Origin of the sequence: Thermomonas haemolytica, from assembly GCF_004346265.1 — a bacterium.
Lineage (GTDB): Bacteria > Pseudomonadota > Gammaproteobacteria > Xanthomonadales > Xanthomonadaceae > Thermomonas > Thermomonas haemolytica.
Genome location: NZ_SMAP01000010.1, coordinates 55,462 through 101,988 on the forward strand (window position 1 = coordinate 55,462; position 46,527 = coordinate 101,988).

Sequence of the window (46,527 nt, forward strand, 5' to 3'; positions counted from 1 at the left end):
AGGTGGACGAAACCGCCCTGCCCGGCGAGGCCCCGCGCGCGCTGGCGCAGCGGCTGGCGCTGGCCAAGGCGCAGGCGGTGGCGCAGCTGCTGGGCGGCGAGGACGCATGGGTACTGGGGTCCGACCAGGTGGCCGACCTCGGCGGCCAGGCGCTGGGCAAGCCCGGCGGCCGCGACGCCGCGCTGGAGCAGCTGCGCGCCATGGCCGGCCGCCGCGTGCGCTTCCATACCGCGCTGTGCCTGGCGCACCCCGACGGCCGCAGCCTGCACGACGTGGACCTCACCGAGGTCCGGCTGCGCGCGCTGGAGGATGCCGAGATCGCGCGCTACGTGGACGCCGAGCAGCCCTACGACTGCGCCGGCAGCTTCAAGTCGGAAGGATTGGGGATCGTACTGTTCGAGGCGATCGACAACCACGACCCGACCGCGCTCATCGGGCTGCCGCTGATCGCGAGCGCCCGTCTGCTGCGGCAGGCGGGCTTTGCGCTGCCATAACCGCCGCCGCGCAGGCCGGCAAGGGCGTGCCATCGGCAGGCGCCAGCAGCAGCCAGAAGCGCTTGCCGCCGCCATCGACCGACAGCACCTGCGCCGCCGGCAGGCCGCCCAGCTGGGCGCACAGCCAGTCGCGATATTCGCCCTCTCCCGCAAAGCCGGCATGCGCGGGGCTGGCCACCAGCAACCATGGCCGCGGCAGCGCATGCGGCGATTCCAGCAGCACCCCCCACAGCGCCAGCTGCGCCTGGCGCCCGTGCTTGCGGTTGAGCGGATGATCGAGCACCGGGATGTCCGGATCCCCGAGCGCAAAGCCCAGCTCGGCACCCAGCTTGAAGTCGGCGGCCAGCAGGCGGGTGCCTGGCGGTGCGGTTTGCAGACGGCGCTGCACTTGCTGCGCCAGCGTTTGCCAGTCCGAGAAATTGGCCGGATACAGCCCGTGCGCCGCGGCCCAGGCGCGCCCCTGCGGCAGCGCGGCCATCAGGCAATAGCCCAGCGCCAGCGCCTGGCCGAGGCCGAGCACGGCCCAGGTCGCGCGCCGCCAGGGGCGCGTCCAGCCGGCTAGCACCGCCGGCACCAGCGGCAGCAGCGCCACGTGCCCGGGCAGCGGCCAATGGAAGCTCACCCGCTCGCGGTCGGCGAAGAACCCCAGCAGGAAGAAGCCGCCCGCCAGCAGCATCCCGCACAGCGCCAGGCAGCGCACGGCCGGGCGCGGATCGCGCAGCCCGCGCCAGGCCGCCAGCAGCAACGCCAGCAGCAATAGCGGGGTGGCCAGTAGCGACTGCAGCGCGCCCAGGCGCAGGCCCCGCCAGTCGAACGTCCACGGGTTGCGCTCGATGAGCTGGAAGCGCAGCCCGGCTTCGGCATGCTGCGCGTTCCACAGCAGCAGCGGCAGCCACGCCAGCGCGCCGATCGCCAGCGCCACCCACAGCCACGGCGACCGCAGCGCGCGCCGGCCCTCGCGTAGCAGCAGCAGGGCCAGGCCGCCGGCCAGCAGCACCGCGGCGAAGCGATAGTGGGTCAGCCCGCCGATCGCCAGCCCCAGCGCCAGTTGCGCCCCCACCGCCGCCTCCACCCGGCGCAGCGCGCGCAGGCCGGCATCCAGGCACAGCAGGCTGGCCAGCAGCAGCGGCACGTCGGGTAGCGCCAGCAGGCCGAGGCTGCCGGCGAGCGGCAGCAGCAGGAACAGCAGGCCCGCGCGCCAGCCGGTGGCGGGGCCGAACTCGCGCGTGGCCATCCGCACCAGCAGCCACGGCAGCAGCGCGCCGATCAGCAGGAATGGCAGCCGCAGCCCCAGCGGGGTCGGCCCGAACAGTGCCACCCCCAGCCGCGCCAGCCACGCGGTCAGCGCGGGCAGGTCGGAATAGGCCCAGGCCAGATGCTGGCCTTCCTGCCAGTAGAAGGCCTCGTCCACGAACAGCGGCAACCACGCCGCCAGCATCAGCTTGAGCGCGCACAGCAGCAGCCAGGCCACGATGAACCCGCGCCGCGCCGGGTGCGCGCGCCCCAGCGCATCCGCTGCCGCGCCTGCCGTCGTATCCATGGGTGCGATTCCCGCCGCGTTCGCCGCAACGTGCATGCCCGGGCGTCCTCGCTACACTGGCCCTTCCCCCGAGACCCATGCCCTCGACATGTCCGCGATCCCGGCTCCGGCGCAGATGCTACCCGATGCCCTGCAGCAGGCCCTGCGCGAGGCGCAGGCGCAGGTCAACACCCTGGTGCTGGGCAAGCCGCATCAGGTGCGGCTGGCCTTCGTGGCCCTGCTGGCGGACGGGCACCTGCTGATCGAGGACCTGCCCGGCCTGGGCAAGACCACCCTGGCGCACGCGCTGGCCGCCACCCTCGGGCTGGACTTCGCGCGCGTGCAGTTCACCTCCGACCTGCTGCCGTCCGACATCCTCGGCGTGTCGGTGTACGAGGCGCAGGCGCGCCGCTTCGAGTTCCATCCCGGCCCGGTGTTCACCCACGTGCTGCTGGCGGACGAGATCAACCGCGCCCCGCCGCGCACCCAGAGCGCCCTGCTGGAGGCGATGGCCGAGCACCAGGTGAGCCTGGACGGCCAGACCCGGCGCCTGCCGGACCCGTTCCTGGTGATCGCCACCCAGAACCCGGTGGACCTGTCCGGCACCTACCCGCTGCCGGATTCGCAGCTCGACCGCTTCCTGCTGCGGCTGGCGCTGGGCTATCCGGACGATGCCACCGAACGCGCCCTGCTGGCCGGGGCCGACCGCCGCGACCTGATCGCCGAAGCGCGCCCACTGCTGGATGCGCCGCGCATCCTCGCGCTGCGCCGCGCGGTGCTGGAGGTGCATGCCGGCGATGCCCTGCTGGACTACGTGCAGGCGCTGCTGGCGCGCAGCCGCAAGCAGCCTGGCGTGCGGGTGGGGCTGTCGCCGCGCGCCGGGCTGGCCCTGCTGCGGGCGGCGCGCGCGCATGCGCTGCTGCTGGGGCGCGCGCACGTGGTGCCCGAGGACGTGCAGGCGCTGTTCCCGGCGGTGGCCGAACACCGGCTGGTGGCGGAGGCCGACGCGTCCGCCGCCCAGCTCGCCAAGGCCATCCTGCACGCGGTCGCGGTGGACTGAACATGCTGGCGGCGCTGCGCCAGCGCATCCGCGGCTGGACCCGTCCGCGCGCGCCGGAGCCGCTGCCGGTGCGGCTGGACCGGCGCCGCATCTACGTGCTGCCCACCGCCAGCGGGCTGTTCTTCGCCGCGCTGCTGGCGGCGATGCTGCTGGGCGCGCTCAACTTCAACAACAATCCCGGCCTGCTGCTGGCGCTGCTGCTGGCCGGTGCCGCGCATACCAGCCTGATCATGGCGCACCTGCAGCTGTCGGGCCTGCGGATCGACGCGGTCGCGGCCGAGCCGGTACCGGCCGGAAGCGAACTCTGCCTGCGCATCGCGCTGTCCACCACCGACGCGCGCGTGCGCCGCGGCCTGCGCATCGCCTGCGACGGCCGCGCGCTGGCGCTGGGGCGGCTGGATGCGCGCGGCGCCACCGCCGAACTGCGCCTGCCCGCACCCCGGCGCGGGCCGTGGCCGCTGCCGCGACTGACCCTGTCCAGCGTGCAGCCGCTGGGCCTGGCCCGCGCCTGGGCCTATGTGTGGCCGGCACAGTCGCTGCTGGTGTATGCCGCACCGGAGCCGCAGGCCCCGCCGCTGCCGGCGGCGGCCGGTGTCCAGGGCCGCGCCCGGCCCAGCCGCAGCGGCGAGGACCCGCACCACCTGCGCGACTACCGCGCCGGCGACGCGCTGCGGGCGGTGGCGTGGAAGGCCTCCGCGCGGCATGCCAGCCTGCTGGTGCGCGAGGACGAGCAGCAACAGGCCGGCGAGTTGCACCTGGACTGGCAGCAGACCGCCGGGCTGCCCTACGAGCAGCGTATCAGCCGGCTGGCGCGCTGGGTGGACGAGGCCGAACGCGAGGGCCGCCGCTACGCGCTGGCGCTGCCGGGGCAACCGGCGATCGCCGCCAGCCATGGCGATGCCCACCGCCACCGCTGCCAGCGCGCGCTGGCGCTGTTACCACGGGAGCCGGCGCATGCCTGAGCCCGTGCGCTCGCCGCCGATGCCACCGGCCAGCCTGCTGCAGGTGCGGGTGGCGGCGCTGGCCTGCCTGCTGCCGCTGCTGCTGCAGCTGCCGCTGGCGCTCGCGCTGGGGTTCGGCATCGGCAGCGTGGCGGTGGTCGCGGCGTCCTGGCGGCAGCCGCTGCCGGCGGTGCTGCGCTGGCTGCTGGGCGGCACCGCGCTGCTGGCGGTGGCCGCGGTGATGCCGGGGATCGGACGCGATACCGCCTGTGCGCTGCTGGCGGGGATGCTGGCACTGAAGCCGGCGGAAACCTTCAGCCTGCGCGACGGCCGCAGCCTGCTCGGGTTCGCCCTGTTCGCGCCGTTCGCCACCTTCCTGCTGGACCAGGGTCCGCTGAGCCTGCTGCTGGCGCTGGCCGGGGTGCTGCTGGCGCTGCTGGCGTTGCAGCAGTTGGCCGCCGACGAGGGCGGGCTGCCGCCGCGCGCGCCGCGGCAGGCGCTGTCCGGGGTGCTGCGGCTGGTCGCACTGGGGCTGCCGCTGGCGCTGGCGGCGTTCTGGCTGTTCCCGCGCCTGCCCACTCCGCTGTGGGGGCTGCCGCAGCGCAATGTCGCCGTGCCGGGGCTGTCGGACACGATGACCCCGGGCCAGATGTTCGAAATGCTGCTGGACGACAGTCCAGCCGCGCGCGTGCAATTCATCGGGCCGGCGCCACCGCCGCCGCTGTACTGGCGCGGCCCGGTGCTGTGGGATTTCGATGGCCGTACCTGGCGCCAGGCGCGTGACCTGCTGGCGCTGCCACCAGCGCCGGTGCAGGCGAGCGGGCCATCCTGGGACTACCAGCTGGATCTCGAACCCACCGAGGACCGGCAGTTGGTCGCACTGGATCTTCCGCTGCAATTGCCGGAGGACGCGCGCCTCGACCACGACCTCAGCCCGCAGGCGCAGGCGCCGCAGTACAACGTTTCGCGCTGGCGGATGCGCTCGGCCGCGGCCGCGGCGTTCGAGCCGAACCTGCCCCCGGCGTTGCGCGCGCGCGCGCTGGCGCTGCCCGCCGGCTACAACCCGCGCACCCTGGCGCTGGGGCGGCAGTGGCGGCGCGAGGCCGGATACGACGCCCAGGGCCGCACCGATGCCGCCATCGCCGAACGCGCGCTGGCGATGATCCGGCGCGATTTCGCCTACACCCTGAACGTGCCGCCGGCCGGGCGCAACGAGGTGGACGATTTCCTGTTCGACCGCCGCGCAGGCTATTGCGAGCACTTCAGCTCGGCCTTCGTGGTGCTGATGCGCGCCGCCGGGGTGCCGGCGCGGGTGGTGACCGGCTATGCCGGGGCTTACCGCAACCCGGTCGGCAACTACTGGCTGGTGCGCAAGTCCGATGCCCACGCTTGGGCGGAAATCTGGTTGCCGGCACGCGGCTGGGTGCGGGTGGACCCCACTGCGGCGGTGGCGCCGGAACGGGTGTACGACACCCTCGCCGACCGCCGTCCCGGCCGCATCGCCGGCTTCGACGGCCTGGTGCCGATGTTCGACGCCGCCGACTGGCTGCGCCGCGGCTGGAACGACTTCGTGCTGGGCTTCAACGCGCAGCGCCAGCAGGCCCTGCTGAAGCCGCTGGGCCTGGCGCGGCTGGGGGCGTCCGGGCTGGCGGCGCTGTTCGCGATGGCCGCGCTGCTGGCGCTGGGTTGGATGGCGTGGCGGATCGCGCGCGGCGAGCGCACGCGCGACCCGCTGCTGCGCGCCTGGCACGCGCTGGAGGCACGCTACCGCCGGCGCGGGCTGGGGCGCGCGCCGCACGAGCCGGCGCAGGCCTGGGCCGCGCGGGTCGGTGCGGACGTGCCCCGCGCCGGCGCTCCGCTGGCGAGCCTGGCGCGGCGCTTCTCGGATGCCCGCTATGGCGCACCCGCCACGCCCGCGGCGCTGCGCGCGCTGCTGCGCGACCTGCGCCGGCACCGGCCCTGAGCCGGCGGCCCGGACGCGCCTGCTATGATGCCGGCGCGCCGCGGCGCGACCCATGGACACGCCTTCCTGCCCATCGCCGCAACACCCGCCCCCCGCCCCTGACGCTGCGGCCGCGCGCCGCATGCCGGGCCATTCCGTCCCCCTTCCCTCCTCCGCACCCGGTGGCCACCCGTGCTGGAACTGCTGCTGATCGTCCTCGCCCTGATCCTGCTGAACGGCTTCTTCGCGCTGTCAGAGATGGCGGTGGTGACCTCGCGCAAGGCGCGGCTGAAGCAGCAGGCGCTGGCCAGCCGGCGCGCACAGCGCGCGCTGGACCTGGCCGAGCGCCCGGAGCAGTTCCTGTCCACCGTGCAGGTGGGCCTGACCCTGATCACCATCCTCACCGGCATGCTCGGCGGCGAGGCGCTGGGCCAGCTGATCGGCCACTGGCTGGCGCTCAAGCTGCCGGCGCTCGGCGCCTCGGCCGCGCCGCTGGGCACGGTGCTGGCGGTCAGCCTGATCACCTACCTGAGCATCGTGCTCGGTGAACTGCTTCCCAAGCGGCTGGCGCTGCTGGCGCCGGAGCGGGTGGCGGCGGCGGTGGCGGTGCCGATGCACGCGCTCTCGCGCCTCGCCAGCCCGGCGGTGTGGCTGCTCAGCGCCACCGTGCGCGGCCTGCTGCGCCTGCTGCGGGTGGGCGGCGGCGACGGCTCGCGGGTCACCGAGGAGGAGATCCAGCTGCTGGTGAGCGAGGGCCACGAGCAGGGCGTGATCGACATCGACGAGCGCAACATGCTCAACCGCGTGATGCGCCTGGGCGACCGCACCGCCGACAGCCTGATGACCCCGCGCACCAAGATCGCCTGGCTGGACGCCTCCGCCTCGCTGGCCGAGAACCTGGCGACGATGCGGGAGCACGAGTACTCGCGCTACCCGGTGTACCGCGGCAACGACAGCGACGTGGCCGGCATCCTCGAGGTCAAGAGCCTGCTGGATGCGCTCGGGCAGCCGTGCCCCGACCTGTTCCGCGCCCTGCGCCCGGCCCTGTTCGTGTCGGAATCGACCCAGGCCATGAAGCTGCTGGAGATCCTGCGCGAGGAGCAGCAGTCGCTGGCGCTGGTGGTGGACGAATACGGCGACATCCAGGGGCTGGTGACGGTCAGCGACATCGTGGACGCGGTGATCGGGCGCCTGCAGTCGGGCGCCGAGGCCAGCCCCGGCGAGGCGCTGGTGGTGGCGCGCGAGGACGGCTCGCTGCTGGTGGACGGCGGCCTGCACGTGGAGGAGCTGCGCGAGCTCACCGGCGAGCGGCTGGCCGATGCCGACGAACTGGAATACCGCACCCTGGCCGGGCTGGTGATCGCCCGCTTCGGGCGCATCCCGCACGTGGGCGAGCATTTCCAGCAGGGCGCGTGGCGGATCGAGGTGGTGGACCTGGACGGCCCGCGCATCGACAAGCTGCTGCTGCAGAAGCTCGAGCCGCCCACCGCCGGCGAAGGCTGAGGCGAAGCCGGGACCGCGCCCGAAGGCCGTGCCTGCGCCCGCGCGGGATCAGCGCAGCAGGTCGAGGAAGGCCTGCGGCTCCAGCGGGTGCCCCAGCCAGTAGCCCTGCACCAGGTCGCAGTCGCGCTCGCGCAGCAGTTGGTACTGGCCCTGCCGTTCCACCCCTTCGGCCACCACCACCACGCCCATCGAATGCGCCATCGCGATGATCGCGCTGGTCAGCGCCAGGTCGTCGGGGTCGCGCAGCAGGTCGGTGATGAAGCTGCGGTCGATCTTCAGCCCGTCCACCTGCACCCGACGCAGGTGGCTCAGGCTGGAATAGCCGGTGCCGAAATCGTCCAGCCACACCCGCACCCCGAGCTGGCGCAGCTTGCCCAGCAGCTCGGTGGCATAGGCCTCGTCGCTGATCACCGCGGTCTCGGTCAGCTCCAGGTGCAGCCGTTCCGGCGCCAGCCCGCTGCTGTCCAGCGCGTCGGCCACCTGCTGCAGCAGCTCGCCGCTGCGCAACTGGCGCGCGGAGACGTTCACCGAGACGAACGGCGCCTCGCCCGCGTCCGCCGGCACCGGCCAGGTGGCCGCCTCGGTGCAGGCGGCCTGCAGCGCCATCAGCCCGATCGCCTCGATCAGGCCGCTCTGCTCGGCCACGTCCACGAACACCGACGGCGCCACCGCGCCGTATTCCGGGTGGTTCCAGCGCAGCAGCGCCTCCGCGCCCACCAGCACGCGGTCCTGGGTGCGGTAGATCGGCTGGTAGGCCATGCTGAGCTCGCCGCGCGTCCACGCACCGCGCAGCTCCTGCTCCATCCGCACCCTGCGCTCCACCGCCTGGTCCATCGCGCGGCTGTAGAAGCGGTAGCAGTTCTTGCCCGCCACCTTGGCCTGGTACATCGCGATATCGCCATTCTTCATCAGCAGCGAGGCGGTGCTGGCATCGTCCGGGAAGATCGCCACCCCGACCGAACCGCCCAGCAGCACCTGCCGGCCGTGCAGCAGCATCGGCTCGCTGAGCGCCGTCACCAGCGCCTCGGCCAGGCGGATCGCCTTGCCGCGGATGCCGGAGTCGGGATCGGCCTCGCCCAGCTGCAGCAGGATCACGAATTCGTCGCCACCGAAGCGCGCGACCACCGACTCGGTGCCGTCCACCGAGGCCACCGCCTGCTCGATCCGCGCCGCCACCTGCAGCAGCACCTCGTCGCCGGCCTCGTGGCCGAGGGTGTCGTTGACGCGCTTGAAGTCGTCGAGGTCGGCGAACAGCAGCGCCAGCTGCGAGCTGGTGCCCTGGGTCTCGCGCAGGCGCTGCTCCAGGGTCTCGCGGAACGCCAGCCGGTTGGACAGCCCGGTGAGGGCGTCGCTGTAGGCGACCCGGCGGATGTCGCGGTCGTGCCGGGCCACGCTGTCGCGCATGCGCCCGAACGCGCGGATCAGATCGCCCAGCTCATCGCTGCGCGCGCTCTCCGGCACCGGGGTGCTGAAGTCGCCGGCCTCGATCTGGCGCGCGGCCTCGCCCAGCAGGCGGATCGGGCGCACCAGCAGGCGCTGCACCACGGCCGCGCCCAGCAAGGCCAACAGGGTCAACCCGGCGAACATCAGCAGCAGCCAGCTCATGCTGCGCTGGTTGACCGCGTTGAACTGCTCGCGCAGCGACGACAGCGCGCCCGATTCGGCGCGCGCCACCGCCGCCATCGAGTAGCCGATGCGCACCCCGCCCAGGCGCTCGTCGCCGATCGTGATCGGCTGCGACACGTCCAGCAGCTCGTCGGACAGGTGGGTGTGCGGGCCCTTGGCCGCCACCACCTCGGCCGCCAGCGGGTCGTCCATCGGCCGCCCGTAGGCGGCGATGTCGCCGGAGCCATCGTGCAGGATGCGCCCCTGGGGGTCGTACACCAGCACGTAGTCCACTTCCGGCGCGCGCAGGGCGTTGCGCGCGAGGATGCCGACCGCATCGAGGTCGAAGTAGTACAGCGGGTTGGCCAGTGCATCCGCCAGCTGCCGCGCCTGCGCCTCGCCGCTGAGCCGCATCTGCTCGGCCAGCAGGGTGTGCGTGCTCTGGCGCGCGATCTCGATGGCCTCTTCCTGGCTGCGCTGCTCGCGGAACCACAGCAGCGCCATCAGCAGCAGCACCAGGGCCAGCCCCGACAGGATGGCGATCTGGAACCGCGATTGCAGGCTCAGGCCGGCGCGCTTCACTCGACCTCCGCGCGCACGCGCTGCACCCCGCGCCCCAGCCATTCCAGCGAGCGCCGGTCCTCGGTGCCGATCGGCAGCAGCCGCGCGGTGCCGAGGAAACGGCGCAGGGCCTCGCCCGCCTCCGGATCCTGCGCGGCCTCCTGCAGCACCTCGTTCAGGCGCGCCTCCACTTTCGGGTCGAGCCCGGTGCGGGCCAGCATCAGCGCGCGCGGCACGTCCTCGGTGCGCCCGATCACGCGGAAGTCCTGGGCGAACGCGGGCGGCATCCGCGCCGGGTTCAGCCAGTCGAGGTTGCTCAGCACGCCCACGTCCACCAGGCGCTTGTGCACCCAGGTGGTGACGTTCAGCTCGGTGCGCGCGAACACGTAGCCCACCCGGTCCGGCGCCGGCTTGTCCATCGGCGACAGCAGCAGCTCCAGCGACTGCCCCTGCTCCAGCAAGGTCGCCGCCGGCAGGTAGTAGGCGCTGGTGGAATACGGGCTCTGGAAGGCGATGCTGTGCCCCACCAGGTCGCGCAGCGATTGGATCGAGCTGTCGCGGCGCACGAAGAACACGCTGTGGTAGCGCTGCGCGCCGTCGCGCTCGGTGATCAGGAAGGCATGCGCTACCCCGCGCTGTTCCAGCAGGGCGGCGTTGCCGGCGGTCTCGTTGATCCAGTCCACCCGACCGCGCCGCAGGTAGCTGGACATCTGCTGCAGGTCGCGCGCCATCAGGATGCGGCCGCTGCGGATCCCGACCGAGGCCATGCGCGGGATCACGTAGTCCAGCAGCGGCTTGAGCTGGTCGTAGTGGGACTTGGGATCGTCGCTGACCCGGCCCAGCACCAGCACGCCGTCGTCGCTTTCCGGGGCGACCACCGGCGCCGCCGCCGAGGGCAGGCCGGCGGGCAGCAGGCAGCACAGGCACAGCAACGCGAACGCGAATCGGCGCATGGCGTGCGGCTGTCCCCCTGGCGTGCGGATGGTGGTCAGGCTACCCGATTTTTCCGCCGCCCGCGGCCTGCCCAGCCTGCCCAGCCAGGCGCGCCATGCGCTGGGCATCGGCCAGCACCCCGCGCAGCAGGCGCACGTCGGCGCTGTCGAGGTTGGCGCGCAGGTACAGCCGACGCAGCTTGCGCATCGCCGACTCCGGGGCGCGGCCCTTGTGGAAGTCGATCTGGTCCAGGGTTTCGGCCAGCTGGGCGAAGAACCCCTCCAGTTCCGCATGCGAGGCGGCGCCCTCCGCCGGCGGCGGGGTGCGCGCCGCGGCCGGCGCCGGCCCGGCCTCGCCCAGTAGGGCGCAGCGCAGCTCGTAGCTCAGCACCTGCACCGCGGCGGCCAGGTTGAGCGAGGGGAACGCCGGGTCCGAGGGGATGTGGATGGCGGCGTGGCAGAGCTGCAGCTCCTCGTTGTCCAGCCCGGTGCGCTCGCGCCCGAACACCAGCGCCACCGGCCCGCTGGCGGTGGCGGCCACGGCGCGGGCCGCGGCCTCGCGCGGGTGCAGCGGCTCCAGCTGCACGCGGCGGCTGCGCGCGGTGGCGCCCAGCACCCAGCGGCAATCGGCCACCGCCTCGGCCAGGCTGGCGAATACCGGCGCGGCCTCGACCAGATCATCGGCGCCGGCCGCCATGGCCTGGGTGTCGCGGTCGGGCGCCTTTTCCGGCGCCACCAGCACCAGCTGCGACAGCCCCATGGTCTTCATCGCGCGCGCGGCGGAGCCGATGTTGCCGGGATGCTGGGTGCCGACCAGCACGATGCGCAGGCGGTCGGCGGCGGTGCCCGGCGCGGCCGCCTCGTTCGGATTGGATGGTGCATTCATGCGTGAATGGTAAACTGCGCGGCCCCGGCCCTGCGCCGGGACTGTTCTTTTCCGCCGCCGTCCCCTTCCCTCACTCCCGTCGAGGCGACTTCGCCATGCAAAAACCCGTCGTCAACGTCATGGTCAAGGCGGCCCGCGCGGCCGGCGGTGTGCTCCTGCGCAACATGAACCGGCTCGATGCGATCAACGTGGTCGAGAAGGACCGCCTGGACTACGCCAGCGAAGTGGACGAGCAGGCCGAGCAGGCCGCAATCAAGGAATTGCGCCGTGCCTACCCGGACGCGGCGTTCCTGGGCGAGGAAGGCGGCAGCCACGGCGGCCGCGGCGGCGCGCTGTTCGTCATCGACCCGCTGGACGGCACCAGCAACTACCTGCACGGGCTGCCGCACTGGTGCGTCTCGATCGCGCTGGTCGAGCACGGCGAGCCGCAGCACGCGGTGGTGTTCGACCCGCTGCGCAACGAGCTGTTCACCGCCAGCCGCGGCAGCGGCGCGGTGCTCAACGACCGCCGCATCCGCGTCTCCGAGCGCAAGGACCTGTCCGGCGCGCTGCTGGCCACCGGCTTTCCGCCGCGTGAGCGCGAACGCGCGCCGGCGCAGCTGGAATGCGTGCGCGAGCTGCTGCGCAGCATCGAGGACATCCGCCGCACCGGCTCGGCCGCGCTCGACCTGGCCTACGTCGCCTGCGGCCGCTTCGACGGCTATTTCGAATCCGGGGTGAAGCCCTGGGACATCGCCGCCGGCGTGCTGCTGGTGCGCGAGGCCGGCGGCCGCGTCTGCGACTTCCGCGGCGGCGCCACCGGGCCGCTGGACACCCGCGGCATCCATGGCCGCGCGCTGCTGGCCGGCAACCAGAAGCTCAGCGCCGAGCTGCAGAAGGTGATCGTGCAGTCCGGCTACGCCGCCGCGGTCGGCTGACCGCCGCGCCATCCGGCCAGCGGCCCCATCGCCGGGGCGTGCATGCAAAAGGCCGCGCAGTGCGCGGCCTTTTGCGTTGCGTGCCTGCGGCAGGCTGCCGCGGTCAGGGCCGGCGCGCCAGCTCGGCGTGGTCCTTGGCCTTCGGCATCAGGTCCTGCTTGGAGACCTTGAACGGACCGATGGTGAGCATCGGCACCGCCACGATCACCGAGGAGACCACCACGATCACCGCGCCGATCATGTGGGTCTCGGCCAGCCCCTGCATCGAGGTGCCGCCGTACAGGTACAGCGCCAGCGCCGACAGGAAGAACATCACCGCGGTGATGACGGTGCGCGACAGGGTCTGGTTGATCGAGCGATTCAGCACTTCCAGCGGCTCCACCCGCAGGCTGCGGAAGTTCTCACGCACGCGGTCGAACACCACGATGATGTCGTTGATCGCGAAGCCCATCACCGACAGCAGGCCGGCCAGCACGGTCAGGTCGAACTCGCGCCCCAGCAGCGACATGTAGGCGATGGTGAGGATCAGGTCGAAGAACGCGGTGATGCTGGCCACCATCGCGAACTTGAACTCGAAGCGCGCGGCGATGTAGACCAGGAACCCGACGAGCATGAAGAGGGTCGCGTAAACGCCGTTCATGGCCAGGTCGCGGCCGACCTGCGGGCCGACGAACTCGCCGGGCTGCACGGTGGCGGGATTCTCCGGCGTGTTGACCGCGGCCAGCACCTGGTCGGCGATCTTCTGCGCGGCGTCCGCGGCGTTGTTGTGCTCGGCGTCCGGCTGCAGGCGCACCATCACGTCGCTGCCGCCGCCCACGGTCTGCACCTGCGCGTTGTGCAGGCCGGCCGCGGACAGGCGCGCGCGCACCTGCTCCACGTCCACCGGGTGCGCGAAGTGGGTGCGCACCATGGTGCCGCCGGTGAACTCCAGCGCGTAGTTGAAGCCCTTCAGGCCGATGATGGCGATCGAAGCGACCAGCAAGACCAGCATCAGCGCCAGCACCGGGTGGCGGTGGCGCATGAAGTCGATCTTGGTGTCGTTCGGGACGATGTGCAGCGGAAACAGTTTCATGGGTGGATTCTCTCTTCCCGTCAGATCGCCACGGACTGCAGCTTCTTGCGGCGGCCGTAGATCAGGGTGGCCAGCGCGCGCGACACGGTGATCGCGGTGAACATCGAGGCGAAGATGCCGATGATCATGGTCAGCGCGAACCCTTTGAGCGGGCCGGTGCCGAACGCGTACAGCGCGATGCCCACGATCAGGCCGGTCAGGTTGGCGTCCATGATGGTGTGCGAGGCACGCTCATAGCCCATCGCGATCGCGGCCTTCGGCGGGACCCCAAGACGCAGCTCCTCGCGGATGCGCTCGTTGATCAGCACGTTGGCGTCCACCGACAGACCGACCGACAGCGCCAGGCCGGCGAAGCCCGGCAGGGTCATGGTGGCGCCGAACTTCGACATCACCGCGACCACGATCACCAGGTTGAACAGCAGCGCGATCGAGGTGATCAGGCCGAACATCCGGTAGTAGATGCCGAAGAACACCAGGGTGAACAGGAACGAGAAGACCACCGCCTTGATGCCGCGGGCCACGTTCTCCGCGCCCAGGCTGGGGCCGATCACGTACTCCTCGACGAAGTCCATCGGCGCCGCCAGCGAGCCGGCGCGCAGCAGCTTGGACAGGTTTTCGGCCTCGGTGCGCTCCAGGCCGGTGGTCTGGAACTGCTTGCCGAACACGCTCTGGATGTTGGCCACGGAGATCACTTCCTCCTTGACCTTGAAGCTGCGCACTTCCTTGCCGTCCACCATCGTGACCTGCGGGATGCGCTCGGTGTACACCACCGCCATCGGCTTGCCGACGTTGGCGCTGGTGAAGTCGAACATGCGCTGGCCGCCGACGCCGTTGAGGGTGACGCTGACCGCCGGCATGCCGTTCTGGTCGGTGGCCACGGTGGCCGCCACCATCTGGTCTCCGGTCACGATCACGCGCTTGTTGAGCAGGATCGGGCGTCCGGCGCGGTCGCGGTAGAGCTTGGCCTCGGGCGGGATGCGGCCGGTGTCGGCGGCTTCCTGCGCGTTGCCGTCCACCACCGCGCGGTATTCCAGGGTGGCGGTGGCGCCGATCATGCGCTTGGCTTCGGCGGTGTCCTGCACGCCAGGCAGCTCGACCACGATGCGGTCGTCGCCCTGGCGCTGGATGATCGGCTCGGCCACGCCCAGTTCGTTGACGCGGTTGCGCAGGGTGGTCAGGTTCTGCTCGATCGCGCTGGAGGCGATCTGCTGCATCTCGGCCTGCGGCACGCCGACCACGATCCCGCCGGCATCGCTGGAATAGGTCAGGGTCGGCTGCGCCTTCACCAGCGCGGCGCGGGCCTTGGCGGCGTCCTCGGGGTTGGCCAGCACCACGCGCAGCGAATCGTTGCCGCTGCGCTCCACCGAACGATAGGCCACGCGGGCATCGCGCAGGGTGGTGCGGATGTCGTCGGCGAACGCGTCGAAGCGCTTGTCCACCGCCGCCTTCTTGTCCACCTGCAGTGCGAAGTGCACGCCGCCCACCAGGTCCAGGCCCAGCACCATCGGGTGCCCGCCCAGCCGGCTCAACCAGGCCGGCACGGTGGAGGCCAGGTTCAGCGCCACCGTGTAGCCGTCGCCCACCTTCTCGCGGATCGCGTTGTTGGCGGTGGTCTGGTCGTTCAGCGAGTTCAGGCGCACCACCAGGTTGTCGCCCTCCTTGGCGATCGCCTTCGGCGTCACCTTGGCGTCGGCCAGGATCTGCACCACCTTCGACTTCAAGGCGTCGTCGATCTGCGCACCGCGGTTGGCGGTGATCTGCACGGACGGGTCCTTCTGGTAGATGTTGGGCAGCGCGTACAGCACGCTCAGCGCCAGCACCAGGAGGATGACGAAGTACTTCCAACGCGGGAATTCAAGCATTGCTCAGATCCTGCACGACGCCGGCGCGGCGCCGGGTCTGGACGGACGGGAGGATGGCGGCTCAGGCCGACTTCAGCGTGCCCTTGGGCAGCACGCTGGCGATCGCGCCGCGCTGCACGCGCAGCTCGACGCCGTTGGCGACCTCGATGGTGATGAACACCTCGCCGATGGCGACCACGCTGCCGGCGATGCCGCCGTTGGTGATCACCTCGTCGCCCTTGGCCAGCTTGTCCAGCATGGCCTTGTGCTCCTTCTGCCGCTTCATCTGCGGGCGGATCATCAGGAAGTACATGATCACGATCAGCACGACCGGGAACAGCAGGGTGGACAGCATCCCGCCCTGCGCGGGGGCGGCGCCGCCGGCGGCCTGGGCATGGGCGGCGGGGATGATCAGTTCGAGCAGGGTATCGAGCGGGTTCATCGGGAATCCGTGTCAGCGAAAACGAAGGGGTACGGCCAGCGGCTGGCGCGAGGCCAGCGGGGGATTATGCCATGACTGCCGCGCCCGCCCCGGCGCGCGCGGCGGCCGGGCGCGGCCTCAGGGCCGGCGCATGGCGTGGAAGGACTCGCGGAAGTCGGCGAACGTTCCCGCCGCGATCGCCTCGCGCATCTGCGCCATCAGCCGCTGGTAGTAGCGCAGATTGTGCAGCGTGCCCAGCACCGGGCCCAGCATCTCGTTGCAGCGGTCGAGGTGGCGCAGGTAGCTGCGGGAAAAGCCGCCGGCGCAGGCCACGCAGTCGCACCCCTCCTCGATCGGCCGCAGGTCGTGCTCGTACTGGCTGTTGCGCACGCGCACCACGCCGGTTGCGGTGAAGAAGTGGCCGTTGCGGGCGTTGCGGGTGGGCATCACGCAGTCGAACATGTCGATCCCGCGCGCCACCGCCTCCACCAGATCCTCCGGCCGGCCCACGCCCATCAAGTAGCGCGGGCGGTCGGCCGGCAACTGCGGACAGGTGTGGTCGAGCATGGCGTTGCGCTCGTCCTCGCTCTCGCCCACCGCCAGCCCGCCCACCGCGTAGCCGTCGAAGCCGATCTGCTGCAGCCCCTCGGCCGAGCGCGTGCGCAGGTCGTGGTGCACGCCGCCCTGGACGATGCCGAACAGCGCCGCGTCGTTGCCCTCGTGCGCCTTTTTGGAACGCTCGGCCCAGCGCAGCGACAGCTCCATCGACTTCTCGACCACCCGCCGGTGCACCGGCTGGCCGTGCTTGTCGTTCACCGGCGGGCACTCGTCGAAAATCATCACGATGTCGCTGCCCAGCACCTTCTGGATGCGCATGGACTCCTCGGGCCCCAGGAACACCTTGCGGCCGTCGGTGGGCGCGGCGAAGGTGACGCCGGCCTCGGTGATCTTGCGCCGGTGCGCCAGCGAGAACACCTGGAAGCCGCCGGAGTCGGTGAGGATCGGCCCGTCCCAGCGGGCGAAGCCGTGCAGGCCGCCGTGCGCCGCGATCACCTCCAGCCCCGGCCGCAGGAACAGGTGGAAGGTGTTGCCGAGGATGATCTGCGCGCCCAGCTCGCGCACCTGCTGCGGCAGCACGCCCTTCACCGAGCCGTAGGTGCCCACCGGCATGAACGCCGGCGTCTCGATGACCCCGCGCGGGAAAGTGATGCGCCCACGGCGGGCCGCGCCGTCGGTCTTCAGCAGCTGGAACTCCATGCGGCTCATCGGATATCGCCTGCGCCGGCACTGCCCATGGGGTCCTCCTTCTCGGCGCGGGGGAACAGCCTGTTCCACGCGCCGCCGCGCGCCATCCCTGGCGCGCTCTCCGGAGCACCCCATGGCCAGCACCGTCGCGTGGAAGCTTCAAACCACATGCTCATGCCCCCGCCTCCTGCGGCCACAGCAGCATGGCATCGCCGTAGCTGAAGAAGCGGTAGCGCTGGCGCACCGCGTGTTCGTAGGCGGCGAAGATGCGCGCCTTGCCGGCGAAGGCGGAGACCAGCATCAGCAGGGTGCTCTCCGGCAGGTGGAAGTTGGTCAGCAGCGCATCGATGCTGCGGATGCGGTAGCCGGGGAAGATGAAGATGCTGGTGTCGCCGGCGAACGGCTGCAGCGCATCGCCCACCATCGCCGTCTCCAGCGCACGCACCACGGTGGTACCCACCGCGATGACCCGGCCGCCGGCGGCGCGGGTGCGGCGCACTTTTTCCACCAGCTCGGCACCGACGTTGATCCACTCGCTATGCATGCGGTGGGCGTGCACGTCATGCACCCGCACCGGCTGGAAGGTGCCGGCACCGACGTGCAGGGTGATGTGGCCGATCCCGATCCCGCGCGTGTGCAGCGCCTCCAATAGCGGCGCATCGAAATGCAGCCCGGCGGTGGGCGCGGCCACCGCCCCGGCCTCGCGCGCGAACACGGTCTGGTAGCGCTCGGCATCGGCCCTGTTCGGCTGGCGCTCGATGTAAGGCGGCAGCGGCAGCTGGCCGGCGTGCTGCAACCAGTCCGCCAGCGCGCCGTCCACATGGAAGCGCAGCTCCCAGAAGCCGTCGTCGAAGCGCGCCACCACCTCGGCCTCGCCGCCGGCGTCCAGCGCGATCCGGCTGCCCACCTGCGGCGGCTTGCTCACGCCCAGCTGCGCACGCGCGGCGTTGTCCGGCAGCAGGCGCTCGATCAGGATCTCCACCCGCCCGCCGGTGGCCTTGGCGCCGAACAGCCGCGCCGGGATCACCCGGGTGTCGTTGAACACCAGCAGGTCCCCCGGTTGCAGCAGCGACGGCAGGTCGCGCACGTGCAGGTCGGCGAACGGCGCCGCGCCCGGCGGCACGTGCAGCAGGCGGCTGGCGGAACGCTCGGCCAGCGGCGCCTGCGCGATCAGCTCGGGCGGGAGGTCGTAGTGGAAATCGGAGGTCTTCAACGGCATGCGGCGGCGGTTCGGGACCGCGCATTGTAGGGCGACCCCGCAGGCGCTGCCCGCTGCCCACCGCCCCGGACCGTGGGGCCTCAGCGCTCGAACTTGGTCGAGAGGATGATCGAGGTATTGGTGCGCTCCACCCCGTCGATCGCGCCGATGCGGTCGGTCAGCACGTCCATCTCGCCCACGGTGGCGGTGACCGCCAGCGCGATCAGGTCGTTGTCGCCGCTGATCGAATACAGCACCCGCACCTCGTGCATGCCCTGCAGCGCCTTCACCACCGCCGCCATCTGCTTCGGGCGCAGGGTGATGAGGATGTGCGCGCGGATGCGGTTGCGCTCCAGCTCGTCGTCGATGCGCACGGTGTAGCCGCGGATCACCCCCTGCTGCTCCAGGCGGGCGATCCGGTTCTGCACGGTGGTGCGCGACAGCCCCAGGCGGCGGGCGATGTCGGCGGTGGCGGCGCGGGCGTCCTCGCGGAGCAGGGACAGCAGCTGTTCGTCGGCGGCGGAGATTCGCATATCGACGAAGCATAACGTCGATTCGCCCAAATTGCTCGTCATTCAAGGCGAATCCACCCTACCGAATGACAGGCATCCCCGGATAATGAAGCTTTGGCCGGCCGCCGCCCGCGGCCATGGCCCCGGATGGGAGATACACATGAGCCTGATCGACACCCTCGCCCCGCTGCGCGCCCACGGCGGCCTGCGCACCACCGGGCTGGACGATGCCACCGTGCTCGACTTCGCCGCGCGCGATCCGCAGCTGGGCGAGGCCATCGCCGCCGCCGCTGCGGAATACGCCAGCGTGCGTGCCGAATTCCCCGAACTGCTGGAACTGGACGAGGACGCCCAGCGCGCCAAGGTGCAGGAAGGCTTCGTCAACTTCTACTCGCAGGACAACGCCAACCCCTACGTGGCACTGGCCGCGCGCGGCCCGTGGATCGTCACCCTGAAGGGCGCGGTGCTGTACGACACCGGCGGCTACGGCATGCTCGGCCTCGGCCACGCGCCGGCGGCGGTGATCGCGGCGATGGCGCGCCCGCAGGCGATGGCCAACATCATGACCCCGCACGTGGCGCAGCTGCGCTTCTCCAACGCCATGCGCCGCGAGATCGGCCAAACGCGCGCTTCCAAGGATGGCGGCGGCTGCCCGTACGCGGCCTTCATGTGCCTGAACTCCGGTTCGGAATCGGTGTCGCTGGCCTCGCGCATCGTGGATGCCAACGCCAAGACCCAGACCGACCCCGGCGCCCGCCACGCCGGCAAGACCATCAAGCGCCTGGTGGTGAAGGGCGCCTTCCACGGCCGCACCGAGCGCCCGGCGCTGTATTCCGACTCCACCCGCAAGACCTACCTGCAGCACCTGGCCAGCTTCCGCGGCGAGGATTCGGTGATCGCGGTGCCGCCCTACGACATCGACGCCCTGCGCAAGGTGTTCGCCGAGGCCGATGCCAACGGCTGGTTCATCGAAGCGATGTTCCTGGAGCCGGTGATGGGCGAAGGCGACCCCGGCCGCAGCGTGCCGGTGGACTTCTACAACGCCGCGCGCGAGCTCACCCGCGCCCACGGCAGCCTGCTGCTGGTGGATTCGATCCAGGCCGGCCTGCGCGCCACCGGCTATCTGTCGATCGTGGACTACCCCGGCTTCGAGGGCATCGAGGCCCCGGACATGGAGACCTACTCCAAGGCGCTCAACGCCGGCCAGTACCCGCTGTCGGTGCTGGCGGTGACCGAACACGCCGCCAGCCTCTACAAGCGCGGCCTGTACGGCAACACCATGACCGCCAATCCGCGCGCGCTGGACGTGGCCTGCACCGTGCTGGCGCAGCTCACCCCCGCCCTGCGCGAGAACATCCGCGCCCGCGGCCGCCAGGCCCTGGCCCTGCTGGAGGCGCTGAAGGCCGAGCTGGGCGGGCCGATCACCAAGGTGCAGGGCACCGGGCTGCTGTTCTCCTGCGAACTCACCCGCGAGTTCAAGGGCTACGGCACCGGCTCCACCGAGGAGTGGCTGCGCGAGCACGGCATCGGCGTGATCCACGGCGGCGAGAACTCGCTGCGCTTCACCCCGCACTTCGCGATCACCGAGGACGAGCTGAAGCTGGTGGTGGCGATGGTCAAGCGCGCCATCCTGGAAGGCCCGCGCGTGCGCCAGCCGGCCGCGGCCTGACCCAGCGCGGCATCCGCCGCGCCTTCCTGCACGACGACGGGGCGGCCATGGCCGCCCCGCCTGTTTCCGGCACTGGATTGCGGCTAGGCTGTCGCGCATGAAAACCGTCGTCGTCGATCATCCGCTGGTCCGCCACAAACTCGGCAAGCTGCGCGACATCAGCACCGACCCCGTCCACTTCCGCCAGCTGGCCGGCGAAATCGCGGGGCTGCTGGCGTTCGAGGCCACCCGCGACCTGCCCACCGAGGCAGTGACGGTGCAGACCTGGGCCGGCCCGCTGCAGGTGGAACACGTGCGCGGCGAGCACCTCACCCTGGTGCCCATCCTGCGCGCCGGCCTGGGCTTTTTGCCCGGCGTGCAGGCCCTGCTGCCGGCGGCACCAGTGAGCGTGGTCGGCCTGCGCCGCAACGAAAGCACCCACCGCCCGGAAGGCTATTACCAGCGCCTGGCCGACCGCATGGAACAGCGCACCGCGCTGCTGATCGACCCGATGCTGGCCACCGGCGGCAGCGCGATCGCCGCCATCCAGCTGCTGAAGGACGCCGGCTGCCCGCGGATCAAGGCGATCTTCCTGGTCGCCGCGCCGGAAGGCCTGCGCGCGCTGGAAGCCGCCCACCCCGATATCGAGGTGTACGTCGCCGCGATCGACCAGCGCCTGGACGAAAACGCCTACATCCGCCCCGGCCTCGGCGACGCCGGCGACCGCCTGTTCGGCACGCCGGTGGATTGAGGCCGGCGACTCGGGCACTGCATTTGCCGGCACTCTCGCCCAATGGCGCCTCGCTGTGTGGGCGTCGACTGCACGGGCGCGGAGGCAAGACGCGATCTCGCCACCGAGGCCGCGCATTGACGGAGCGCCGCTTGCCCCCGCACTCCGGCAGGGGTAAGGTCGAAGCGGGAGATGGCATTCCTCCCCGTTGCAACCGCCGCAAGGCTGATGATGCCTACCGAACGCGCATGACCCGATGCGGTTTTGGGGCCTGAGCCATCCGCCCGTACCAAGGGCAACCGCGATCTCGCGCATGCGCAAGACAGCCACCTCACCCGAGGCCTTGCCATGTCCGGTTTGATGCATCCCCGCAATCCCCATCCCTCCTCCCCCACCATGTCCGCGCACTCGCCGCATGCCCATGGCAACAAGGCGCGCCGTCTGCGCGAAGCCGCCGAACGCCTGCTGGCCGCGGCCGACGTGCGCATCGACGGCCCCCGCGACAGCGACCTGCAGGTGCACGACGCGCGCGTGTTCGAACGCGTGTTCGCGCACGGCTCGCTGGGCTTCGGCGAGTCCTACATGGACGGCGACTGGAGCGCGCGCGACCTGCCCGGGCTGCTGACGAAGCTGCTGGGCGCGCGTCTGGACGAACGCCTGCGCAACATCGGCACGCTGCTGCTGTGGGCGCAGGCGCGGTTCGTGAACCTGCAGCGCGGCAAGCGCGCCTACGTGGTCGGCCAGCGCCACTACGACCTCGGCAACGACCTGTTCGCAGCCATGCTGGGCAAGCGCCTGGTGTACAGCTGCGGCTACTGGGCCGAGGCCACCGACCTCGATGCCGCGCAGGAAGCCAAGCTGGACCTGGTCTGCCGCAAGCTGCGCCTGCGCCCGGACATGCGCGTGCTGGACATCGGCTGCGGCTGGGGCGAGGCCCTGAAGTTCGCGGCCGAACGCTACGGCGTGCGTGGGGTGGGCGTCACCATCTCACGCGAGCAGGCCGCGCATGCCAGCGCGCTGTGCGCGGGGCTGCCGGTGGAAATCCGCCTGCAGGACTACCGCGACCTGCACGAGCCTTTCGACGCGGTGTTCTCGATCGGCATGTTCGAGCATGTCGGCGCGCGCAACTACCGCACCTACTTCGACGTGGTGCGGCGCTGCCTCGCCCCGGGCGGGCTGTCGCTGCTGCACACCATCGGCAGCAACCAGCCGCCGAACCGGCCCGACCCATGGATCGCGCGCTACATCTTCCCCAACTCGCAGGTGCCCTCGATGCGCCAGGTCGCCGCCGCGCTGGAAGGGCGCTTCGTGGTCGAGGACTGGCACAACTTCGGCCCCGACTACGACCGCACCCTGCAGGCGTGGATGGCGAATTTCGACGCCGCCTGGCCGCGGCTGTCGCAATGCTACGACGAGCGCTTCCGGCGCATGTGGTGGTTCTACCTCGCGGCCTCCGCCGCCACCTTCCGCACCCGCCGCGACCAGCTGTGGCAGCTGACGCTCTCGGCCGAGGGCGTGCCAGGCGGCTACCGGGTGCCGCGCTGACGCCGTCGGCGGCGATCCGGATAATCGCAGCAGCGGCATTCGCCGCGACCTCCGGCCAGAGCCGCCCATGAGCCATCCTCCCCACCTCGCGCACGGCTGGAACGACGCGCCGATGGCGCCCGACTGGCCGCCGCTGCGGGCCGATGAGGCCGCCGCGGTGCTGGCGCGCTTCCCCTCGATCTCGCCGCCGCTAGGGCTGCGCTGGCACAGCCCGCGGCCGTTCTCGGCGGCGGCGCATGTGGCCTGTGCGAACGGCGATGTCTTCCTCAAGCGCCACCACGCGTCCGTGCGCGACGCGGCGCAGCTGGCGGAGGAGCACGCCTTCATCGCGCACCTGCGCGCGCATGGCCTGCCGGTGCCGCGGGTGCTGACGGATGCCGAGGGCAGCAGCGCGATCGCTCTGGGCGAATGGACCTACGAGGTGCACGCCTTGGCCGAAGGCTTGGACCTGTACCGCGATGCACCCTCGTGGACGCCGCCGCACAGCACCGCACATGCGCGCAGTGCAGGCCGCATGCTGGCGCGCCTGCACCAGGCCGCGCGCGATTACACCGCGCCACCACGCCAGGCCACGCTGCTGGTGACGGGCGATACGCTCCTGCGGGCGCGTGATCCGCTGGAGGCAATCGCCAGCGCCTGCACCCGCCGCCCGGGCCTGGCCGTGGCCCTGTCCATGCGCGGCTGGCGCTCCGAACTGGCTCCCTTGCTGCCCGCGCTGGCCGCACTACAGCCGCGCCTGGCCACGCAGCCGGTGTCCTGGACGCATGGCGACTGGCATGTCTCCAACCTGTTCTGGAGCGATGCCGGCGCGCAGGCCGAGGTGACGGCGATCCTTGATTTCGGCCTGTGCGCGCCGACCTTCGCCCTGCTTGACCTGGCCACCGCGATCGAGCGCCATGCCATCGCCTGGCTGCAGCCGGATCCGGCCAGGCGCGCCGTGTTCCCGGAGATCGCCTGCGCCTTGCTGGCCGGCTATGCCGAGCAGTGCCCGCTCACGCGCGAGGACACCGCGCTGGTGGCCGACCTGCTGCCGCTGGCGCATCTGGATTTCGCGCTCTCGGAACTGGAGTACTTCCATGCCGTGCTGCGCCAGCCGGCCATGGCCGAGGTGGCCTGGCACGACTTCCTGCTGGGGCATTTCGCCTGGTTCGCGCGCCCGCAGGCGCAGGCGCTGCGGCAGGCGATCCGCGGCGCGGGATGAAAGGCGGGACCGGCGCGCACTGGCCGGCGCGGGCCGGGCTGTGCTTCAATGTCGGCCAGAAGCGGGGGTGCCCGGCATCGTCCGGGCTGAGAGAGTCCCTTGGAACCTGATCCGGGTCATACCGGCGTAGGGAGCTTGATCGAGGCGCGTGCCCTTGCGGGCGGTCGCCTGCCGTCGCTTCGTCCCTCCACTTCCGACGATGACGACGATGGCACTTCGATTCTCTCCCCTGCTGCTCGCCCTCCTGCCACTGCTCGCGCATGCCGCCGAGGATGGCGGCGATGCCAAGAACGACCGCCGCATCACCCCGCTGGCCGCGGTGAAGGTGGTGGGGAAACGCAGTGACAGCGACTCCAGCCTGCAAGCCTGGGGCGCGGCCCGCGCGCAGGACATCCCGGCCAGCCTGGACGTGATCGGCCGCCAGCAGATCGACGCCCGCCAGATCCGTTCCTTGAGCGAACTGGTGCGCGAGGATGCCGCGCTGGGCGACAACTACGCGCCGGTCGGCTACTACCAGAACATCAGCATCCGTGGCTATCCGCTGGACCTGGGCAGCGGCTACCGCTTCAACGGCCTGGCGATGACCGGCGAGCAATCCATCGCGCTGGAGGACAAGCAGCAGGTGGAGGTGCTCAAGGGCCTGGCCGGGATCGACGCCGGGGTGCTGGAGCCGGGCGGCGTGGTGAACTTCGTCAGTAAGCGCCCGGCCGACGTGCGCACGCTCACGCTCGGCACCGATTCGCACGGCTCGCACTCCGTCGCCCTGGATGCGGGCCGCTGGCTGAGCCCGAGCTTTGGCATCCGCGCCAACCTGGGCGGGGAAGACATCCACTCCTACGTGCGCCACGCCGATGGCCACCGCACGCTGCTCGCGCTTGCCGCCGACTGGGTGCCGACCGCAGCGACCCGGCTGGAACTGGATGTGAGCGACCAGCACGGCGCGCAGCGCTCGGCCTCTGGCTACCAGCTGCTCGGCGGCACCCGCCTGCCGCCGCATCCGGACCCGACGCGGATGCTGGGCTATCAACCCTGGCAGCAGCCGGTACGCATCCATTCCACCAACACCGCCGCGCGCCTGCGGCATGACCTGGGCGATGCCTGGACCCTGCGCCTGGCCGCCGGCCGTAGCCGCAGCGCCATCGACGACAACGTCGCCTTCGCCTACGGCTGCTACTACGTGGCCGCCTGCGCCAGCCTGCCTGGCAACCATTTCGGGCCGAACGGCGAATACGACATCTACGACTACCGCAGCCCCGACGACACCCGCACCAGCGACAGCGCGCGCGCCAGCCTCGAAGGCCGCTTCGCCACCGGCACCCTTCAGCACGTGCTGACCCTGGGCGCGGACTGGCGCCACCGCAGCATCACCCGCCGCGCCAGCGTGAACGAGTACGTGGGCAGCGCCAACATCGACGACCTCGACCCGCCGGTGTATGCGCCCTCGCCCAAGCAACCCGGCCCGCGCGTGCGGCGCCTGGACAGCCGCCAGCACACGGCCTTCGCGCTCGACCGGATCGCGCTGGGCAGCTACTGGCAGCTGCTGGCCGGGGTGCAGGCCGCGCATCTGGAGGAAACCGCGCGCGACAAACATGCCGCCATCACCCGCACCACCCGCCTGCAGCGCACCCTGCCGCAGGCGGCGCTGATCTTCCAGCCGCAACCGGATCTCAGCCTCTACGCCAGCTACAGCGAGGGACTGGCGCTGGGCAAGGAAGCGCCGTTCTGGACCAGCAACGACGGCGACGTGCTCGGCCCGCGCCTGTCGCGCCAGCTCGAGAGCGGCGTGAAGTACCGCTGGCAGGGCCTGGATCTTGCGGGCGCGCTGTTCCGCCTGTGGCAGCCGTACCAGTTCGCGCGGCCGGACGCCAGCAGCGCCGGCCACACCTTTATCGAGCAGGGCCGGGAAACCCACGCCGGGCTGGAGCTTTCGGCCAATGGCGAACTGCGCGACGGGCTGCGGCTGGAGGCCAGCCTGGCCTGGCTGCGCGCGCGCGCCAGCGGCACCGGCATCGCCGCCTACGAAGGCCACCAGCTGGCCAACGTGCCGGCGCTGCGCGGCAGCGTGCATCTCGATTACCGCCTGCCATGGCAGCCGCAGGTCAGCGTGCAAGTCGGCGGGCGCTACGCCGCGTCCAACCCGGCCACCGCCGACGGCAGCGTGCGCGCGCCCGCCTATGCGGTGTTCGATGCCGGCCTGCGCTGGCAGGGCCGGTGGGCCGGGCGCGCGCTCACCGCGCAGCTGGGCGTCGACAACCTGTTCAACCGCGTGTACTGGCGCGACGTGGGCAGCGCCTATGGCGATACCTACCTGTTCCCCGGCGCGCCGCGGCTGGCGCGGCTGAGCCTGCGCGTGGACCTGTGATGCCGCTGCACGAACTGCTGGCGGCCGCCCTCAGCATCAGCGCGGTGTGGCTGACCACCCGCCGCAACCCGTGGTGCTATCCGGTCGGGCTGGCTTCGGTGGCGGTCTATCTGTGGGTGTACCTCGAGGCGCGCCTGTATTCGGAAGTGCTGCTGCAGCTGTTCTGGGTGGCGATGCTGGTGGCCGGCTGGCGGCGCTGGCGGCGCCACCTGGACGCGCGGGGCCAGGTGCGCATCGCCCCACTGCCGCCCGCCGCTGCAGGCCGTCATCTGCTGGCCGGGATCGGAGGCGGCCTCACGCTGGGCTACCTGATGCACACCTACACCAACGCCGCACTGCCATGGCTGGATGCCATGCTGACCGCGCTCAGCCTGGTCGGGCAGTTCTGGCAGAACCGCCGCCACATCGCCGCCTGGTGGATGTGGATCGCGGTGGACGTGGTGTACATCGGTATGTTCGCCAGCAAGCAGCTGTACATCACCGCCGTGCTGTACACCGGCTTCGTGGCCCTCGCCGTGCAAGGCCTGCGCGCCTGGCGCCAGGCCGCGCGTGCGGCCGCGGAGTGACCGCCGTACACCGCGCAAAGCGCGCATACCGCCTGAGTTAATCCGCACCGCGAAGCGGCGTCGGCTTGGACGAATTATTAGGCCGCTCACCGAAATGCCACCTGAGAGCCATACACAAGCTCCCCGCGCGCAACTCTCTGGGCGACGAGATCAAGTTGCTCAAGGATGCTGCGATAGTGTCGCCACCAATGAACAAAAGTAGGCACTCCAAGCATTAGAAATATCGCGCCAACGAATGTTGACGCGGCGACGTTATGGAGCTTGAGGTAGTAGACGGCAATGCCAACTGCTACCGCAGCAAGGACTGACGTTGCCGCCGTCAGGCCAAGAACCTTGCGGCGTATCTTTAAAACTGTGACTCGCGCATCCGCAATGTCCTCTGCTCTCAGAATGTCGTCATTGTCCATAGCGGCATAACGCTTGAGTTAAGCCGCGCCGCGAAGCGGCGTCGGCTTGGACGAATTGTTAGGCGTGTTTGCGCCGAAGGTGACCTTCTTGCTCAGCCAATAACCGACAAGCTTCCATTGCCCATTGACCCTTTGGAACACGAACTTCTCTTGGACGGCCTTCGCGTTGGCAAAGTCCGTTTCCACACCGATAAGCCCGAAGTCGCCTTGAACGCCATCGAGAGCTCTAGGGAAGTTGAATCCCTGTACTTCCCGGTGGCCGGCTACGCCAAGGGGGCCGCGCATGGCTTTCATGCCGGCAACAAATACGGCTCGAGGAGTCTTGTCCTTGAGCATTGGGCCGCTCAGCTCCCAAAGCTGCTCAAACTGTCCGGCATCAAGTAACTGGGCAGCCACATGGGCCGCTGCGACGACGGATTTCTGCTGCTCCGTGTTGCCGACGTCAACCGGCTGATCATCTTGCCCGTTGTTGCCGACGCTAACGGTGCAGGCGCCGAGCGCCAGGGCAAGAAACATCGCTTGGAGAAATAGTTTCATAAAAACGCCCAACACCTATTCGCCCCCCAAAGTACCCCCCGCGTTGGCCGGGCTGCAATGGGACGCCCCGGAACGTCAGGCAACAAAAAAACCCGCGTAAATCGCGGGTTTCAGGGGATTCAGGAGTCTTTGCGGGACTGCCTGAAACCGTTACTTGGTGCCCAAGGGGGGACTCGAACCCCCACGACTTGCGTCGCTACCACCTCAAGGTAGTGCGTCTACCAATTCCGCCACCTGGGCAATGCGTGGATTCTAGAACCTGCCGCCGCCGGCGTCACTTACCGGGGGCGGGCGTGGGCGCCTGCTCCGCCGGCGCCGGGGCCGCCGCGGCGGGCTGCGCCGGCGCGGTGGGGATCTGGGCGGCGGGCACCTGCGCGGCCGGGGCGGTGGGCACCGGCTGCTGCGCCATCAGGCCGAGGTCGGGCTTGGCCGGGCCGCCCTTGCCCTGCTTGCTGGCGTACATGGCCATGCCCATGCTCACGGTGAAGAACACGATGGCCAGCCACTTGGTGGTCTTGCTCAGGAAGTTGGACGCGCCGCGCGCGCCGAACACCGTGGCCGAGGCGCCGCCGCCAAAGCCGGAGCCGGACTGCGCGCCGGAGCCCTGCTGGAGCAGAACGAAGGCGATGATGGCGATGGCCACCAGCACGTAGAGGATGTTGACGAGTTGCAGCAGCATGTCGCGCGTTCTCAGGTGAGGTCGGCCGCCGCCTGCGCGATGGCCAGGAAATCCGCGGCCACCAGCGAGGCGCCGCCGATCAGCCCGCCATCCACGTCGGCCTGCGCGAACAGGCTGGCCGCGTTGTCGGGCTTGACGCTTCCGCCGTACAGCAGCGGCAGCGAGCTGGCGATTTTAGCATCGAACGCCGCCACTTCGCCACGGATGAAGGCATGCACCGCCTGCGCCTGCTCCGGGCTGGCGGTGCGCCCGGTGCCGATCGCCCACACCGGCTCGTAGGCCACCACCGCGCGCGCGAACGCCGCCGCGCCGGCCCGCTCCAGCACCGGCCGCAGCTGCCCGGCCACCACCGCCTCGGTCTGCCCGGCCTCGCGCTCCTCCAGACGCTCGCCCACGCACAGCACCGGCACCAGCCCGGCCGCCTGCGCGGCGACGAATTTCTCGGCCACCAGTGCGCTGCTCTCGGCGTGGTACTGGCGGCGCTCGGAATGGCCCACCAGCACGTAGCGCGCGCCCACGTCGGCCAGCATCGCCGCCGCCACCTCGCCGGTATAGGCGCCCTTGTCGTGGGCGCTGCAGTCCTGCGCGCCCAGCGCGATGCCGGCCTGTACGCACTGCGCCGCCATCCCCTCCAGATACGGGAACGGCGGCAGCACCACCAACTCCACCCCGGCAGGGCGGGCCGCGCCCAACTCCGCGACCAGCGCCGCCGCAAAGGCGCGGCTGCCATGCAGTTTCCAGTTCCCGGCGACGATCTTGCGGCGCATGCGGTGCTCCCCGTGCGAAGGGGCGCAAGTTTAGCAATTGCGCTCGCCGCCGCCGTATAGTCCGCGGCATGAACCGCCCCGCCCCGATGATGCGCGTCCTGCCCTACCGCAAGCCCACCGAGGGCCGCGACTACTGGGTGTTCGACGACGTGCTGCCCAATGCCATGGCCGTGCGCGAACGCTGCCTGGCCAAGCCCGACTGGGCGCTGGGTTTCCCGCACACCCGGGAAAGCTGGCCCGGCCGGCGCGCGATCCCGGCGCTGGAACCCGACGAGTTGGCGGTGGTGGAGCAGCGCGTGCGCGCCGCCACCGGCGCCAAGCAGCTGTGGGTGCAGCCGGCGCCCGACGGCAAGACCCTGAACCACAACTGCGTGCAGGTGGTGGGTGCGCGCGAGGCGCAGGCGCGGCCGCATACCGACGCGCGCTCGCTGTGCCGCTATGCCGGCGTGCTGTACCTGCTGCCCGACGCGCCGGCGGACTGCGGCACCAGCTTCTATCGCCAGCGCCTGCCGAACGGCCAGCTCGGCGGCAACACCGTCACCAAGCCGCACGACAACCTGGTGGAAGCCCTCGGCACCCGCTTCGTACCGCCCGACAGCTTCGTCGAGGACGTGCGCGTGCCCAACCGCTTCAACCGCCTGCTGGTGTACAGCGCCGCGCTGATCCACAGCGCCACCGCCTATTGCGGCAGCGTGCTCGCCGACGAACGCATGGCCGCGGTCCTGTTCTGGATGGCCTGAACCTTCGCCCCGGAACGATCCGGAAGCATGACGCCACCGAACGAAAAGGCCGCACGCAGCGGCCTTTTCGTCGTTCCCGGGATGGATTCGGCTTACTTCAGCTTGATCTCGCGCAGGCGCTCTTCCAGGTAGCCCTGGGCGGTGATCGGCTCGGGATAGCGGCTGGGGTTGTCGGCGCTGACGCAGTTGGGCAGCACGTCGATCACGAAATCCGGGTTCGGATGCAGGAAGAACGGGGTGGAATAGCGCGGCTGGCGCGCCTTCTCGCCCGGCGGGTTCACCACCCGGTGGGTGGTGGACGGCAGCACGTGGTTGGTCAGGCGCTGCAGCATGTCGCCGATGTTGACCACGATGGTGTCGGCATCCGCGGTGAACGGCACCCACTCGCCCTTGCGCGAGAGCACTTCCAGCCCCTCCGCGCTGGCACCGACCAGCAGGGTGATCAGGTTGATGTCCTCGTGCGCGCCGGCGCGCACGTTCGGGATCTCGTCGGCGGTGATCGGCGGATAGTGGATCGGGCGCAGGATCGAATTGCCGTTGTCGGTCTTGTCCGCGAAGTAATCCTCGGGCAGCCCGAGGTTCAGCGCCAGCGCCGACAGCACCCGCGCACCCAGCGCGTCCAGCGCCTCGTACAGCGCTAGCGCGCGCGCGCGGAACTCCGGCACCTCCGCCGGCCACAGGTTGGGCGGCATCACGTCGGCGTACTTCTCGTCGCGCAGCTCGCGGCCGACGTGCCAGAACTCCTTGAGGTCGAAGTACTTGGCGCCCTTCGCGGTCTCCACCCCGAACGGGGTGTAGCCGCGCGCGCCGCCGCCGCCGGGCACGTGGTACTGCTTCTTGGTCTCCTCCGGCAGTGCGAAGAACGCGACGAAGGCGTCGTAGGCGCCGTCGATCACCTCCTGCGGGATGCCGTGACCGCGGATGCCGGCGAAGCCCCATTCGCGGTAGGCGTTGCCCAGTTCGGCCACGAAGGCCTCGCGGTCGGTGTCGAAGCGGCGGATGTCGAGGGTCGGGATCTGCGGCTGGCTCATGGCATGGCTCGGAAAAATGGAGTTTGCCGCGCAGTATGCCGTCGCCGGCGCGCGCGGGGTTTGATCGGGATCAGGCCGCGGCCGCGCGCACGGCGTCGGCCAGGGCCTGCACGGTGGAGTCGACCAGCGCCGGGTCGTCGGCCTCGACCGTCACCCGCACCACCGGCTCGGTGCCGGACGGCCGCAGGAACGCGCGGCCACGGCCTTCCACGGCACGCTGCGCCTCGGCCAGCGCGGCCTGCACGCTGGCGGCCTCGGCCGGCTTCTGGCCGGCGGCGAAGCGCACGTTGACGGTCTTCTGCGGCAGCTTGCGCAGGCCCTGCAGTGCATCGGCCAGAGTGATCCCGCGCCGGCGCAACACCTCCAGCACCTGCAGCGCGCTGACGATGCCGTCGCCGGTGCTGGCGCGGTCCAGGCACAGGATGTGGCCGCTGGCCTCGCCGCCGAGCACGCCGTCGTGCGCCAGCAGCTGCTGGTGCACGTAGCGGTCGCCGACCTTGGCGCGCACGAAGCCGATCCCGCGCGCCGCCAGCGCCTGCTCGAAGCCGTAGTTGGTCATCAGGGTGCCGACCACCGGCCCGCGCAGGCGGCCCGTGTCCTGCCAGTCGCAGGCCAGCACGTACAGCAGGTCGTCGCCGTCGCAGATGCGGCCGTCCGCATCCACGAACAGCACGCGGTCGCCGTCGCCGTCGAAGGCGATGCCCAGCGCGGCACCGCTGGCGCGCACGCGCGCGGCCAGCGTCTCGGGATGGGTGGAGCCCACGCCGTCGTTGATATTCAACCCGTTCGGCTCGACCCCGATCGCCTCCACCCGCGCATCCAGCTCACGCAAGACCAGGGGTGCCAGCTGGTAGGTGGCGCCGTTGGCGCAGTCCACCACGATGTGCATGCCGCCGAGGTGAAACCCTTTGGGGACCGAGTTCTTGCACGCCTCGACATAACGACCGACCGCATCGCGGGTGCGCACCGCCTTGCCCAGGCGTTCGGACGGCACGGTCCGGAACGGCTGCTCCAGCGCGGCCTCGATCGCCAGCTCGGTGGCGTCGTCCAGCTTCTCGCCCTGGGCCGAGAAGAACTTGATGCCGTTGTCGTGGTGCGGGTTGTGCGAGGCGGAGATCACGATCCCGCCGTCGGCGCGCATGGAGTGGGTGAGGTGCGCCACTGCCGGGGTCGGCATCGGCCCCATCAGCTGCACGTCCACCCCGGCCGCCACCAGCCCCGCTTCCAGCGCGGCCTCGAACATGTAGTTGGAGATGCGGGTGTCCTTGCCGATCACCACCATCGGCTTGCGCCATTCCTGGCGGTCGCGCGCGGCGGCGGTGAGCGCATGCCCGTAGGCATTGCCCAGGCGCAGCACGAAATCGGCCGAGATCGCGCCCTCGCCCACCCGCCCGCGGATGCCGTCGGTGCCGAAGTAACGACGCGCGCTCACGCCGCCTCCGTGGCGTCCACCGGCACCGGTTGCTTCATCAGCAGCGCCAGCAGGTGCGCCAGCCGCTCGCGCATCTCGCGGCGGTCCACGATCTGGTCCACGGTGCCGTGCTGGAGCAGGAACTCACTGCGCTGGAAGCCTTCCGGCAGCTTCTCGCGCACGGTCTGCTCGATCACCCGCTGCCCGGCGAAGCCGATCAGCGCACCCGGCTCGGCGATGTTCAGATCGCCCAGCATGGCGAAGCTGGCGGACACGCCGCCGGTGGTCGGGTGCGTGAGCACCGAGATGTACGGCAGCCCGGCCGCGCGCAGGCGGCCCAGCGCGGCCGAGGTCTTGGCCATCTGCATCAGCGAGAGCAGGCTTTCCTGCATGCGCGCGCCACCGCTGGCGGAGAAGCACACGAACGGGCAGCGCAACGCCAGCGCGCGCTCGGCCGCCAGGGCGAAGCGCTCGCCGACGACCGAGCCCATCGAGCCGCCCATGAAGGCGAAATCGAACGCGGCGGCCACCAGGTCGCGGCCCATCAGCCGGCCCTCCAGCGCCACCAGCGCGTCGCGCTCGCCGGTGGACTTCTGCGCGGCCTTGATGCGTTCGGAATACTTCTTCTGGTCCTTGAACTTGAGGACGTCGGTCGGCCCGAGCTCGGCCCCGATCTCGCGCCCCTCGCCGCCGTCCAGCAGCGCCGCCAGCCGCACCCGCGCGCGGATCGGCATGTGGAAGGCGCACTTCGGGCAGACCTCGAGGTTTTCCTCCAGCTCCGGCCGGTACAGCGCGGCGCCGCAGCGCTCGCATTTCTCCCACAGGCCCTCGGGCACGCTGCGCTTGCGCTCGCCGCCCACCTCGGTGCGGATGCCGGTACCCGGCATCAGTTTCTTAAGCCAGCTCATTGGTCTTGGTCACCGCAAATTGCATTGCAGGCAGGAGTGCCCGGCCTGCCCGGCACCCGCCGGGACGGCCCAGTCTACCCTGCAGGTACGGTCCGGCCATCCTCCGGCCACACTCTCCGGGCACGTTCCGGCCCGGGCCTCAGGCCGGGGCCGCGGTCCCGTCCAGCGCCGCCCGCAGCGGATGCAGGAAGGCACCGGCGCGCGCGGCGGCGGTGTCCGCGTCCGGGCTGGCGTCCAGCGCCGCCACCAGGGCGCTGCCGACCACCACCCCATCGGCGTGCGCGGCCATCGCCGCGGCGCTGCCGGCATCGCGGATGCCGAACCCGGCGAACACCGGGATGCGCGCCATCGCCCGCACCTGCGCCAGGTGGCGCGCGGCATCCTCCACGTCCAGCTGGGCGGCGCCGGTGACGCCGGCATAGCTGACGTAGTACAGGTAGCCGTCGGCCTGCTCGCACAGCCGCTGCAGGCGCGCCTGCGGAGTGGTCGGCGAGGCCAGCGAGATCAGCGCCAAGCCGTGCTGGGCGAACGCCGCCTGGTACACCCCCGCCTCTTCCGGCGGCAGATCCACCAGCAGCATGCCGTCCACCCCGGCCTGCGCGGCCTCGGCGGCGAACGCGGCCGCGCCGCGCACCTCGACCGGATTGAGGTAGCCCATCAGCACCACCGGCGTGTCCGCATCCGTCGCCCGGAACGCGCGCACGCAGTCCAGCACGTAGGCCATGCCGGCGCCGCGCGCCAGCGCGCGCTCGGAGCTGCGCTGGATCACCGGGCCATCGGCCATCGGGTCGGAGAACGGCACCCCCAGCTCGATCACGTCCGCGCCGGCCCGCGCCAGCGCGTGCATGACCGGCACGGTCGCCGCCAGCGCGGGATCACCGGCGGTGACGAACGGCACCAGCCCCTTGCGCCCGGCCGTCCGCAGTGCGTCCAGCCGCTGCTGCAGGCGGGTCATTCGTTGGCCGCGGCCGCGGTGGTGTCGGCGTCCTTCAGGCGGCCGATCTTGACGCCGGCGGCCTTGTACTCCTCGGCCAGCTCGGAATCGCCCACGTCGATGCCGCGCTCCTCGCCCATGCCGTCCAGGTGCTCGTTCAGCATGCGGCGGTACATGGTGGTCATGTAGTCGAGGAACGGGACGCGCTCTTCCGCGGCGGCGATCGGCTTGACGCTGGTCAGGTACACGTGCGCATTGAAGCGCGCCGCCGCGAACAGGGCGGCCAGGCTGATGTTCTTCTCGCCGTACTTCTGGGACTGCTTGTGGGTCAGCTCCAGGTACTCATTGACGCACTCGAAGAACTGCGGCGGGAACGGGGTGCCACCGGCGACGTTCTGCTGTTCGGCCGCGGGCTGGGCCTGGGTTTCATCGGCCATGGCCGGACTCCTGAAAGGTTGGGTGAATGGAACCCTGCATTCTCGCCGAAACCGGGCCGCAGGCCAAATGGCCATCTCCGGCGCGGTCCGGCGGGGTGCGGGGGCGGGGTCAGAGGGACAGACCTTCGCGCGCGGCGATGGTGTGCACGTCCTTGTCGCCGCGGCCGGACAGGTTGCACAGCACCAGCGCGTCCCTCGGCAGCTCGCGCGCCAGCTTGATCGCCTGCGCCACCGCGTGGCTGGACTCCAGCGCCGGCAGGATGCCCTCGCTGCGGGTCAGGCGATGGAAGGCCTCCAGCGCCTCGTCGTCGGTCACGCCGACGTATTCGGCGCGGCCGCTGTCCTTCAGGAAGGCATGCTCGGGGCCGACGCCGGGATAGTCCAGGCCGGCCGAGATCGAATGGGTCTCGATGATCTGGCCGTCGTCGTCGCAGATGACATAAGTGCGGTTGCCGTGCAGCACGCCCACCCGGCCCGCGGCCAGCGAGGCGGCGTGGCGGCCGGTCTCGATGCCGTCGCCCGCGGCCTCGGCGCCGACGATGCGCACCTCACGATCGTTGAGGAAGGCGTGGAACAGGCCGATGGCATTGCTACCGCCACCGACGCAGGCGGTGATCGCATCCGGCAGGCGCCCGTACTCGGCCAGCATCTGCGCGCGCGCCTCGCGCCCGACCACCGCGTTGAAGTCGCGCACCATGCGCGGGTACGGGTCCGGGCCGGCCACGGTGCCGATGATGTAGAACGTGTCGCGGACGTTGGTCACCCAGTCGCGCATCGCCTCGTTCAGCGCGTCCTTCAGCGTGGCCGAGCCGCTGGTGACAGGCACCACCGTCGCGCCCAAAAGCTTCATCCGGTACACGTTGATCTTCTGGCGCTCGATATCGGTGGCGCCCATGTACACCACGCATTCCAGGCCCAGCCGGGTGGCGACGGTGGCGGAAGCGACGCCGTGCTGGCCGGCGCCGGTCTCCGCGATGATCCGCTTCTTGCCCATGCGCGCGGCCAGAAGCGCCTGACCGATGGTGTTGTTGATCTTGTGCGCGCCGGTGTGGTTCAGGTCCTCGCGCTTGAGCAGGATCTGCGCGCCGCCGACCTCGCGGCTCAGGCGCTCGGCGTGGTAGATCGGGCTCGGGCGGCCGACGTAGTGCTTGAGGTCCTTCTCGAACGCGGCGAGGAAGGCCGGATCGACGCGCGCGGCGTCGTACGCGGCGGCCAGTTCCTGCAGCGGGCCGATCAGGGTCTCGGCGACGAAGCGACCGCCGTGGCGGCCGAAGTGGCCGTCGGCATCGGGAAAGGCATGGAAGTCGGTGGCCGCGGCGGCGGCCTGGAGGCGGGAAGCGTTCACGCGGAAGTCTCCGGGGTCGGAACGCGCGGGGCGCGGGGCCACGGCGCGGGTCGAAACGAGGGGGAGTGGCGCCCGGGGGCGCACGGGCAGGACGCGTCGCGCGGCGTTATCGGACCGCCGCCGCAGGCACGCGGCGCCAGCGCCGCAGGGAGCGGCCGAAAGGAGCGCGGGGGCGATTGGAAGGCTTCATGGCGTGGCCATAGCCTACCCGATCCGGGGCATGGTTTGCCCGTCGCAGTCCGCCGCGCGCACGGCCTCCACGAACCGCCGCATGCGCGCGCCGTCCTTGATGCCGGGCGCCAGCTCGATGCCACCAGCCACGTCCACGCCCCACGGGCGCACCGCACGAACCGCGTCGCCCACATTGTCGGGGTCCAGCCCGCCGGCCAGCAGCCACGGCCAGTCGAGATCAGCGGGGATCGCCGCGGCGTCCAGCCGCTGCCCGCTGCCGCCCGGCTGCCCCGGGGCGTGGCCGTCCAGCACGAAGCCGGCGGCATGCGGCCAGCGCGCGCGCAGGGTCGCGCCGTCCACGGCCGTGCCGCCCAGCCCCAGGCCCTTGAAATACGGCAGCCCGAAGCGGCGGCAGAACGCATCGTCCTCGCTGCCGTGGAACTGCAGCAGTGTCGGTTGCAGCTGGGCGATGGCGGCGCGGACCTCGGCCTCGGGGTTGTCCATGAACAACGCCACCAGCGCCACCATCGGCGCCAGCGCCGCGCGCAGGGCCGGCGCCAGCGCCGGGTCCACCCGGCGGCCGCTGCGCGCGGCGAAGATCACCCCCACCGCATCCACGCCCAGCTCGCAGGCCAGGCGCACGTCGCCCGGGCGGGTGAAGCCACAGAACTTGATGCGGGTGCGCAATGGCACGGCGCGGGCGGGCTCATTCATCGCCGCAGGCCTCCTCCGGCAAGCCCCACTGGCGCGGGTATTTCGGGCCGAGGAACAGCAGCCCGGCGGCCGGCGCGGTGGGGCCGGCCACGGTGCGGTCGCGGCCATCCAGCAGCTCGGCGATCCACTCCGGCGGGCGTTCCCCGCGCCCCACCACCAGCAGCGAGCCGACGATGTTGCGCACCATGTGGTGCAGGAAGGCGTTGGCCTGCACCTCTACCACTACCTCGTCGCCGACGCGGGTGACGGTGATGTCCTGCAGGTTGCGGCGGGCGTGCGTGGCCTGGCACTGCACGCTGCGGAACGCCGAGAAATCCCGCTCCCCGCGCAGCGCCTGCGCCGCCTGGTGCATGGCCGCCGCATCCAGCGGCATCCGCTCCCAGCCCAGGTACTGGCGCTCCAGCCCCGGCCGCGCGCTGCGGTTGAGGATGCGGTAGCGGTAGCGGCGCGCGCGCGCCGAGAAGCGCGCGTTGAAGTCGTCGGCCACCGGCACGCACCAGCGCACCGCCATCGTCGGCGGCAGGTTGGCGGTGGCGCCCAGCACCCAGCCGCGCGCGTCGCGGGTGGCCTCGGTATCGAAATGCACCACCTGGCAGCGCGCGTGCACGCCGGCATCGGTGCGGCCCGAGCAGACGGTGTCGATGGGCGCGGCGGCCACCTTCGACAGCGCGATCTCCAGCGCGGTCTGCAGGCTGCCGTCTGGCTCCAGCGCGCCGGCCTGGCTCAGCCGCTGCCACCCCGAGAACCCGCTGCCGTCGTACTCGACGCCCAGTGCCAGCCGCATCGCGCCCCGGCCTGCCTCAGCCCACCAGCTTGCTGAGCATGCGGGCGGCTTCATCGCTGACCGCGTCGTCCTTGTCGTCCAGCAGTTCCAGCAGCAGCTGCTGGGCCGAATGCTCGTCGCCCATGTCCAGGAACGCGCGCACCAGCTTGAAGCGCTGCTCCGGGGTGGCGTGCGCGGGCACCTCGCCCGCGGCCTCCGCCACCACGGCAGGGGCCGGCGCAGCGGCCGCCTCCGGAGCCGGCGCGGGAGCTGCCTCCGGACTGGCCTTGACCCAGCCCGAGTGCCATTGCGGCGCATCCGCACGCGGCGCGGCCGGCACCGCCGGCGGCAGGTTGGCGAGGTCCACGGTGATCTCGGCGGCATGCGCGTTGGCGTGCGCCGCATCGTGGGCCGGCGCAGACGCCTCCGCGCTGGCCGCCGCCTGTTCCAGCGGCTGCCCGGCATCGGCGGCGGCGTCCGCGGCCTCCGCCGCATCCGCAGGGGCGGCATCGGCCGCGTCTTGCATCGGCGCCGTCTCGGCGGCGGCGGTCGCGGCGGTCATGCTGGCCGCCAGCGCCTCGCTGTCGAACACCCGCCGGCGCGGCGGCGGCGCGGCCGGCTTGCGGCGGCTGGCCAGCCACCACGCCAGCACCGCCAGCACCACGAAGCCCAGCCCGCCCCAGACATAGGGCAGCACGCCGGGCTTGGCCGCCGGCGCGGGCGCGCTGGCCGGCTGCGCAGCGGCGGGCTTGGCGGCCGCCGGGGCCGCCTGTGCGCCGGCCTTGTTGGCCTGCGCCAGCCGCGCCTGGGCGGCAGCCAGCTCGCTGTCCTTCAGCGCGATCAGCTTCTGCTGCTCGTCCTTCAGCTTTTCCAGCGCCGCGACTCGCTCCTTCAACTCGCCGATCTCGGCGCTCTTGGCCGCGATGTCCTCATCGCGCTGACGCAATTCCTGCTGCAGCATGCTGCCCTCGCCACCGGCGCTGGTGCCGGACTGGATTCCCTTGGCCTTGCCTGGCGCGGCCGGCGGCAGGATCTGCAGCCGGGCCTCGCCGCGCGCGGCGGTGGTGGGTGTGGACGCCGGCGCACGCGTGCCCGGCGCCGGCTTGGAGGCGGCCGCGGGCGCCGCCGGCGTTGCGGCATTGGCGGACGCGGCGGGGTTCGCGGGCGCGCCGGTAGTCGCCGCCGTGGCAGCGGCACTGGCCTCCGGCTGGCGCACCGCGCGCCGCGCCTGCCACCACTGCTGCATCTGCTGGCGCACCACTTGGGCCGCCTCGCCGGCATCGATGGCGGCCACGTCCTCGCGGCTGGGCACGCGCAGCACCGCGCCCTGGCGCAGGCGGTTGACGTCATCGCCGAGGAAGGCGTCGGGATTGGCGCGCAACAGGGCCAGCAGGGCCTGGTCGAGGCTGCCGCCCTGGCGCAGGCCCAGCTTGCCGGCGATCTTCGTCAGCGTCTCGCCGGCCTTCACCGGGCCGTACTCAGACACAGACGCGACGTTGGACGCAACGGTGGACGCCGCAGGGGCCGCGACCGGAGCCGGCGGCAGCGGGGCCACCGCGATCGCACCGGAGGCCGCAGGCTCGGGGGCCGGCATCGCCGGGGCCGGCGGAGTCGCGGCTGCGGGGACAGGGGCCGGCGCGCTGGCGGCAGCCGCCGGGGCGGCAACCACGGGCGCGGGACGCTGCACGAGGTTCTCGGCCGGCGGCTGCGGCAGCTGCACCGGTGCCTGCACCACGGTGGCCGCGGCGTTGGGCACGTCGATCAGCGCGGAGTACTCGCGCACCAGGCGGCCGGTGCCCCAGTCCACCTCGATCAGGAAGTTCAGCACGCCCTGGTCCACCGGCTTCAGGGTGGTGACCCGGATCACCGGGCGCCCCTTGCTGTCGCTGCCCAGGCTGAACTGCAGGTCGGCGGCGATCCCCGAGGGCGGCGACAGCCCCACCCGGCGGAAGGTCTCCGGCGAGGCCAGCCGCGCCTGCAGCGCGGCCAGCTCGCCCGGGGTGGTGGAGATGATCGGGATTTCGGCCAGCAGCGGCTGGTTGCGCCGCGACTTGACCTCGATCTGGCCCAGGCCCAGCGCCCACGCCTGGCCGGCGGCCAGCAGCAGCGCGGCAGCCACCGCGGTTCTCAAGGTCCGGTTCACGTGCGCTCCATCCCCATGTAAGCGCTGCGACTCTAGCCGCGCGCGGCCTTCGCCGGCAAGCCCTCGGCCACCAGCAGCTCGGCGATCTGCACCGCGTTGAGCGCCGCGCCCTTGCGGATGTTGTCGGCCACCACCCACAGGTTGAGCCCGCGCGGGTGCGACAGGTCCTCGCGGATGCGGCCCACGAACACCGGGTCCTTGCCCGAGGCGTGGGTCACCGGCGTGGGATAGCCGCCGGGCCTGGGCTCGTCCACCACCTCCACGCCCGGCGCGGTACGCAGTAGCGCGCGCGCTTCGTCCGGGGTGATCTTCTTCTTCGTCTCCACGTTCACCGCTTCGGAATGGCCGAAGAACACCGGCACCCGCACCGCGGTGGGGTTCACCTGGATGGACGCATCGCCCAGGATCTTCTGCGTCTCCCACACCAGCTTCATCTCTTCCTTGGTGTAGCCGTTGGGCTGGAACTCGTCGATGTGCGGGATCAGGTTGAACGCGATCTGCACCGGGAACTTCGCCGGCGCCGGGTCCTGGAAGCTGAGCAGCGCCGCGGTCTGGCGGCCCAGTTCCTCCAGCGCGCTGCGGCCGCCACCGGACACCGACTGGTAGGTGGCCACGTTGATGCGCTCGATGCCGTACGCCTTGTGGATCGGCGCCAGCACCGGCATCAGCTGCATGGTGGAGCAGTTGGGGTTGGCGATGATGCCGCGCGGGCGGTGGCGTGCCGCCTCCGGGTTCACCTCGCTGACCACCAGCGGCACGTCGTCGTCGTAGCGGAAGGTGGAGGAGTTGTCGATCACCACCGCGCCGGCGGCGGCGAACTTCGGCGCGTATTCCTTGGAGATCGCGCCGCCCGCGGAGAACAGCGCGATGTCGATGGAGGCCGGGTCGAACGTGGCCAGGTCCTGCACCACCAGCTCGTCATCGCCGAACGCGACCTGGGTACCGGCCGAGCGCTCGCTGGCCAGCGCCACCACCTCGCTGGCCGGGAACCCGCGCTCTGCCAGGATCGACAGCATCACCTCGCCCACCGCGCCGGTCGCGCCGACCACGGCCACCTTGTACTGCTTGCTCATTGTTGTTTGCCTCGAACGTCTGGATGCGGCGCCGCATGGCGCCTGCGGGGAATGGATTGACCTGCGTGTCCCGCTGCGGCGCGCTGCTGCCCGTGGGGGCGAAGCCGGCGGCGCGCCGCTATCGTTTGGCGTCGGACATGGCGGGCGTGGCCGGGATGCGCGGCTGCACCTCGCCCACGTCGCCGCACTGCGCGCGGTGGCGCAGCGCCTGGTCCATCAGCACCAGTGCCAGCATCGCCTCGCAGATCGGGGTCGCGCGGATGCCCACGCAAGGGTCGTGGCGCCCAGTGGTGACGATGTCCACCACGTGGCCGTCCACGTCCAGCCCCTGCACCGGCAGGCGCAGGCTGGAGGTCGGCTTGAACGCCACCGACACCGACACCTGCTGCCCGGTGGAAATGCCGCCGAGGATGCCGCCTGCGTGGTTGGACAGGAAGCCGTCCGGCGTCATCACGTCGCGGTGCGCGCTGCCCTTCTGCGCCACCGCGGCGAAGCCGTCGCCGATCTCCACGCCCTTGACCGCGTTGATCGACATCATCGCCGCCGCCAGCTCTGCATCCAGCTTGCCATAGACCGGCTCGCCCCAGCCCGGCGGCACGCCGTCGGCCACCACCAGGAGCTTCGCGCCGACCGAATCGCCGGATTTGCGCAGCGCGTCCATGTAGGCCTCCAGCTCCGGCACCTGCTCCGCGCAGGGCCAGAAGAACGGATTACCTTCGACCGCGCTCCAGTCGTGCGCACGCGGCAGCACGTCGCCGATCTGGACCATGCAGCCGCGCACGCTGACGCCGCGCTGCGCCAGCCACTTCTTGGCGATCACGGCGGCGGCCACGCGCATCGTCGTTTCGCGCGCGCTGGAACGCCCGCCTCCGCGCGGATCGCGGATGCCGTACTTCTGCCAGTAGGTGTAATCGGCATGCCCGGGACGGAACTGCGAGGCGATCTTCGCGTAGTCCTTGCTGCGCGCATCCACGTTGCGGACCAGCAGCGCGATCGGCGTGCCGGTGGTGATGCCTTCATACACCCCGGACAGGATTTCCACTTCGTCCGCTTCGTGCCGCGCCGAGGTATGCCGCGTCTTGCCGGTGGCGCGCCGCGCAAGGTCATGCGCGAAGTCTGCAGGCGCGATCGCGATCCCCGGCGGACAGCCGTCGATCACGCAGCCGATCGCCGGCCCGTGCGACTCGCCGAAGGTGGTGACGCGCAGCAGGTGGCCGAAGGTGTTCATCGCCTCAGAGCAGCCGCCCCGTGGTCGCCGCCGGGGCCTTGCGGCCTTCGCGGGCGGCGGCCAGCGCGGTGATGCGGGCGTTGTGCTCGATCAGGTCGGCGCACTCGGCCACGAAGATGCCCATCTGGCCCACCTTGAACTCCACCCACGCCAGCGGCAGTTCCGGCAGCAGCTTGACCAGCGCGCGCTCGGCCTCACCCACCTCGCAGATCAGCAGACCGTCTTCGGAGAGGTGCAGCGGGGCGTCGCGCAGGATGCACAGGGCGAGGTCCAGGCCGTCGTCGCCGGCGCGCAGGCCGAGTTCCGGTTCGTGCGCGTACTCGCGCGGCAGCGCGTCGGTTTCGGCGTTGGTGACGTAGGGCGGGTTGGTGACGATCAGGTCGTACCGCTCGCCCTGCAGGCCGCTGAACAGGTCGGACTTCAGGAAGCGCACGTTCTCCACGTGCAGGCGCTTTTCGTTCTCGCGCGCCAGCGCCAGCGCGTCGTCGCTGATGTCCACGCCGTCCACGTGCCAGTCCGGGTTGTAGTGCGCCATGGCAATCGCAATACAGCCGGAGCCGGTGCACAGGTCCAGCGCGCGGCGCACCTCGCGGTCGCCCAGCCAGGGCTGGAAGCCGGCCTCGATCAGCTCCGCGATGGGCGAGCGCGGCACCAGCGCGCGCGGATCGGACTTGAAGCTGAGGCCCGCGAACCACGCCTCGCCGGTGAGATAGCAGGCGGGAATGCGCTCCTCGATGCGGCGCAGGAACAGCGCCAGCACCTCTTCCTTCTCGGCCTCGGTGATGCGGGCGTTGCCGTAGGCCGGCGGCAGGTCGTGCGGCAGGTGCAGCGCGTGCAGGGTGAGCTGGGTGGCCTCGTCCAGCGCGTTGTCGTAACTGTGGCCGAAGGTCAGGCCCGCCGCGTTGAACCGGCTGGCGCCGTAGCGGATCAGGTCGATGATGGTCTGCAGTTCCTGGGACATGGGCGGCGACACGCGGGCACGGCCGTGAAGTATAGCGGCGGCGCCCCGGTATCATGGCGGCCCGCCCGATGCCCCGCCAATGCCATGTCCAAACGCCTCGTTCCGATTCTGGTGGTCGCCGTGGTCGCGGCCGCGCTGGGCCTGTGGGCCGCGCAGCGCCTGCAAGGCCCGGCCGCCCCAGCCGCCTCGACCGCTTCCGCCCTGCCCGCCCCGCGCGCGATCACCCTGCTGCCCACCCCGCGCGTGCTGCCGGCGTTCTCGCTGCAGCAGGCCGACGGCACCGCGCTGACGCCGGACACGCTGAAGGGCCACTGGACCGCCGTGTTCCTCGGCTTCACCCACTGCCCGGACGTCTGCCCCACCACCCTGACGGAGATGGCCGGCGCGCAGAAGCAGTGGGCCGCGCTGCCGGAGGCCACCCGCCCGCGGGTGCTGTTCGTCTCCGCCGATCCCGAGCGCGACACCCCGCAGCTGGTCGCCCAGTACGCCCACGCCTTCCATCCCGACACCCTGGCCGCCACCGCGCCGCTGCCGCAGCTGGAGGCCTTCGCCCGCTCGCTGTCGCTGGTGTTCATGAAGGTGCCCGGCCCCAGCGGCGACCCGGCCGACTACAGCATCGACCACAGCGCCGCGCTGGTGCTGCTGGATCCGCAGGCGCGTATGGCCGGCGTGGTGCAACCGCCGTTCGACGTGAAGGGCATCGCGGCCGACCTTGAAGCGCTGACCGCCCAGGCCGCCACCCCCGCGAGCGCGGAATAACCGCGCCAAGGGCTTCCGTGCTTCAACCACGGCGCCCCCGGCAGCCGTCATTCCCGCCCCACACAGCCGTCATTCCCGCCTCTCACGGGCATCACTCCCGCGCCCCAAGGCCGTCATTCCCGCGAAGGCGGGAATCGCTCCTTGCGATACTTTCCCATCCCGCCAACCCAAGCGATCCCCGCCTGCGCGGGGATGACGAGCAACTACCATGAGCCCCGTCACCGCCCTCACCTACGTGCTGCCGCACCGCCTGCTGTCCTCGCTGGCGCGGCGGCTGGCGTATTCCAGAAACTGCGCGATCAAGCAGTGGCTGATCGACACTGTCACCCGCAAGTTCGGCGTGGACCTGAGCGAAGCGGCGGAGCCCGACCCCACCGCCTACCCGACATTCAACGCTTTCTTCACCCGCGCGCTCAAGCCCGGCGCACGCACGCCCGATCCCGACCCGCGTGCCCTGCTGATGCCGGCCGACGGCCATATCAGCCAGTGCGGACCGATCGTGGACGGGCGCATCTTCCAGGCCAAGGGGCGCAGTTTCACCGCCGCCGAACTGCTGGGCAGCGAGGCCGATGCCGCCCCGTTCCGCGACGGCAGCTTCGCCACCGTGTACCTGTCGCCGCGCGACTACCACCGCGTGCACATGCCGTGGACCGGCACCCTGCGCGAAACCGTGCACGTGCCCGGCCGCCTGTTCTCGGTGGGCGTGGATGCCGTGGCCAGCGTGCCGCGCCTGTTCGCCCGCAACGAGCGCCTGGTCTGCCACTTCGACACCGACTTCGGCCCCATGGCGCAGGTGATGGTGGGTGCGCTGCTGGTATCGGGCATCGAAACCGTCTGGGGCGGCGTGGAAGTCCCGCCGTATGGCCATGCCATCGTCCGCAAGGACTACCGCGGCAAGGGGATCACCCTGGAACGCTTCGCCGAGATGGCCCGCTTCAACTACGGCAGCACCGTCATCGTGCTGCTGCCCCAGGGCGCGGCCACGCTGGACCCGGCGCTGCACGCGGAATCCCCGGTGCGGCTGGGGCAGCGGCTGGCGCTGCGGGAGTGACGACGGCGATTTACCGATTGGAACCCGGATAAGACAAGGCCCGCAGCGATGCGGGCCTTGTGCGTTGTGGGAGACCGGATATTAGGATGTGAACCTGGCCCAGTTATTCTATTTGCCCTTACTGGTGTAGTGCTGGTCCAAAACGTTGAAGACGGCTTGGCTGTACCACTCTTGCTTGGCACTCTTCGGGTTGTCGGGGTCAAGCTTCTTGACGTGACAGTAGCGTTTATCTGCCTTCAGTGGCTTGCGAAGATTATGGTACTTCTTGTTTTGCACGAAGTCGCAGTAGCGCTCGGTACAGGCTTTGGTAAGTGCCGCGTAATTTAATGGGTATTTGTCCTTCAAGTGCTCTTCGGTGAGTTGAACTTTCGGTGCGCCCGGGTCGTTCGTGACCTGAACCTTGATCGCATCTCCAGCTTTTGACTTGAGGAACTTTAACTCTATGTTGACCGAGACTGCGTAGCCTGTCACCGGATCATTAGCTGCCTCGAGTGATGAGATGAAGGATGCAACATTTTTCTCTTCTTTGTTGAGAAGGATTGCATCAGATGGTTGCTGATGTTTCACGAACGCAAGAGGCATCAGGTAAAAGTTGTATTGCGAAAAGTCGGTGCCAAACCAGGATTGTGCGGCTCTCGCATAGTTCCGAACCGATGCGCTCCCGACTTCCTGAAGCCTGACAGCGAACACTCTGCTCTTGTTGTAAAAGTGAACTGAGGAGTCTCTGATCTCACAGAGCGCGATGATGTTCTTGTGGGCTGCGTCAGCTAGCGTCTTCTTTTCAGCCATCTTCTTCGCCAAGTAATCAAGGCTATGCGTGAACGGATTTCCCGAGCCAGTCATTTTTACTTTGGCATGCTTGTACGGCTTCCCGTTCGGCCGCATTCTCTTCTCGGTAACGTAGAGGGAGCGAACCTTATTGTTGTGGTCCTTAAGCCATTTGGCCTTAAGGAGTAATTCCCATGCGTTGATGGCAAGTATGGAGAAGGTTTCCTCTCGATACTTGAAATCCGGCTTGTTATAGACCTCAATCGCCGAAACCATCGCGGCGATGCTTTTCTCAACTAGTTCTTGCGACCGAGCTTTCATTAAGGGTTAATACCTGAGTCAAGCCTCCCCGCGAAGCGGCGTCGGCTTGAATGAATTTTTTAGGCTATATTAATTACTGGTATGCCTCGCCGCGCGAACTAAACGACAAACAATAAACAATATGCATGCATGTGTCAGGCTTATAAATCAGGCGAGCATCACCAATTCGCAAGCGCCATAGGCCGGCGAGCTTTCCCGATAGGGGCTTGCACGTATCTCCCCTTACCGTCATCGGTTCATTAATTAGGTCTAGTAGGCACTCTAGAATTCGTCCCTGAAGTTTGCGATCTATGCCCTTGGTCTCTTTGACAAAGGCATTTGTTAGAGAGAGAGTCCAAGAGGTGGGCTTGAATGATTTTTCCTTAGCATCTTCGTGCGGCTCGCGATCATACGGAGCATCTCGACTATGAAGAATTGAGTGCGCTAATCGCGCCTTTGGGGATGGCTGACGAATGCCAATGGCAATCTCAAAAGCCTCTCGTATCTCGTGCGGATTAGCCCCGAGATCCAGAGCCTCATAAGAATCAAGTTGATTGAGAGATTCGATAATGTTTTCGAGCTCGGCGGTGTCTACTATAAAATTAGGTAATTCCTAGCCAAACCGGACCAGATCAACGAGGATTTGGTCATGAAGCGATGCCCTTCGTGCGAGGGGACAAGGCACTACAAGCTGGCCGA

41 protein-coding genes, 1 tRNA gene, 2 pseudogenes and 2 riboswitches (1 of these 46 only partly in view) are annotated in these 46,527 nt (G+C 70.6%); of the genes and pseudogenes, 15 read left to right on the plus strand and 29 right to left on the minus strand.

Annotation, left to right across the window (positions count from 1 at the left end; translation table 11 throughout):
- Positions 1 to 494, plus strand: the 3' portion of a protein-coding gene (locus EDC34_RS11055; RefSeq protein ID WP_114960843.1) for a Maf family protein. The gene continues 88 nt to the left of window position 1, outside the view; 494 of the gene's 582 nt are visible here — the last part of the coding sequence; its start codon lies beyond the left edge, outside the window; it ends in the stop codon at positions 492 to 494.
- Here EDC34_RS11055 and EDC34_RS11060 read toward each other — a convergent pair.
- The gene (locus EDC34_RS11060) at positions 430 to 1,932 is read right to left on the minus strand and encodes a glycosyltransferase family 39 protein (protein ID WP_425598119.1); all 1,503 of its coding nucleotides are present in this window, start codon (positions 1,930 to 1,932) and stop codon (positions 430 to 432) included. The genes EDC34_RS11055 and EDC34_RS11060 overlap by 65 nt on opposite strands.
- Before the next feature lie 190 nt (positions 1,933 to 2,122).
- On the opposite strand from EDC34_RS11060, the gene EDC34_RS11065 reads away from it, so the two are divergent.
- The 4 genes from EDC34_RS11065 (at position 2,123) to EDC34_RS11080 (ending at position 7,459) form a co-directional block, all read left to right on the plus strand.
- Positions 2,123 to 3,073: an AAA family ATPase gene (locus EDC34_RS11065; protein WP_114960841.1), complete on the plus strand. Its 951-nt coding sequence runs from the start codon at positions 2,123 to 2,125 to the stop codon at positions 3,071 to 3,073.
- 2 nt (positions 3,074 to 3,075) lie between these two features.
- Positions 3,076 to 4,035, plus strand: a complete 960-nt coding sequence (locus EDC34_RS11070) for a DUF58 domain-containing protein (RefSeq protein WP_114960840.1) — start codon at positions 3,076 to 3,078, stop codon at positions 4,033 to 4,035.
- Positions 4,028 to 5,977, plus strand: coding sequence for a transglutaminase TgpA family protein (locus EDC34_RS11075; protein WP_114960889.1), 1,950 nt, complete (start codon positions 4,028 to 4,030; stop codon positions 5,975 to 5,977). The genes EDC34_RS11070 and EDC34_RS11075 overlap by 8 nt, the downstream gene beginning before the upstream one ends.
- Before the next feature lie 174 nt (positions 5,978 to 6,151).
- Complete coding sequence (locus EDC34_RS11080) at positions 6,152 to 7,459, plus strand: hemolysin family protein (protein WP_114960888.1); 1,308 nt, start codon at positions 6,152 to 6,154, stop codon at positions 7,457 to 7,459.
- A gap of 48 nt (positions 7,460 to 7,507) precedes the next feature.
- Here the strand turns inward: EDC34_RS11080 and EDC34_RS12535 are convergent.
- The 4 genes and pseudogenes from EDC34_RS12535 to EDC34_RS11095 all read right to left on the minus strand — a co-directional run.
- Positions 7,508 to 8,251 (minus strand): annotated as a pseudogene (locus EDC34_RS12535) (EAL domain-containing protein); the annotation flags it as partial.
- Positions 8,252 to 8,320: 69 nt separating this feature from the next.
- A pseudogene (locus EDC34_RS12540) lies at positions 8,321 to 9,688 on the minus strand (diguanylate cyclase domain-containing protein); the annotation flags it as partial.
- Positions 9,643 to 10,578 carry a phosphate/phosphite/phosphonate ABC transporter substrate-binding protein gene (locus EDC34_RS11090; protein ID WP_114960838.1) on the minus strand — a complete coding sequence of 312 codons (936 nt, stop codon included), beginning with the start codon at positions 10,576 to 10,578 and terminating at the stop codon, positions 9,643 to 9,645. The gene EDC34_RS11090 and the pseudogene EDC34_RS12540, both read right to left, overlap by 46 nt.
- Positions 10,579 to 10,618: 40 nt before the next feature.
- Positions 10,619 to 11,443 carry an RNA methyltransferase gene (locus EDC34_RS11095; RefSeq protein WP_114960837.1) on the minus strand — a complete coding sequence of 275 codons (825 nt, stop codon included), beginning with the start codon at positions 11,441 to 11,443 and terminating at the stop codon, positions 10,619 to 10,621.
- A gap of 95 nt (positions 11,444 to 11,538) precedes the next feature.
- On the opposite strand from EDC34_RS11095, the gene EDC34_RS11100 reads away from it, so the two are divergent.
- Positions 11,539 to 12,360, plus strand: coding sequence for an inositol monophosphatase family protein (locus tag EDC34_RS11100; RefSeq protein ID WP_114960836.1), 822 nt, complete (start codon positions 11,539 to 11,541; stop codon positions 12,358 to 12,360).
- Positions 12,361 to 12,463: 103 nt separating this feature from the next.
- Here the strand turns inward: EDC34_RS11100 and secF are convergent, their stop codons facing one another.
- The 6 genes from secF to EDC34_RS11130 all read right to left on the minus strand — a co-directional run bounded on the left by secF (position 12,464) and on the right by EDC34_RS11130 (position 18,670).
- Complete coding sequence (gene secF / locus EDC34_RS11105; protein ID WP_114960835.1) at positions 12,464 to 13,432, minus strand: protein translocase subunit SecF; 969 nt, start codon at positions 13,430 to 13,432, stop codon at positions 12,464 to 12,466.
- Between the two features lie 20 nt (positions 13,433 to 13,452).
- The gene (secD, locus tag EDC34_RS11110) at positions 13,453 to 15,294 is read right to left on the minus strand and encodes a protein translocase subunit SecD (RefSeq protein WP_114960834.1); all 1,842 of its coding nucleotides are present in this window, start codon (positions 15,292 to 15,294) and stop codon (positions 13,453 to 13,455) included.
- A 61-nt stretch (positions 15,295 to 15,355) separates the two neighbouring features.
- Positions 15,356 to 15,715, minus strand: coding sequence for a preprotein translocase subunit YajC (gene yajC, locus EDC34_RS11115; protein ID WP_114960833.1), 360 nt, complete (start codon positions 15,713 to 15,715; stop codon positions 15,356 to 15,358).
- A 117-nt stretch (positions 15,716 to 15,832) separates the two neighbouring features.
- Positions 15,833 to 16,960 (minus strand): tRNA guanosine(34) transglycosylase Tgt, encoded by a 1,128-nt coding sequence (gene tgt / locus EDC34_RS11120; RefSeq protein WP_114960832.1) that lies wholly within the window; start codon positions 16,958 to 16,960, stop codon positions 15,833 to 15,835.
- 151 nt (positions 16,961 to 17,111) lie between these two features.
- Positions 17,112 to 18,152, minus strand: a complete 1,041-nt coding sequence (gene queA, locus EDC34_RS11125; RefSeq protein ID WP_114960887.1) for a tRNA preQ1(34) S-adenosylmethionine ribosyltransferase-isomerase QueA — start codon at positions 18,150 to 18,152, stop codon at positions 17,112 to 17,114.
- 86 nt (positions 18,153 to 18,238) lie between these two features.
- Positions 18,239 to 18,670 carry an Lrp/AsnC family transcriptional regulator gene (locus tag EDC34_RS11130; protein WP_114960831.1) on the minus strand — a complete coding sequence of 144 codons (432 nt, stop codon included), beginning with the start codon at positions 18,668 to 18,670 and terminating at the stop codon, positions 18,239 to 18,241.
- A gap of 139 nt (positions 18,671 to 18,809) precedes the next feature.
- Between EDC34_RS11130 and EDC34_RS11135 the strand changes: the two genes are divergently transcribed.
- The 6 genes from EDC34_RS11135 (at position 18,810) to pnuC (ending at position 26,701) form a co-directional block, all read left to right on the plus strand.
- Positions 18,810 to 20,318 (plus strand): aminotransferase class III-fold pyridoxal phosphate-dependent enzyme, encoded by a 1,509-nt coding sequence (locus EDC34_RS11135; protein ID WP_114960830.1) that lies wholly within the window; start codon positions 18,810 to 18,812, stop codon positions 20,316 to 20,318.
- A gap of 97 nt (positions 20,319 to 20,415) precedes the next feature.
- The gene (gene upp, locus EDC34_RS11140) at positions 20,416 to 21,048 is read left to right on the plus strand and encodes a uracil phosphoribosyltransferase (protein WP_114960829.1); all 633 of its coding nucleotides are present in this window, start codon (positions 20,416 to 20,418) and stop codon (positions 21,046 to 21,048) included.
- A gap of 158 nt (positions 21,049 to 21,206) precedes the next feature.
- A riboswitch (Fluoride riboswitch) is annotated at positions 21,207 to 21,272 on the plus strand.
- A 151-nt stretch (positions 21,273 to 21,423) separates the two neighbouring features.
- Positions 21,424 to 22,572: a cyclopropane fatty acyl phospholipid synthase gene (cfa, locus tag EDC34_RS11145; RefSeq protein ID WP_114960828.1), complete on the plus strand. Its 1,149-nt coding sequence runs from the start codon at positions 21,424 to 21,426 to the stop codon at positions 22,570 to 22,572.
- 67 nt (positions 22,573 to 22,639) lie between these two features.
- Positions 22,640 to 23,773: a phosphotransferase enzyme family protein gene (locus EDC34_RS11150; protein WP_114960827.1), complete on the plus strand. Its 1,134-nt coding sequence runs from the start codon at positions 22,640 to 22,642 to the stop codon at positions 23,771 to 23,773.
- 53 nt (positions 23,774 to 23,826) lie between these two features.
- Positions 23,827 to 23,923, plus strand: a riboswitch (TPP riboswitch).
- A 49-nt stretch (positions 23,924 to 23,972) separates the two neighbouring features.
- Positions 23,973 to 26,135 carry a TonB-dependent receptor gene (locus EDC34_RS11155; RefSeq protein WP_240311122.1) on the plus strand — a complete coding sequence of 721 codons (2,163 nt, stop codon included), beginning with the start codon at positions 23,973 to 23,975 and terminating at the stop codon, positions 26,133 to 26,135.
- The gene (pnuC, locus tag EDC34_RS11160) at positions 26,135 to 26,701 is read left to right on the plus strand and encodes a nicotinamide riboside transporter PnuC (RefSeq protein WP_114960825.1); all 567 of its coding nucleotides are present in this window, start codon (positions 26,135 to 26,137) and stop codon (positions 26,699 to 26,701) included. The genes EDC34_RS11155 and pnuC overlap by 1 nt, the downstream gene beginning before the upstream one ends.
- An 86-nt stretch (positions 26,702 to 26,787) precedes the next feature.
- On the opposite strand, the gene EDC34_RS11165 is transcribed toward pnuC, so the two are convergent.
- The 5 genes from EDC34_RS11165 to tpiA form a co-directional block, all read right to left on the minus strand.
- Complete coding sequence (locus EDC34_RS11165; RefSeq protein WP_132982889.1) at positions 26,788 to 27,108, minus strand: hypothetical protein; 321 nt, start codon at positions 27,106 to 27,108, stop codon at positions 26,788 to 26,790.
- 18 nt (positions 27,109 to 27,126) lie between these two features.
- Entirely contained in the window at positions 27,127 to 27,645 is a 519-nt protein-coding gene (locus EDC34_RS11170) for a DUF4019 domain-containing protein (protein ID WP_114960824.1), read from the minus strand.
- 155 nt (positions 27,646 to 27,800) lie between these two features.
- Positions 27,801 to 27,885: transfer RNA gene (locus tag EDC34_RS11175), tRNA-Leu, on the minus strand.
- Positions 27,886 to 27,919: 34 nt separating this feature from the next.
- Entirely contained in the window at positions 27,920 to 28,324 is a 405-nt protein-coding gene (gene secG / locus EDC34_RS11180) for a preprotein translocase subunit SecG (RefSeq protein WP_114960823.1), read from the minus strand.
- Positions 28,325 to 28,335: 11 nt separating this feature from the next.
- Positions 28,336 to 29,091 (minus strand): triose-phosphate isomerase, encoded by a 756-nt coding sequence (tpiA, locus tag EDC34_RS11185; protein WP_114960822.1) that lies wholly within the window; start codon positions 29,089 to 29,091, stop codon positions 28,336 to 28,338.
- A gap of 68 nt (positions 29,092 to 29,159) precedes the next feature.
- Between tpiA and EDC34_RS11190 the strand changes: the two genes are divergently transcribed.
- Positions 29,160 to 29,831 (plus strand): DUF6445 family protein, encoded by a 672-nt coding sequence (locus EDC34_RS11190; protein WP_114960821.1) that lies wholly within the window; start codon positions 29,160 to 29,162, stop codon positions 29,829 to 29,831.
- A 92-nt stretch (positions 29,832 to 29,923) separates the two neighbouring features.
- On the opposite strand, the gene EDC34_RS11195 is transcribed toward EDC34_RS11190, so the two are convergent.
- The 12 genes from EDC34_RS11195 to prmB form a co-directional block, all read right to left on the minus strand.
- Positions 29,924 to 30,862, minus strand: coding sequence for an isopenicillin N synthase family dioxygenase (locus EDC34_RS11195; protein ID WP_114960820.1), 939 nt, complete (start codon positions 30,860 to 30,862; stop codon positions 29,924 to 29,926).
- Positions 30,863 to 30,932: 70 nt separating this feature from the next.
- Complete coding sequence (glmM, locus tag EDC34_RS11200; RefSeq protein WP_114960819.1) at positions 30,933 to 32,294, minus strand: phosphoglucosamine mutase; 1,362 nt, start codon at positions 32,292 to 32,294, stop codon at positions 30,933 to 30,935.
- Positions 32,291 to 33,181: an acetyl-CoA carboxylase, carboxyltransferase subunit beta gene (gene accD / locus EDC34_RS11205; RefSeq protein WP_114960818.1), complete on the minus strand. Its 891-nt coding sequence runs from the start codon at positions 33,179 to 33,181 to the stop codon at positions 32,291 to 32,293. Before accD ends, glmM begins: the two co-directional genes overlap by 4 nt.
- 139 nt (positions 33,182 to 33,320) lie before the next feature.
- On the minus strand, positions 33,321 to 34,136 hold the full coding sequence (trpA, locus tag EDC34_RS11210; protein ID WP_114960817.1) for a tryptophan synthase subunit alpha: 816 nt from the start codon (positions 34,134 to 34,136) through the stop codon (positions 33,321 to 33,323).
- Positions 34,133 to 34,552 carry a DUF3144 domain-containing protein gene (locus EDC34_RS11215; RefSeq protein WP_162797714.1) on the minus strand — a complete coding sequence of 140 codons (420 nt, stop codon included), beginning with the start codon at positions 34,550 to 34,552 and terminating at the stop codon, positions 34,133 to 34,135. Before EDC34_RS11215 ends, trpA begins: the two co-directional genes overlap by 4 nt.
- Positions 34,553 to 34,661: 109 nt before the next feature.
- Positions 34,662 to 35,897 carry a tryptophan synthase subunit beta gene (trpB, locus tag EDC34_RS11220; RefSeq protein ID WP_114960815.1) on the minus strand — a complete coding sequence of 412 codons (1,236 nt, stop codon included), beginning with the start codon at positions 35,895 to 35,897 and terminating at the stop codon, positions 34,662 to 34,664.
- Between the two features lie 204 nt (positions 35,898 to 36,101).
- Entirely contained in the window at positions 36,102 to 36,782 is a 681-nt protein-coding gene (locus EDC34_RS11225) for a phosphoribosylanthranilate isomerase (protein ID WP_114960814.1), read from the minus strand.
- A complete protein-coding gene (gene truA / locus EDC34_RS11230) occupies positions 36,775 to 37,566 on the minus strand; it encodes a tRNA pseudouridine(38-40) synthase TruA (protein ID WP_114960813.1) in 792 nt (263 codons plus the stop codon). Before truA ends, EDC34_RS11225 begins: the two co-directional genes overlap by 8 nt.
- Positions 37,567 to 37,582: 16 nt before the next feature.
- Entirely contained in the window at positions 37,583 to 39,688 is a 2,106-nt protein-coding gene (locus EDC34_RS11235; RefSeq protein WP_132982890.1) for a type IV pilus assembly protein FimV, read from the minus strand.
- A 32-nt stretch (positions 39,689 to 39,720) separates the two neighbouring features.
- Positions 39,721 to 40,761, minus strand: a complete 1,041-nt coding sequence (locus tag EDC34_RS11240) for an aspartate-semialdehyde dehydrogenase (RefSeq protein WP_114960811.1) — start codon at positions 40,759 to 40,761, stop codon at positions 39,721 to 39,723.
- A gap of 118 nt (positions 40,762 to 40,879) precedes the next feature.
- Positions 40,880 to 41,989 (minus strand): chorismate synthase, encoded by a 1,110-nt coding sequence (gene aroC, locus EDC34_RS11245; protein ID WP_114960810.1) that lies wholly within the window; start codon positions 41,987 to 41,989, stop codon positions 40,880 to 40,882.
- Between the two features lie 4 nt (positions 41,990 to 41,993).
- On the minus strand, positions 41,994 to 42,950 hold the full coding sequence (gene prmB / locus EDC34_RS11250; protein WP_114960809.1) for a 50S ribosomal protein L3 N(5)-glutamine methyltransferase: 957 nt from the start codon (positions 42,948 to 42,950) through the stop codon (positions 41,994 to 41,996).
- 84 nt (positions 42,951 to 43,034) lie between these two features.
- On the opposite strand from prmB, the gene EDC34_RS11255 reads away from it, so the two are divergent.
- Entirely contained in the window at positions 43,035 to 43,709 is a 675-nt protein-coding gene (locus EDC34_RS11255; RefSeq protein ID WP_114960808.1) for an SCO family protein, read from the plus strand.
- Positions 43,710 to 43,917: 208 nt separating this feature from the next.
- Positions 43,918 to 44,760 (plus strand): archaetidylserine decarboxylase, encoded by an 843-nt coding sequence (gene asd / locus EDC34_RS11260; RefSeq protein ID WP_114960807.1) that lies wholly within the window; start codon positions 43,918 to 43,920, stop codon positions 44,758 to 44,760.
- 108 nt (positions 44,761 to 44,868) lie between these two features.
- On the opposite strand, the gene EDC34_RS11265 is transcribed toward asd, so the two are convergent.
- Positions 44,869 to 45,849 carry a DUF3644 domain-containing protein gene (locus EDC34_RS11265; protein ID WP_114960806.1) on the minus strand — a complete coding sequence of 327 codons (981 nt, stop codon included), beginning with the start codon at positions 45,847 to 45,849 and terminating at the stop codon, positions 44,869 to 44,871.
- Between the last annotated feature and the right edge of the window lie 678 nt (positions 45,850 to 46,527).

What these genes read in the sequence shown, in the direction of transcription:
- EDC34_RS11065 (WP_114960841.1), top strand. Translation starts at nt 2,123, where the DNA reads ATGTCCGCGATCCCGGCTCCGGCGCAGATGCTACCCGATGCCCTGCAG.
- secF (WP_114960835.1), bottom strand. Translation starts at nt 13,432, where the DNA reads ATGAAACTGTTTCCGCTGCACATCGTCCCGAACGACACCAAGATCGAC.
- EDC34_RS11075 (WP_114960889.1), top strand. Translation starts at nt 4,028, where the DNA reads ATGCCTGAGCCCGTGCGCTCGCCGCCGATGCCACCGGCCAGCCTGCTG.
- EDC34_RS11215 (WP_162797714.1), bottom strand. Translation starts at nt 34,552, where the DNA reads ATGGCCGATGAAACCCAGGCCCAGCCCGCGGCCGAACAGCAGAACGTC.
- EDC34_RS11060 (WP_425598119.1), bottom strand. Translation starts at nt 1,932, where the DNA reads ATGCTGGCGGCGTGGTTGCCGCTGTTCGTGGACGAGGCCTTCTACTGG.
- secD (WP_114960834.1), bottom strand. Translation starts at nt 15,294, where the DNA reads ATGCTTGAATTCCCGCGTTGGAAGTACTTCGTCATCCTCCTGGTGCTG.
- asd (WP_114960807.1), top strand. Translation starts at nt 43,918, where the DNA reads ATGAGCCCCGTCACCGCCCTCACCTACGTGCTGCCGCACCGCCTGCTG.
- EDC34_RS11165 (WP_132982889.1), bottom strand. Translation starts at nt 27,108, where the DNA reads ATGGACAATGACGACATTCTGAGAGCAGAGGACATTGCGGATGCGCGA.
- EDC34_RS11155 (WP_240311122.1), top strand. Translation starts at nt 23,973, where the DNA reads ATGACGACGATGGCACTTCGATTCTCTCCCCTGCTGCTCGCCCTCCTG.
- accD (WP_114960818.1), bottom strand. Translation starts at nt 33,181, where the DNA reads ATGAGCTGGCTTAAGAAACTGATGCCGGGTACCGGCATCCGCACCGAG.
- pnuC (WP_114960825.1), top strand. Translation starts at nt 26,135, where the DNA reads ATGCCGCTGCACGAACTGCTGGCGGCCGCCCTCAGCATCAGCGCGGTG.
- EDC34_RS11240 (WP_114960811.1), bottom strand. Translation starts at nt 40,761, where the DNA reads ATGAGCAAGCAGTACAAGGTGGCCGTGGTCGGCGCGACCGGCGCGGTG.
- upp (WP_114960829.1), top strand. Translation starts at nt 20,416, where the DNA reads ATGAAAACCGTCGTCGTCGATCATCCGCTGGTCCGCCACAAACTCGGC.
- EDC34_RS11265 (WP_114960806.1), bottom strand. Translation starts at nt 45,849, where the DNA reads ATGAAAGCTCGGTCGCAAGAACTAGTTGAGAAAAGCATCGCCGCGATG.
- truA (WP_114960813.1), bottom strand. Translation starts at nt 37,566, where the DNA reads ATGCGGCTGGCACTGGGCGTCGAGTACGACGGCAGCGGGTTCTCGGGG.
- EDC34_RS11170 (WP_114960824.1), bottom strand. Translation starts at nt 27,645, where the DNA reads ATGAAACTATTTCTCCAAGCGATGTTTCTTGCCCTGGCGCTCGGCGCC.
- EDC34_RS11095 (WP_114960837.1), bottom strand. Translation starts at nt 11,443, where the DNA reads ATGAATGCACCATCCAATCCGAACGAGGCGGCCGCGCCGGGCACCGCC.
- tgt (WP_114960832.1), bottom strand. Translation starts at nt 16,960, where the DNA reads ATGAGCCGCATGGAGTTCCAGCTGCTGAAGACCGACGGCGCGGCCCGC.
- EDC34_RS11070 (WP_114960840.1), top strand. Translation starts at nt 3,076, where the DNA reads ATGCTGGCGGCGCTGCGCCAGCGCATCCGCGGCTGGACCCGTCCGCGC.
- cfa (WP_114960828.1), top strand. Translation starts at nt 21,424, where the DNA reads ATGTCCGCGCACTCGCCGCATGCCCATGGCAACAAGGCGCGCCGTCTG.
- EDC34_RS11100 (WP_114960836.1), top strand. Translation starts at nt 11,539, where the DNA reads ATGCAAAAACCCGTCGTCAACGTCATGGTCAAGGCGGCCCGCGCGGCC.
- EDC34_RS11255 (WP_114960808.1), top strand. Translation starts at nt 43,035, where the DNA reads ATGTCCAAACGCCTCGTTCCGATTCTGGTGGTCGCCGTGGTCGCGGCC.
- EDC34_RS11195 (WP_114960820.1), bottom strand. Translation starts at nt 30,862, where the DNA reads ATGAGCCAGCCGCAGATCCCGACCCTCGACATCCGCCGCTTCGACACC.
- secG (WP_114960823.1), bottom strand. Translation starts at nt 28,324, where the DNA reads ATGCTGCTGCAACTCGTCAACATCCTCTACGTGCTGGTGGCCATCGCC.
- tpiA (WP_114960822.1), bottom strand. Translation starts at nt 29,091, where the DNA reads ATGCGCCGCAAGATCGTCGCCGGGAACTGGAAACTGCATGGCAGCCGC.
- EDC34_RS11090 (WP_114960838.1), bottom strand. Translation starts at nt 10,578, where the DNA reads ATGCGCCGATTCGCGTTCGCGTTGCTGTGCCTGTGCTGCCTGCTGCCC.
- EDC34_RS11130 (WP_114960831.1), bottom strand. Translation starts at nt 18,670, where the DNA reads ATGCGAATCTCCGCCGCCGACGAACAGCTGCTGTCCCTGCTCCGCGAG.
- trpA (WP_114960817.1), bottom strand. Translation starts at nt 34,136, where the DNA reads ATGACCCGCCTGCAGCAGCGGCTGGACGCACTGCGGACGGCCGGGCGC.
- EDC34_RS11225 (WP_114960814.1), bottom strand. Translation starts at nt 36,782, where the DNA reads ATGAATGAGCCCGCCCGCGCCGTGCCATTGCGCACCCGCATCAAGTTC.
- aroC (WP_114960810.1), bottom strand. Translation starts at nt 41,989, where the DNA reads ATGAACACCTTCGGCCACCTGCTGCGCGTCACCACCTTCGGCGAGTCG.
- yajC (WP_114960833.1), bottom strand. Translation starts at nt 15,715, where the DNA reads ATGAACCCGCTCGATACCCTGCTCGAACTGATCATCCCCGCCGCCCAT.
- EDC34_RS11150 (WP_114960827.1), top strand. Translation starts at nt 22,640, where the DNA reads ATGAGCCATCCTCCCCACCTCGCGCACGGCTGGAACGACGCGCCGATG.
- prmB (WP_114960809.1), bottom strand. Translation starts at nt 42,950, where the DNA reads ATGTCCCAGGAACTGCAGACCATCATCGACCTGATCCGCTACGGCGCC.
- EDC34_RS11190 (WP_114960821.1), top strand. Translation starts at nt 29,160, where the DNA reads ATGAACCGCCCCGCCCCGATGATGCGCGTCCTGCCCTACCGCAAGCCC.
- EDC34_RS11135 (WP_114960830.1), top strand. Translation starts at nt 18,810, where the DNA reads ATGAGCCTGATCGACACCCTCGCCCCGCTGCGCGCCCACGGCGGCCTG.